General features: G+C 30.4%; 48 protein-coding genes, 1 tRNA gene and 1 riboswitch (1 of these 50 running past the window's edge). Of the genes, 15 read left to right on the plus strand and 34 right to left on the minus strand.

Annotation, left to right across the window (positions count from 1 at the left end):
• The 3 genes from NXS15_RS02475 to NXS15_RS02485 form a co-directional block, all read right to left on the minus strand.
• Positions 1–437, minus strand: a 437-nt coding sequence (locus tag NXS15_RS02475; protein ID WP_259290285.1) for a restriction endonuclease subunit S, incomplete at its 3' end; no start/stop codon positions are given.
• 273 nt (positions 438–710) lie between these two features.
• Positions 711–1,235 carry a hypothetical protein gene (locus tag NXS15_RS02480; protein ID WP_259290286.1) on the minus strand — a complete coding sequence of 175 codons (525 nt, stop codon included), beginning with the start codon at positions 1,233–1,235 and terminating at the stop codon, positions 711–713.
• 12 nt (positions 1,236–1,247) lie between these two features.
• On the minus strand, positions 1,248–1,724 hold the full coding sequence (locus tag NXS15_RS02485; protein ID WP_259290287.1) for a hypothetical protein: 477 nt from the start codon (positions 1,722–1,724) through the stop codon (positions 1,248–1,250).
• 224 nt (positions 1,725–1,948) lie between these two features.
• Between NXS15_RS02485 and pyk the strand changes: the two genes are divergently transcribed.
• From pyk to NXS15_RS02535, 10 genes are all read left to right on the plus strand, one after another.
• Entirely contained in the window at positions 1,949–3,385 is a 1,437-nt protein-coding gene (gene pyk / locus NXS15_RS02490) for a pyruvate kinase (RefSeq protein ID WP_259290288.1), read from the plus strand.
• Positions 3,385–4,125: a thermonuclease family protein gene (locus NXS15_RS02495; protein ID WP_259290289.1), complete on the plus strand. Its 741-nt coding sequence runs from the start codon at positions 3,385–3,387 to the stop codon at positions 4,123–4,125. The genes pyk and NXS15_RS02495 overlap by 1 nt, the downstream gene beginning before the upstream one ends.
• A complete protein-coding gene (whiA, locus tag NXS15_RS02500) occupies positions 4,118–4,951 on the plus strand; it encodes a DNA-binding protein WhiA (RefSeq protein WP_259290290.1) in 834 nt (277 codons plus the stop codon). The genes NXS15_RS02495 and whiA overlap by 8 nt, the downstream gene beginning before the upstream one ends.
• A gap of 94 nt (positions 4,952–5,045) precedes the next feature.
• Positions 5,046–5,960, plus strand: coding sequence for an ABC transporter permease subunit (locus NXS15_RS02505; RefSeq protein ID WP_259290291.1), 915 nt, complete (start codon positions 5,046–5,048; stop codon positions 5,958–5,960).
• Positions 5,948–7,039, plus strand: coding sequence for an ABC transporter permease subunit (locus NXS15_RS02510; protein ID WP_259290292.1), 1,092 nt, complete (start codon positions 5,948–5,950; stop codon positions 7,037–7,039). Before NXS15_RS02505 ends, NXS15_RS02510 begins: the two co-directional genes overlap by 13 nt.
• The gene (locus tag NXS15_RS02515; RefSeq protein WP_259290293.1) at positions 7,032–9,167 is read left to right on the plus strand and encodes an OppA family ABC transporter substrate-binding lipoprotein; all 2,136 of its coding nucleotides are present in this window, start codon (positions 7,032–7,034) and stop codon (positions 9,165–9,167) included. The genes NXS15_RS02510 and NXS15_RS02515 overlap by 8 nt, the downstream gene beginning before the upstream one ends.
• Positions 9,167–11,056: an MAG3240 family lipoprotein gene (locus NXS15_RS02520; RefSeq protein WP_259290294.1), complete on the plus strand. Its 1,890-nt coding sequence runs from the start codon at positions 9,167–9,169 to the stop codon at positions 11,054–11,056. Before NXS15_RS02515 ends, NXS15_RS02520 begins: the two co-directional genes overlap by 1 nt.
• A 1-nt stretch (position 11,057) precedes the next feature.
• On the plus strand, positions 11,058–11,624 hold the full coding sequence (locus NXS15_RS02525; protein ID WP_259290295.1) for a hypothetical protein: 567 nt from the start codon (positions 11,058–11,060) through the stop codon (positions 11,622–11,624).
• Positions 11,624–12,643 carry a ZIP family metal transporter gene (locus NXS15_RS02530; protein ID WP_259290296.1) on the plus strand — a complete coding sequence of 340 codons (1,020 nt, stop codon included), beginning with the start codon at positions 11,624–11,626 and terminating at the stop codon, positions 12,641–12,643. Before NXS15_RS02525 ends, NXS15_RS02530 begins: the two co-directional genes overlap by 1 nt.
• Before the next feature lie 109 nt (positions 12,644–12,752).
• Positions 12,753–16,046 carry a UvrB domain 3-containing protein gene (locus NXS15_RS02535; RefSeq protein WP_259290297.1) on the plus strand — a complete coding sequence of 1,098 codons (3,294 nt, stop codon included), beginning with the start codon at positions 12,753–12,755 and terminating at the stop codon, positions 16,044–16,046.
• Positions 16,047–16,072: 26 nt separating this feature from the next.
• Here the strand turns inward: NXS15_RS02535 and NXS15_RS02540 are convergent, their stop codons facing one another.
• The 10 genes from NXS15_RS02540 to NXS15_RS02585 form a co-directional block, all read right to left on the minus strand.
• Entirely contained in the window at positions 16,073–16,996 is a 924-nt protein-coding gene (locus NXS15_RS02540) for a site-specific integrase (protein WP_259290298.1), read from the minus strand.
• Positions 16,997–17,136: 140 nt separating this feature from the next.
• Positions 17,137–18,096: an ABC transporter permease gene (locus NXS15_RS02545; RefSeq protein ID WP_259290299.1), complete on the minus strand. Its 960-nt coding sequence runs from the start codon at positions 18,094–18,096 to the stop codon at positions 17,137–17,139.
• Positions 18,096–20,027, minus strand: a complete 1,932-nt coding sequence (locus tag NXS15_RS02550) for an ABC transporter permease (RefSeq protein ID WP_259290300.1) — start codon at positions 20,025–20,027, stop codon at positions 18,096–18,098. Before NXS15_RS02550 ends, NXS15_RS02545 begins: the two co-directional genes overlap by 1 nt.
• Complete coding sequence (locus tag NXS15_RS02555) at positions 19,969–21,879, minus strand: ABC transporter ATP-binding protein (RefSeq protein WP_259290301.1); 1,911 nt, start codon at positions 21,877–21,879, stop codon at positions 19,969–19,971. Before NXS15_RS02555 ends, NXS15_RS02550 begins: the two co-directional genes overlap by 59 nt.
• Positions 21,880–21,881: 2 nt before the next feature.
• On the minus strand, positions 21,882–23,177 hold the full coding sequence (locus NXS15_RS02560) for a BMP family ABC transporter substrate-binding protein (RefSeq protein ID WP_259290302.1): 1,296 nt from the start codon (positions 23,175–23,177) through the stop codon (positions 21,882–21,884).
• 272 nt (positions 23,178–23,449) lie between these two features.
• Entirely contained in the window at positions 23,450–23,800 is a 351-nt protein-coding gene (gene rplT, locus NXS15_RS02565) for a 50S ribosomal protein L20 (RefSeq protein WP_259290303.1), read from the minus strand.
• Positions 23,801–23,832: 32 nt separating this feature from the next.
• Complete coding sequence (gene rpmI / locus NXS15_RS02570; RefSeq protein ID WP_038561632.1) at positions 23,833–24,021, minus strand: 50S ribosomal protein L35; 189 nt, start codon at positions 24,019–24,021, stop codon at positions 23,833–23,835.
• Positions 24,022–24,036: 15 nt separating this feature from the next.
• Positions 24,037–24,627 (minus strand): translation initiation factor IF-3, encoded by a 591-nt coding sequence (gene infC / locus NXS15_RS02575; RefSeq protein WP_259290304.1) that lies wholly within the window; start codon positions 24,625–24,627, stop codon positions 24,037–24,039.
• Positions 24,628–24,895: 268 nt separating this feature from the next.
• Positions 24,896–25,132 carry a hypothetical protein gene (locus tag NXS15_RS02580; protein ID WP_259290305.1) on the minus strand — a complete coding sequence of 79 codons (237 nt, stop codon included), beginning with the start codon at positions 25,130–25,132 and terminating at the stop codon, positions 24,896–24,898.
• Between the two features lie 11 nt (positions 25,133–25,143).
• On the minus strand, positions 25,144–26,037 hold the full coding sequence (locus NXS15_RS02585; RefSeq protein ID WP_396888604.1) for a nucleotidyltransferase: 894 nt from the start codon (positions 26,035–26,037) through the stop codon (positions 25,144–25,146).
• Positions 26,038–26,103: 66 nt separating this feature from the next.
• On the opposite strand from NXS15_RS02585, the gene NXS15_RS02590 reads away from it, so the two are divergent.
• A tRNA-Leu gene (locus tag NXS15_RS02590) sits at positions 26,104–26,187 on the plus strand.
• A gap of 140 nt (positions 26,188–26,327) precedes the next feature.
• On the opposite strand, the gene NXS15_RS02595 is transcribed toward NXS15_RS02590, so the two are convergent.
• The 11 genes from NXS15_RS02595 to hisS form a co-directional block, all read right to left on the minus strand.
• Positions 26,328–26,549 carry a hypothetical protein gene (locus NXS15_RS02595; protein WP_259290306.1) on the minus strand — a complete coding sequence of 74 codons (222 nt, stop codon included), beginning with the start codon at positions 26,547–26,549 and terminating at the stop codon, positions 26,328–26,330.
• A gap of 142 nt (positions 26,550–26,691) precedes the next feature.
• Complete coding sequence (gene uvrA, locus NXS15_RS02600; protein ID WP_259290307.1) at positions 26,692–29,514, minus strand: excinuclease ABC subunit UvrA; 2,823 nt, start codon at positions 29,512–29,514, stop codon at positions 26,692–26,694.
• 14 nt (positions 29,515–29,528) lie between these two features.
• A complete protein-coding gene (gene uvrB, locus NXS15_RS02605; RefSeq protein WP_259290308.1) occupies positions 29,529–31,505 on the minus strand; it encodes an excinuclease ABC subunit UvrB in 1,977 nt (658 codons plus the stop codon).
• Between the two features lie 53 nt (positions 31,506–31,558).
• Positions 31,559–31,792 carry a DUF2188 domain-containing protein gene (locus NXS15_RS02610; protein ID WP_259290309.1) on the minus strand — a complete coding sequence of 78 codons (234 nt, stop codon included), beginning with the start codon at positions 31,790–31,792 and terminating at the stop codon, positions 31,559–31,561.
• Between the two features lie 152 nt (positions 31,793–31,944).
• A complete protein-coding gene (locus tag NXS15_RS02615; protein ID WP_259290310.1) occupies positions 31,945–32,433 on the minus strand; it encodes a hypothetical protein in 489 nt (162 codons plus the stop codon).
• On the minus strand, positions 32,426–34,915 hold the full coding sequence (locus NXS15_RS02620; RefSeq protein WP_259290311.1) for an ATP-binding cassette domain-containing protein: 2,490 nt from the start codon (positions 34,913–34,915) through the stop codon (positions 32,426–32,428). Before NXS15_RS02620 ends, NXS15_RS02615 begins: the two co-directional genes overlap by 8 nt.
• Positions 34,899–36,002, minus strand: a complete 1,104-nt coding sequence (locus NXS15_RS02625; protein ID WP_259290312.1) for an ABC transporter ATP-binding protein — start codon at positions 36,000–36,002, stop codon at positions 34,899–34,901. The genes NXS15_RS02620 and NXS15_RS02625 overlap by 17 nt, the downstream gene beginning before the upstream one ends.
• Positions 36,003–36,009: 7 nt before the next feature.
• Positions 36,010–37,272, minus strand: a complete 1,263-nt coding sequence (locus NXS15_RS02630) for an ABC transporter permease (RefSeq protein ID WP_259290313.1) — start codon at positions 37,270–37,272, stop codon at positions 36,010–36,012.
• Positions 37,265–38,317, minus strand: coding sequence for an ABC transporter permease (locus tag NXS15_RS02635; RefSeq protein ID WP_259290314.1), 1,053 nt, complete (start codon positions 38,315–38,317; stop codon positions 37,265–37,267). The genes NXS15_RS02630 and NXS15_RS02635 overlap by 8 nt, the downstream gene beginning before the upstream one ends.
• Positions 38,317–41,142 (minus strand): OppA family ABC transporter substrate-binding lipoprotein, encoded by a 2,826-nt coding sequence (locus NXS15_RS02640; protein ID WP_259290315.1) that lies wholly within the window; start codon positions 41,140–41,142, stop codon positions 38,317–38,319. Before NXS15_RS02640 ends, NXS15_RS02635 begins: the two co-directional genes overlap by 1 nt.
• A 134-nt stretch (positions 41,143–41,276) precedes the next feature.
• Positions 41,277–41,444, minus strand: a riboswitch (Lysine riboswitch).
• Positions 41,445–41,746: 302 nt separating this feature from the next.
• Complete coding sequence (gene hisS / locus NXS15_RS02645; RefSeq protein WP_259290316.1) at positions 41,747–43,057, minus strand: histidine--tRNA ligase; 1,311 nt, start codon at positions 43,055–43,057, stop codon at positions 41,747–41,749.
• A 186-nt stretch (positions 43,058–43,243) separates the two neighbouring features.
• Here hisS and NXS15_RS02650 point away from each other — a divergent pair, with 186 nt between their 5' ends.
• The 3 genes from NXS15_RS02650 (at position 43,244) to NXS15_RS02660 (ending at position 45,366) form a co-directional block, all read left to right on the plus strand.
• A complete protein-coding gene (locus NXS15_RS02650) occupies positions 43,244–44,632 on the plus strand; it encodes an APC family permease (RefSeq protein WP_259290317.1) in 1,389 nt (462 codons plus the stop codon).
• 23 nt (positions 44,633–44,655) lie between these two features.
• The gene (locus NXS15_RS02655) at positions 44,656–44,934 is read left to right on the plus strand and encodes a hypothetical protein (RefSeq protein ID WP_259290318.1); all 279 of its coding nucleotides are present in this window, start codon (positions 44,656–44,658) and stop codon (positions 44,932–44,934) included.
• A gap of 105 nt (positions 44,935–45,039) precedes the next feature.
• Positions 45,040–45,366, plus strand: a complete 327-nt coding sequence (locus NXS15_RS02660; RefSeq protein WP_259290319.1) for an HNH endonuclease domain-containing protein — start codon at positions 45,040–45,042, stop codon at positions 45,364–45,366.
• A 28-nt stretch (positions 45,367–45,394) separates the two neighbouring features.
• Here NXS15_RS02660 and msrB read toward each other — a convergent pair whose 3' ends face one another.
• The 4 genes from msrB to NXS15_RS02680 form a co-directional block, all read right to left on the minus strand.
• Complete coding sequence (gene msrB / locus NXS15_RS02665) at positions 45,395–46,324, minus strand: peptide-methionine (R)-S-oxide reductase MsrB (protein WP_259290320.1); 930 nt, start codon at positions 46,322–46,324, stop codon at positions 45,395–45,397.
• Between the two features lie 99 nt (positions 46,325–46,423).
• A complete protein-coding gene (locus NXS15_RS02670; protein WP_259290321.1) occupies positions 46,424–47,614 on the minus strand; it encodes a phosphopentomutase in 1,191 nt (396 codons plus the stop codon).
• 2 nt (positions 47,615–47,616) lie between these two features.
• Positions 47,617–48,603, minus strand: a complete 987-nt coding sequence (locus NXS15_RS02675; protein ID WP_259290322.1) for a bifunctional oligoribonuclease/PAP phosphatase NrnA — start codon at positions 48,601–48,603, stop codon at positions 47,617–47,619.
• The gene (locus NXS15_RS02680; protein WP_259290323.1) at positions 48,603–49,577 is read right to left on the minus strand and encodes a bifunctional oligoribonuclease/PAP phosphatase NrnA; all 975 of its coding nucleotides are present in this window, start codon (positions 49,575–49,577) and stop codon (positions 48,603–48,605) included. The genes NXS15_RS02675 and NXS15_RS02680 overlap by 1 nt, the downstream gene beginning before the upstream one ends.
• Positions 49,578–50,018: 441 nt before the next feature.
• Between NXS15_RS02680 and NXS15_RS02685 the strand changes: the two genes are divergently transcribed.
• A complete protein-coding gene (locus NXS15_RS02685; protein ID WP_259290324.1) occupies positions 50,019–50,834 on the plus strand; it encodes a TIGR00282 family metallophosphoesterase in 816 nt (271 codons plus the stop codon).
• Between the two features lie 50 nt (positions 50,835–50,884).
• On the opposite strand, the gene NXS15_RS02690 is transcribed toward NXS15_RS02685, so the two are convergent.
• The 6 genes in view from NXS15_RS02690 to NXS15_RS02715 are tightly spaced (at most 56 nt apart) and all read right to left on the minus strand, a layout consistent with a single transcriptional unit that may run on beyond the window.
• On the minus strand, positions 50,885–51,376 hold the full coding sequence (locus tag NXS15_RS02690; RefSeq protein ID WP_259290325.1) for a dUTP diphosphatase: 492 nt from the start codon (positions 51,374–51,376) through the stop codon (positions 50,885–50,887).
• An 8-nt stretch (positions 51,377–51,384) separates the two neighbouring features.
• On the minus strand, positions 51,385–52,155 hold the full coding sequence (locus tag NXS15_RS02695; RefSeq protein WP_259290326.1) for a Nif3-like dinuclear metal center hexameric protein: 771 nt from the start codon (positions 52,153–52,155) through the stop codon (positions 51,385–51,387).
• A complete protein-coding gene (locus NXS15_RS02700; RefSeq protein ID WP_259290327.1) occupies positions 52,155–53,648 on the minus strand; it encodes an RNA polymerase sigma factor in 1,494 nt (497 codons plus the stop codon). Before NXS15_RS02700 ends, NXS15_RS02695 begins: the two co-directional genes overlap by 1 nt.
• A 56-nt stretch (positions 53,649–53,704) precedes the next feature.
• Positions 53,705–55,666: a DNA primase gene (gene dnaG / locus NXS15_RS02705; RefSeq protein ID WP_259290328.1), complete on the minus strand. Its 1,962-nt coding sequence runs from the start codon at positions 55,664–55,666 to the stop codon at positions 53,705–53,707.
• Between the two features lie 2 nt (positions 55,667–55,668).
• Positions 55,669–57,027: a glycine--tRNA ligase gene (locus tag NXS15_RS02710; protein ID WP_259290329.1), complete on the minus strand. Its 1,359-nt coding sequence runs from the start codon at positions 57,025–57,027 to the stop codon at positions 55,669–55,671.
• 20 nt (positions 57,028–57,047) lie between these two features.
• Positions 57,048–57,671: the end of a hypothetical protein gene (locus tag NXS15_RS02715; RefSeq protein WP_259290330.1), read on the minus strand. 963 nt of this gene lie beyond the right edge of the window; only the last 624 of its 1,587 coding nucleotides appear in the window; its start codon lies off the right edge, out of view — the gene reads right to left on this strand; the stop codon is at positions 57,048–57,050.

A 57,671-nucleotide genomic window follows, 5' to 3' on the forward strand; every position in this document is an offset into this window, starting at 1 on the left:
TCTCAAGCGTTTGTAAATCCTTTGAATCTAATAGCCGGATAAGACGATTTTGCTGATGCAAACATCTTCTCAAGAAGTGTATTTTTTATATTTTCTAGCTTTTCTAACTTACGCTGAAGAAGTGATATGATTGTTTTTACATTATCAAATAGATTGTATATATAATTTTGTTCTTGTTTGTTTTTTGTTATTTTTAATGATAAATTCACAGTTTGTGATCAATTTATATATAGTTGTGAAGTCCCTTGCTTTATAGAAAGTATTTTATTTCTTGTATGTGGTGAATACATTAAATAATAGATGAATTTTGATAAATACTCAATTTCATTTATTATTAACCTTTGAGTTCTTTGATTATAAATATATTTATCGTATTTATCTATGTGTAAGACCTTTCCGATAATATTGCCATCCATTGTTTTATCGTTCATCACCATAACTAAATTGTTTTTGTCAAGCAAGTATTTCTTTGATATATTGTTTTTATCAATTCTTAGTAGTTGATCATTATATTCACCATCAAGACTATAACTTCCTATGTTTATTACAAAGTACTTGCCGTTAATATCGAAATATTTTTCAAGTGAAACTCCTGCTACACCTTTACATAATTCACCCAGCCTTTTTTGTTCTCAAGCGTTTGTTGTTTCTCGTACAATCTCAAAGTTTTTGGCAGTTTTTTGAACAAATTTACTAACAAAATCAATGAATTAACCGGTTTTTGGCTTACACTGAAGAAGTGATATATATTGATTTTTAGTTTTTATTAGTTTGAAAACTTTACTCTGCTCATCATTATTAGGCAATAATATTTTGATAAATTGTATTTCTTGTATATAGTGTCTTTTATGTGAAATAGGTTCCGTCATTTTTTTATTTAATATTTCTCTGATGAGATACAAATTATTATCTTTGTTTCTGTTTACTAAAATTTTTATAGCGCTTGATTTGAGAACAAAAGGGAAATTTATAAATTTATTAAGCAATGTAAAATCATCAAACAATATACACTCTCCTGCGTAGAAATTCAAAGAATTTGATCATCCTAAAACAGGTGTCTTATTCGCTGTTAAAATAGGTATTTTCCCATTTTCCGAAATATCAACATCTTTTACTATATATTTGTCCGGTCGTAAATAATCTATGATGTCAGCAACCCTTTTTTGTTCTCAAGCGTTTGTTGTTTTTTGCGTAATTTCAAAATTTTTGGCAGTTTTTTGAACAAATTTACTCACAAAATCAACAAATTAACAGGTTTTTGGCTTACACTGAAGAAGTGATATGACATAATCTGCATTGTTTATCAATTTACATATTTTTGTCTGTTCATCAACTTTTGGCTTGACAATAATTATTTTGACTAAGTCTTCAACTTTTATGCTTTTGCCCATCCTCAACCCAAATGTTATAGGTTTAAGCTTTTGAATAAAATCTTTTGACTTAAATATAATTTTAAGAAAATATGGATTATATTCATTCATATCTTTTAACCGTAAAACACTATATGCAGGGCTAGTTAGTCCATTTAGTTCAGAAAATGCAAGACCTGCAAAATACGATGAAAGATGTAACACAAAGTCAAATCTATTAACTAAATTGAATTTTTTTATGCTTTCATTTTTTAAATAATTAACTCCAGATAATCGTTTTTGCATTCCATTATCATTCGTTGCAGTTAATATTTGTAATTTATCAAATCCTTTTTTATTCTCAAGAAACAACACATCATCTACCTTTTTTAGTTCTCAAGCGTTCGTTGTTTTTTAAAAAGATGAGCAATAAATTTGATTAAAAAATAAGTTACCGAGAATCAAAAACAATAATATTCCAGTTTACAAACTAACTATAATAAGGAATATATTCCATTAATTTTAAAAACTATAAAAATATTAAATAGAGAAAAAAAATAAATATTTTAGAATTTGTATATTAAATATAAGGAGAAAATATGAAATTAGATAATCATAAAGAAAAATTAACAATAACATCTGGACCAGCAGTTTTTTCATTAGAAATGATGAAAAATGTAATCAATGCTGGTGCAACCATAATTAGAGCAAACTTTAGCCACGGTAACATCGAAGAACAAAAGGCAAAATTTGATTTAGCAAGACAAGCCGCTAAGGAATTAGGTGTTAATGTATCATTACTATTAGACACCAAAGGTCCTGAGGTTAGAGTTGGTAAAATGAAAAATGGTGCAGTTGCTATTGCACAAGGTAAAGAATTAAAAATTCTTACAACTCCAGAGGCATACCAAAATTTAGAAGGCGATGACAATCAAGTTAGCGTTCCATACGACATGAGTGCTGACTTAAAAGTCGGAGATAAAGTTCTATTTGATGACGGAAAACTTACTTCAACCGTAACTAAAGTAGTTCCGGGTGAAGTAACAGTTGTGACTGCAAATGCGCATGTGTTAAAAACAAACAAAAGAATTAACTTACCTAATGTAGATTTCTCTCTACCATTTTTGAGCGAAAAAGACATTAATGATGTTAAGTTTGGTGCACAATATGGAGTTGATTATATTGCAGCTTCATTTGTTAATAGTGCTAAAAATGTTAATGACTTAAGACAATTATTAAACGATAATGGTGGTGAAAAAATCCAAATTATCTCTAAGATTGAGAGCCAAATCGGAATCAATAACATCGACGAAATAATCGAAGCGAGTGATGGGATAATGATTGCACGTGGAGATTTAGGTTTAGAAATTCCTTATTACGAAGTTCCTTATTGACAACAACAAATTATTGATAAATGTCGTTCAGTAGGTAAAGTGGTCATTGTCGCAACTCAAATGCTAGACTCTTTAGAAAATAATCCACAACCAACAAGAGCAGAGGTTAGTGACGTTTATTGAGCTACATCATATGGTGCCGACTCAACAATGCTTTCAAATGAAACCGCTGCTGGAAAATACCCAGTGCGTGCCGTTGAAGTTATGCGTACAATTAACCAAAGAGCAGAAAATGATTATTATGCTAGTTCCGCATACTCAAAATGAATCGACGAATTATTAAATAAACTTGATAAAGATAACGAACAAAATATTTTAATCTCAAAAATAGTTAAAGCAGTGCAAAATGGAGATTACAAATACACAGTTATAGTAACCAAAGATGAATCAATATTGAGTAAACTTTCTCAATTTAGATTAAACACTGTTTTTATCGGTGTAATTGCAGACGAAAAAGCACAAACAACATTCGGAGCCACTTCAGGTGTAAAAATTCCGTACGATGCTGCCGATTTATATAAACAAATTTCAAACGACGAATCTAAAATTACCGAAGTTGAGAAATTATTAGAATTTGATAAAGACGATAAATATGTTTTAGTTCTAGAAAATGAACTAAAGTACAAAAAATTAGCTAAATAATGAAATTCAGATATTTTTCTTCTTTATCATTAATTCCTATAATTACAACGCCTACTTTGGTCTCATGTAAAAAAATAGAAACGAATAAAAAAGAATCTGATAACAAAAATTCATCAGTTGTGGTAATGAATCATAAAATTAAATTGCAAGACAATTTACCTTATGAAATTACCGAAAATCAACTTGAAATCGATAAAGCAATAAAAATAGAAAATATCAACAAAATCAATGATGGCGATACTTTTCGCTTCCAAGTAAAACTTGCACACGGAATTACTTATTCATATACCAGTCGCTTTGCCGGTATAGATACTCCCGAAACACACAAATATCAAAACGGGACATTTGTTGATACCGACGGTATTCAATATGAATACGGTAAAAGAGCAGAGCAATTTACGACAAGTATTTTGCAAATGCCAAACATTGAAATATATATTGTGCCGCAAAAGACAAAAACAGGTGACGATCAGATCAGAGATATTTACGGACGAATTATCAGTATTAACTACATCAAAATCAATAATAAATGAATAAATTTGAATACTGAATTAGTGCGTTTAGGCTTTGCCCGAAAAGCATATATTTCTTTAAAACCAAGTAGTACATTTTTTACGACCAACCAAGCTTATTATTACGAATTAAGTTCTGCACAAGAATACGCAATGAATAATAAATTAGGCATATTTGCACAAGATGCAGACTTCGCAAAAATTTACCCGAAAGCAAAACATGAATAACGATAGCTTCACTCAATTAATTAAAAATGAAATTTTCAGTAAAAAGAAAAACAAAAATGAAATTATAGAGTTTTTGCGTGGTTTTATTTTTGCAAATGCAGTTATTGATAATAAGATAAAACTTAAAATAAGTAATCAGGACACACGTCAAAATATTATTAAAATGTTGCGTGTAGTTAAGATTAAAGCCGAATTAAACCAAACTGTTATTTATTTAGATGTCAATGATTTTGACTTAAGCTTTAACTTCCCTATTCCTAATTACTTTTTTGCTGGCGTTTTTGTTGGCGGTGGGACAATAAGTGGTTTAAAACGTTCATCTTATCACTTACAATTGAGTTCAAATTATGAAAAAATAATTGAAGGACTTCAAAAAAAATTGAACGAATATGATTTTGGTTTTCAAAAAATTAAACATAAAAGTAAATACCTAATTTATGTTAAAAAATACGAAAAAATTTCAGATTTTCTTAAAGCTATTGATGCTATTAAATCAATGTTTGCGTTTGAAGATTCACGCATTAAACGAGATTTTGATAACTCTATGAATCGGATAAATAATGTTGATGTTGCCAATATTAAAAAAATAGTGACTTCAAACCAAAAACACATTCAAAATATAAATTACTTAAAACAACACAATTTGGCACAATATTTCAATGAAAACCAGTTAAATTTATTCGAATTGCTCTTACAAAACCCCCAAGAGAGTTTAACTAATTTAGTGATTTTATTCACATCTAATTTTGATGTTAAAATTTCAAAAAGTGGAATTAATCATTGATTAAAAAAACTGGATAAAATTGTCAACGAACACCATCATTAAAATGGTGTTTTTTGTTTGCAATGATAAAAATTACAATAAGTGGTACAATAAATATATAAAACTTAAGATTTATATTAAATCGTAGAATGGGTTTATGAAAATTTTCAATTATTTTAAATATTTAACCAAAAACATATTAATCAATTTTGCAATAATAATAATTGTTGTCTTTTTACTTCATTTCACATTTGCTTCAATGCTAATAAACGACTATAATATTACACAAAGTTTCCAGTATATTGCAAATATTTTAATATTTAAATATGGCACAGTAAAAAGCCAATCCAATGTGGATGTTACTAAGCTTTATTCAACATATTTCGGCAACACAATTTATTTAGTTTCAACTAGTTTTATCATCAGCTTTGTGATTGGTTTTTATTTAGCTTACTTATTAGCCCGTAAAAATAAAGCAATATCGTTAAAATCAATTAATATTGCCATTTTCATTTTTAGTTCAGTACCAATTTTTATTCTTGGCCCGATCGCAATAATTTTCAATAAAACATTGAACTTACCGACTGTTTTTATTGATTTATATATAGGCAATTATTGAGAAACTTTTCTCTCAATAATTACACCTGTTGTTATTTTGTCTTTAGTTGTAATTCCGCTCGTGGTTGGATTTAACTATTCAAGTTTAAAAGAAATAATACAGAGCGAATATTATTCATGAGCAAAGGCTAACGGAGTATCAAATCACAAAATATTTTGGAATGTTGTCTTTAGAAATTGAATCTCTAGCGGCTTACAAAAAATTGTTTTTATATATATTTATCTAGTCACTTACTCAATGATTATTGAAAGATTTTTCTACATACCAGGTCAATCATTTATTTTTCAATATTTAAACAACCCAGACTATTTAAATTTGTTAATGTATTCAATTTTAATGAATATAACTTTAATTTTTTTGATTAAATCAATTACTGATTTAATTGTGTATATTTTAGACATCAAAAAAGTTTATACAATTGTAAGGATAGGAGGTTATAAATGAAAAAAATAAACAGTTTTAGTTTTAAAAATATTAAACCTCCACGCAATGAAGTTTTAAATATTCAAAGTTCATTTAAGCGATTTTGAAACAAATTTTTCAGCTCAAAAACCGCAATAATTTCTTTGATTACTTTATGCTTAATTGTCTTATCAGTGATTATTTCGTTAATTTTTTATCAACAAAGTTATAATCAAGCGATTAATAATTCATACGCTTTAAACACTGAGTTGCCATCGAGCTTAACTGGTTTTAAACTATTAATTCTGCCCGAAAGTGAAGAATTAAATGTTTATCGTGAATTTGCTAAACAATACCCTAAATCAGTATTTATTGAACGCATCTTCGATGATTCTGACGGATTGATAACATACCTTGTTAAATTTAATGCATATAATTTATTTAACGATAATTCCTTGCACCTATTAGGAACTAATTCGCAAGGTATTGACAACTATGCAAGACTGATATACTCGTTTGCAAATTTAATGTTAATTTCAACAATTTCAGTGTTGATATCAATATTTTTATCAATATTTATTGGCGGTTTTGTTGCTATTTACTTTAAAAAAGAAATTGCAAAAATCTATGACAAAATTTTTACCACATTCGCTCTAATTCCATATCTTTTGTTTGCTTTAATATTATTTTTAGTACTTAAAAACAATTTAATAAATTCGATAATAATTTTTAGTACTATTTCGACAATCGCACTTTCGCTTAACGCATACCAAAAAAGTGTTGAAATTTTACGCAATGAATTTATAAATGCCGAAAAAGCAATTGGCTTTACTCGTTGAAATTTATTTAGCAAAACTCTTATAAAACCTTTAATTTTCAATCAACCAATTCAGGCAATTGAACAAATTGTTTTAATTTTCATATCATACTCGGCCATATCAATTTTTGACATCAACAAAACAGTTTTAACGCTTGGAACAATTATTCTAGAAGCCCTAAATTTATCAGATATAAATCCCGCATACATTATAGTAACTTCACTGATGACAACTTTTTATGTATTCTCTTTAAAATTCATTGCTTTTGAGTTAAATAGTGCGTACATCAATCAAAGGAGTTATTATGAATAAAAAACTAATGTTATCACTAATAACTTGTTCAACCTTACCTGTTGTTGCGGTAGCGTGCTCAAAGACTCATATTGCTAAAAATATATATATTATCGAAAAAAACGAATCGAACCCTAATTACAATGGCTTTGAAAAAGTTAGCGGTGTTTACGGCAAAAGAAAAACTTTGCACGATTCATTAATTGGCAATTATTTACTGCGTTATAAATATATTGGTCAAGTAAATTTCGATTACTTAAATAACTACTTTTTTGCTAATGGTATTAGTGCTAGATTTTTAAAATTTGGTTTGATTAATAAAATTGAAATTACTGACAAAGACAACAATGTTTCAGTATTTGATAGCGACGATGATGACATTTTTAAAAATCCCAAAGATCATCTAAAACGTGATATAAACAGAGGTTATAAAAATTATATTTATACATTGCAATCACAAAATCCACGATCAATCAATTCAGCTAATTTTAAACAAAAACTTGGTAAGGCTAAAAATATTAAATTTTTCTTTAAAAGTGAACAATATTGGTTTGATAATCAAGGCAAAAAAACAATTCAAAGCATTACCCCAAACGATTTACGCCAATCAATTATTAGTGCAAATTTAAATCAAGAACAGATTCATAATTTAAATTTGTTAGGTTTTGATAATGACTTAGACAATGAAAACAATTTTAATTCGAAATTTGCTCAATTCAATTTAACAAACATCACTAACAGCGATTTATTTTTAAGCGAAATTATCGAAAATAAAATGTTTTCAGCCTATAAAGCAAATCATTATGCGGGTGCTTACTTTCTTCAATCAAACGATTTAAAACACACCAAGTATAAAAGCCTAAATAACGACCCTATTGAGTACGTAATTATCAAATACAATCCCGTTGGAAAAATAGATAATCAAACACACAGAATCCATATTTTAAACGAATATGAACAAGGTTTAGTATCGGCACAGGACATTTCGATTTTTAACGATATTCAGCAAAACGAATTGATTAGAAAATTTAAAGCCAACGATCCAAATGTGAAATTAAATATCATTAGAACTAAAAATAATAGTGCTAATCAATATTTAACATTCAATTTAAATCCCAATCTAGAGGCAATGGATGATTTGTATAAGCTATTAATGTATGGCACAAAAGATAATAATAAAATCGACTGGAGAAATTTTTATAGCGGTTTAGGTTTTGAGTTTCGAAATAACATTACTCAAATTATTGATAAATTTTCACTTAACTACACAGTCAATAAAACTCAGTACTACGATAATTTCATTTCAGCAGAATCTCTAATATCAAATGCCAAAAATACAAATTATGTACGCATCATAGACGCAATTGATCATTTGAATAAAAACATCTTGTTTTTGGGCGATAAAGTATATGAATATTACTCTGAAGAAAACAAAAATCACTATTATACAAAAGATAGTTATCTAGATATATACGAACAACTTAAAGCTCCTAAATTTGAGCAGATTAAAACTAATATTAAACAAATGCTCGATAAGTTTTACGCAACTTTAAACACAGCACAAAAAAGCCAAAAAATTCAATTTATTATTCCCTTAGATTTAGAAAAAATAGAAACAAAATTATTGAGTGTATTGAAAAACCTATTCAATAGTATTGATGAGCGTTTAGAGATTAAAATTGTTGATTTAGATAATAATTTAGCCAAAGTATATTACACAAATTTCAATGCAAATCAGGACAATACTATTGATTATTTAATTGATGTTGTTAAAACTCAAAACATTCTAAAAGCTCTTGACTATATCGACTTCAATCGTTTTGTTTACCTAAATAAATTTAAACAATTTATGTTACAAAGTTTAAACATAAATAATTTTGGTGATGATTTAGATGATTTAGCACAAAATTCAGCCGATTTTGAAGCAAAAATTAAAAAAGCTATTTTCGATTTGCATTCACAATATAACTATTTTGATATTATTAAAATTATTAATGAGATTAAAATAGTTTACTCTGTGCCATACAATGTTGCATTAAATGTTGATTTAGCAAATTTCAGATACGAATTAATTCAACCTTGATTTATTAAACCGACACGTGATGATGAATTAATTTATTTCGAAGATATTAAAATAGGAGAGGATTAATGAAAAAACGCTTACTTTTACTTACCCCAATAATTTCAATACCATTTGTTGCTGCTAGTTGTAGTAATAATTTTAGTATTGAGGTTAACAGTAAAATTGAGTATGGCGTATTTGACAATAATTTATTGAGTTCATATACAAAACAACAGCTTGAAATCATTAATCAATATACACCGATTTTGACCTCAAAACAATTTAAAGTTAAATCAAACGACATAAAATTCGAACAGGATGATATTGTTGTCAAAAACAACAATAAAAGCGAGAAAATAAGCAAATTTATTCCAAACTTTAAATATTTAAAACCGCTTAAACTACATTTTGTAACTAATGGTAATTTTAAATATATTCAAGGAGATCAAAGTGTCGACGACTTAACAAGTTATGATGTTTTATTCCAAAAATATGACTATGTCTTTGGCAACACACAAGCCAATTGACCTGATATATTCAGTATTGTTAAACAAATTGCATCATCAGAGTTGAATGATTCATTGAATATTCTAAATCCCAATTTTATTTCAACAAGATGAATGAGAGCTAAAGCTTGAATCAAAAACGATGAACAAATTAAATACTGAGAGGATTTAATTCTTTTGGAATTGAAGCGCTTTAGTTTTTCTAATTTAGCACAGATAGCAAGAGTCAAAATTACACCTGTGAGTTTTATTGAGGGCATAAGAGATGATCGATTTGTCAATGCTCCTATAATTAAAATTGATTTTTTAGATCAAAATAATCAATCTTTATTGAGTAAACAAATACGAGATCAAGAATGAATAATTGGTCTAAAAAACAATCAATATTTATTGAAAAACACTGAACAAAACCGTAATACATACACATCATTGTTCAGAGATTATAATTCAAAAAGCAATTTCAATCATACACTCGATATTGATGATGACGAAATACTATTCAATGAGTATGTTAATGGTTATTTTGGTTCCGAAACATTATTAAAATATACAAACCCACTGGCTTTAACTGATAATCAATACGAGTATTATGTAAACCCTAGCTACAATTTCAATAAGGTTACAGCACGTTCATTTTTATGATTTCTAAATAACGATGAAAAATATTTTAAACTTGAAGTTCCATCTTGAAGACAACATATAGACGCCAAATACGAAATAGTTGATAAAAAAATAGATCATAAATATTTAAACGACACTAACTCATTAATTGAGTTAAAAATTAAAGTCACAACTCAAAAAGGCGAAGTTAAATATTTTAAATGATATTCAATCGACATCAACGCTCACTACCACACATTTGCTAAATACAAAATCACTCCTGATTTAAACTTTAGAAATCCTTTAACTTATGGTTGAAAAGAAGGCTTACCAAAAGAACAAAAAAATTCAGTCAATGAAATAATTGACCCAAATGTATTTTTTGAACAAATATTATTGAAATTAATGAGTATTCAAGTGTATCGCATTAGAAATAATTTAACAATTTTTGATAACGTTCCAATGTCCAAATTCGAAGCTCATCGTGTACAAGATCGCAAAGTGATTATTGAAACTTTAAAAAGTTTGTTAGGTTTAGATGTTTTTAAATATTTAATTGGTCAAAATAGCAGCGAAGAAACCTGAGTTGATGATATTAGCGTAGAGTTTGTTGGCTTAGACGATGAAGCGGGCTGTGTTTTGCTTAAAGTAGATTTATTAGATAAAAATAAAAAAACATTACTTAGTTCGCAAAATCAAGAAAAAATTATAAAATGATATGGGTTTAATGGTGTTGATAACACCAAGATTAACAATCAAATAAGTACTTATAATATTGAAGATTTATCTCTTGAATATTTATTAAAAAATAATAATGAAAAATTAGCAGACGTGAATAATATTATCAATTATTTTACGTGAAAGGAATAGTATGAAAAAATGATTAAAATCACTCATACCTGTTCTCTCTTTTACTCCGGTAATTTTAAGCGCCTCGTGTTTATTGGACGGTAGTTATGACAAGATTCAAGGCCAAATAGATTTTGAACAACTTAACGAACAAAATTTTAAAAACATTAAAGAAGACAGTATACGTATTGAGTGGAAAAACAATAATAGTGAACAATTCATTAACAATATTGTTTTGCCTGAACTAAACGCAATCAAAACGCAAGAACAAGCAGTTAAATTTATAGAAAAATACTTCTTAATTAAGCTAATTGCCAAAAGACCACATCAAGGATGAGACGGCAACGGAAGTTATTCACATATACACGAAGAAGTGATTGGCAATGTGTTTAAAGATCACGAGAAAGTGTTGAAATTTGAAATGTTTGTTGTAAGCAATAATTCTCACTTTTTAACTTACAATAGCGAGAAAAAAATTATTGAGTTCAAAGCTAAATTAGCATCGCAAAATGCCGAAAAAAACGACAATAAACGTCCATTGTATTATTTTGAATACAATTTTCAAATCAGCACAAAAGGAGCTAGATAATGGATAACTATTTATATAAAGTTTATAACTATTTATCAAATACTGCTCTTTCTGAAACTGGGACTAAGTTTATTTTTGGTTTAATTGTTTCAATATTGCTGCTTTCAATTCCGATTTTGGTAGCTCTATTTGTACCTTTATTTATAAAGAAACCAAAAAAAGAATTTTCTATTTATTTGTACTCATTTATTACTGGAATGTTTATTATTTTGGGTTCTTTTGGCTATCTACGTGAAGCGATCGAAATAACTAGCCGCGGAAGTGGTTTAAAAGGCAATAATATACCCACAAGCAATATTTATCTATACAACATTTTAATTATTGTCGGTGGATCGCTGCTGGGAATTATTAGTGCTTTTACAATTAAATACATTGTTTATGCCACAATCAAAAGAAAATATAACTTAAAAAATTCAATATTTGTACACACACACGAAGCAGGACATCATCACGGGGAACAAGAACACCAACATACACACGGTGATCACATCTGAAACAACAATGATTTAGCCGAAGTAGAAACTAAGCAATATAAGAAAAAAAACAAATGGACTGCGCTAATTTTATTGTTAGGACACAGAATTCCTGAAGGTTTATTGATTGGAATTAGTTTATTTAACCTAATTCACAATCAAAATGTGAGTGCTGTTTCAATTGCTTTCTTTATTTCATTCGTGATGCACACAATACCTGAAGAAATTGTTTTTTACTACCGTCAAAGGGAAATGGGTATTAAGCCAATTTATGCCGTGTTAAATTCAATTGCAGGTTTGTCCCTAATTATTCCGTTTATATTCATTGGTGTTTTCGGGGCTGAATTTTTAGAAAAAATTCCAGCACTTAAGGCATTCATTATGGCCACAGTTGGTTCAGTAATGGTCTTTACAGCAATGGTTGAATTCTTGCCTGAGTTTTATCACAATAACTTAGAAAAGAAAAAATGATTTATCACACTATTGATGTTCTTTTTAGGAATAATTTTTACAATATTTGTTTTATCATTCCACACACACGGTTAATTCAAACAAGACACTTAAGTGTCTTTTTTTATATCTCGTTCAATATTAGCACTAATTTAATATAAATCAGTATAATTATTTATACATAAAGCAATAATAGGGGGAGAATATGGCAAAATCAAAGACTTTTTTTCAAAGTGAAAAAGAATTTCAAGAAGAATTAGTTAATAAACTTATAAACGAAGGAAAATGAAAAAATTTAAATGACTATGGTCTCGCAGATAAATTTAACAACATTGACGAAGAAGTCATCTGACAAAATTGACGTAAAATTTTAAATATTTTTAATGTTAAATGACTTGGCGATTACCCTTTAACAGACGAAGAGTTCAAAGAAGTTAAAAAACAAGTTTTTTTAGCAACAACAAAAGTTTCAAAAGCCAACGAGGCTTTAAAAACCGGCTTAATTGCAATAAAACGTCTTGAAAAAAGAAGTAAATATTACGATGAAGTAATATATTTACGCTTCTTCCCAACAGGAGAAGTAAATCCGGCCGAAAATATATATCAAGTTGCAACCGAAGTTACAATACAGCGTGGTTCAGGTTTTAAATCAAAAAAACGCCTTGACCTAGTACTTTTAATTAACGGAATCCCGCTTTATCATATTGAATTAAAACAATATGCCGATAAATTCCAAGATGCTGTTATTCAGATAAAAAATTATCATACCGATAAAATATATGAAGGACTTTTCGGGTTTGTACAAGTGTTAGTCGCTATGGTACCTAATAAAATGTGATATTGACCAAACGCAACTAACTCAACCGAATTTGAGACAAATATCAAAAACGCCATGCATTGAGCAGATTTTGATAACAAAATAGTTAACGACTGAGAGACAATTGCTAGTCAATTTTTAAGCATACCAGCTTCACATAAACTGGTTCAAAATTACTCAATCGGAAATAATGAGGATGATGAGTTAATTTTGCTTCGTAGCTATCAATTTCATGCAGTTGAAAGAATATTATCAAAATTTAGCCGTTCAGGTGAAGGAATCTGAGACGATGTTAAAACTACTGACAGGTCAATAAAAGCAGGGTATGTATGACATACAACCGGTTCAGGTAAGACATTAACAAGTTTTATGACATCTAGATTATTATTAGACCATAAGCATGCCGATCGAGTAATTTTTGTTGTTGATAGAATTTCATTGAATAATCAAACCAAAAATGAATTTAATCGTTTCGAAAATAGAGGAAGTAACGAAGGGAGTTTAGTAAGCGTTCCCAAAAATTCCGCAGACTTATATAAACTACTCAAAAATGACGATAATAAAATTGTTATTACTACAATCAACAAATTAGACAAAATGATTTCCGAAAATAAAGTAAAAACCAATTTTGCAAAATTAAAAGATAAAAGATATGTCTTCATTTTTGATGAGGCACACCGTTCAACATCTGGTTCACAATTAGCGTCAATTACTGAATTTTTTTCTTCATCAGCAATTATAGGTTTTACAGGTACCCCGATATTCGAAAAAAACTCAAAAAACAATTTAACCACGGAAGATATTTTTGGCAAGGATAGAATACACCAATACACTATTTTAGATGGTATTAGGGACAGAAAAGTGCTTAAATTCAATATCGATTATGTAACAATGCCTGAAGTCATTACATTTTACACTTGAATAAAGCAAAATAATAGACTGCTTAATTTGCAAAATGAAGATGAGCTGAATCAAAATATTAAGGAATTTGTAAAGAATTACGAAGAAATACGTGAAGGATTTAACAATTCCACTGATAGTTTGTTTTCTAAAGAATGGCATGATATTGAAGGTATCATGAATATACAATCTAATGATCCTAATTTAATGCTTATCGAAGATAAAATCTTAGATGCAAAATATTATGATAATGTATTTTATAAAAATAGTGTTGCCAAATTTATTCTAAATGATTGATTTAACCGCAGTTCATCGTGCAACTTTAGTGCGTTATTTGCTACATCAAGTATTGCGGATGCTATTCAATATTACAATATATTCCAAGAGTTAAATCACACCAGTGATAAAAAATACAAAATCACCACTATTTTTGATGATAGTTTGGATGTTGTTGATGATTTTGAGAAAAATAGTTTCAAAATTGATGCTATTCAAAAAATTGTTAAAAATTATAACGAAGATTTTAAAACAAATTTTAGTGCTGAAACATATAAAGACGGGTTCAAAAATGATGTCTTACAAAGATTAGCACGCAAAGGGATATACAATAATTTAAGATTAAAACGTGGTGTAAATAAAGAGTTAGATGAAAAAAAACTAGATATTGTTATTGTTGTATCTCAATTGTTGACTGGTTATGACTCAAAATACATAAACACGGTTTATTTTGACAAGATTGTAAAAATGGAAGGTTTGGTACAAGCCTTCTCGAGAACAAATCGTGTTTTAGACGATGTAAGTTATAAAATTAAAGACTTTGGAAATATTGTTTGTTTTAGAGCTCCGCACAGAATGAAACATAACGTCAAGGAAGCATTCGCCGAGTACGCACACGCAAACGACTGAAGACAATTCCAAACCATTACTGACTCAGAGTTAGTTTTAAGTCAAATAAACACATACAAAAAAATTAAAGCAACTCTACAAAAAATTTCACGAACAGATGAAAATAACAATATCGAAATATTAATCAGTGATGAAGATGCTGAAAATTTTGAACTATTAAGCGAATTTAGTAATCTAGTTACAAATGTGACGCAGTTAATTTCAAACAAAAATAGCATTAGTATAAGAAATTCTTTATCGAAATTGAAGGACAAAGAAGAATACGAAGAATATCAAAGTTATATGGAGGAGATAAATGATTTAATCCCTAGATTAAAGAGTGCAATCCGAAGTGTTAACATAAATGATATCATTGATAATAACAACAATAAGAAAAATAAACCATTAATGGTAGTTATCGACCTTGACAAAGTTGATTTTATAACTAAAAGTGAAACCATTAACGAGATGTGATTGAAACAGTTAGAGCAACAAATTGCAGATGACGTTGATTTATCATTAATTATCCAGCATTTGAGCGAACATTTCACAAAAGAACAAATTGACGTGTTTATTGCTAATTGAGAAGACATTAGACGTGGTAAGAATTTTATTGATGTACTTAAAAATCACGAAATCGAACGAGTGAAAGAATACACAAAAAACTTTGGCTTAGATTTTGAAAAAGTATGGAATCTATACACTAGAACTCAAGGTATTGATGAAAATAATGGTTGAGAAGACTTGACAAAAGATTATGTAGCTAGCGCAGAAACTAGAGCTTATTGTAATACTATCGTTAGAAATTATCGCGGGGCAATAAATACACTTAAAGTCAAATTATTAGCACGTGAAGAGTTAGAAAAATTACGTAATTCTAAAAATAACGACTTTTAGTCGCTATTTGTGGGTATTATAAATAATTAAAATAGATTAGATATCGACCGCATAACCAAGTCGATATCTTTATTTTCTAATTCGTTAATAATATGTAAATATATTCTTTCTGTAGTGTTCATGCTTGCGTGGCCTAGGCGTTTAGCGACTGAAGCTATTGACACGCCGGCATAGAGCAATATTGAAGCATGTGTGTGTCTGAGACCGTGAATCGAAATTACAGGTACATTAGCTTTTTGACAACGCCTTTGTAAAATGTCGTTGATAGTTGAATTAAATATTTTTTTATCGTTAACAAAAATTGGCTTATCTTCTGGCAAATTTCTAATTAGCATTGCAAATTGTGAAGTCGTTAATCAGTCTAATTGTACCTTACGAATTGATGATTTATTTTTTGTGGGAGCAAAGCCGTCATTATCTTTGTAATTTCACGTTTTGGTGATATTTAATAATTGTTTGTTGAAATCAAAATCGTTGGGAGTTAGGGCTAAAGCTTCTGAAAATCTTAAACCTGTTTTTGCAATTAGTAAAATCAATCAATCAAAATTGATTTTTTCTTTAAGATTTAAAGATTTAATCAATAATTGCAATTCAAATTGACTTAAAAATTTTGGTTTTTTATTTTTTGACGGCATTCTCCCTTTTATCACTACTTTACGGGTAGGATCAACCCGCAATAGACCATCATCAAAGGCGTCTAAAAGACAACTTTTAAGATGATGGTGAAAATCCATTGTCGTTTGGCGCTCGTGATGTTCGGCGTACTCATTTAGTATTTTTTGGTATGAAATTCTATCTAATTCACTTAATTTTAATTGGGGACATATTTTAATTAGTCAGTCAAGTGTTGTTAAATATTTGTTAAAACTTATCTTTCTAATTGAACCTTTTTTATATATATCAATTCAATTTTGAAAGTATCTGTAAAATGTTATATCATTTTTTTTCATAATTTCCTTCCTCTACCCACGTAAAATATCATACATTATGCATTTAAATGGTTTAAGTTTACATTGCAAAGTGGCAATATAAAAATGAGCCCGTGTGAGCTCATTTAGATTTTTAAATAATTATTAAATGCGTATTAGTTCTAACGAACTGATTTGTCATATGCGATACCTGATGCGGCAGGCGCATGTGATTTTTTTCCAGTGATCATAACAATCAATAACGATAGCATGTATGGAATAACTTGTAATAATGATTGATATGGTTTTAATTCTGGCACGAACGCACCTGAAGAAGATGAAATCGCATACAAGAATGAGAATAAGAATGAAGCACCACAAACGATGAAAATGTTTCATTGACCCATAATCATAATTGCTAGGGCTAAATATCCATATCCTCTAACGTCACCGTTAAATGAAGCACCTAAAGTTTGTGAGAATATTGAACCCGCAACTCCGGCGATAGCTCCTGAAATGGCAATTCCTTGTCATTTGTATTTATTAACGTTGATACCTGCAACGTCAGCGGCTTGAGGGTTTTCCCCAATACTTCTAAATCTCAATCCTCATTTAGTTTTATATAGAGCGAATGCTGAAACAGCAATAATCGCAATAGTGATAACCATTTTTCATGAAATTATCTCAACTCTTTGAGAATCAAGAACTTCGATAACATATCTTAGTTCTTGAATATTGTTAGCTGGTTTTTTATTACCATTACCAAAAATGTCTAACAAAATAATTGCAATACCGAATGCTAGTAGGTTAATAGCAAAACCTGAAATAGTGTGTTCACTTTTTAGTTTGATAGTTGCAAAACCATGCAACATCGCAAAGGCAGCGGCCACACCCATTGCCATTATTGTAGCCGGTATTTGTCAAAGACCATTACGGCCAATAACACTAGTTTCACCAAATATTTTGTTAATGATATCACTAAATACTAAGTAAGAAACTGCACCGATAACCATCATCCCGTTAATACCGATATTTACGATACCAACTTTTTCACTAAATAATCCACTAATTCCACCAAGTGTGAATATACAGAAGAAAAGAATTAGTCAACCATAAGTATCAACTACTAATTTTAATGACATTATTTTCCTCCTTTATTAGTTCTATAATCTTTTAACATTGCGAATCTTTGTTCGATAATGTTATTGTAAATTGCTTGGAATTTAGCTTTAATAGATTTTTCTGATGCAATTTTTTCTTGTTTTAGATTGAATTTTCTTGTTGAACCTAGTCTACTCATTTCAAGATTCATTTTTTGTTTTTGGTTGTTAATGTATTCGAAGTTTTCGATAGTTTCTTTCTCTGAATTTTTGTAGTTCATTGCAGAAGAAAGATATTTATCAGTCATTTTTTCAATTTCAACTTTAATTTGTTTAACACGTTTTTTGTTTGAAATTTCACCTTTAGCAAGTTCAACTGCAGGAACAGATAATGAATTAATTGATTCTTTAACCGAACCAAAGCTTGCTGCTTCTTGTTTTTGGAAAGCAACTAAATCCTTGATTTCTTTTTTGTATTGTGAAATCAATTCGTGATTTTTAGCAAGTTTTGCGTTGTGCAATAAAACTTGTAAATCGTAAACTTTGTTTGCATTGATAATACCAATTTTTGCGCGTTCAGTCAAGATATTGTTTAATAACAGATTTTTCTGATATTTTTCTTCTAATTTTTGCAACTTAGCTAACATTTTTTCATAATTTTGATCGTCAACATTATATTCAATTCTGTGCAATGCTAAATTGTATCTATTAGTTAGAGATATACGTTTTCTTTCTAGCATATTCAATTTGTAATTTGCTAGGTAACGTGGATCTTTTATCAAAGCAATTCCGCGCGAAATTGAACGTAAAGGTTTGAAATTACTAAACATCACAGAAGTTGCTGCAAGATATAGAATCATTGATGTAATAACTTGAAGGTCTTCCGGTTTTAAATATAATGGGTCAAGTTGAATGGTGTATTGCGATGAATACAATGCTGTATAGAATAATGATGAAAATACAATACCAATTGGTGAGTTAAGTGCTAATAAACTAATTGCAATCGATTCAAAACCAATAACTAGTGGTTCAGTGATACGGTTGAAAGCAACACTTGGAGCAATAACATATTGATAAAATCCTGCAATACTTGCAATCATTGCTGAAAAAGCAAGAATTAGCATTGTTAGCATTTTATCGTTAACACCCATGTATTTACCGTTAGTTTTAGCAACCCCTTGCATTCTAATTTTGTATCCTAAACTTGTGAAGTTGAAGATAAAGGCAATTGCGATTACTAATGCAATCAAACTTATAATCCCGCCAATCACAAAAGCATTTTTAACAGCTGATGAAATAACGGCAAAACCTGGTTTAACCCCTGTGTTAGTGTCATCGAAATAAGCATTAATTTGTTCAGGTTTTAATTCAGGTCAAATAATTGAAGCTGATTTTTGTTGGAATAAAATCATTGAAATTCCAACTATTATTCAGTTAACCATAATTGTTGAAATAACTTCATGCACATTTAGATGTGCTTTAAGTGCTCCTGAAATTAAACCAACAATAAAAGCAAATAACATTGAGAAAATTAGTGCTACAAATAAAACTCATAATGGTATTTCTTTGCTTGAGTTGTAAGCCATTTTGATGAAAATACCAAACGAAGTAGCTCCCGAGATCATCATTTGTCCAGGAATACCAATGTTGAATAATCCTGCTTTAAAACTTAAAGCACAGGCCAACGATGAAAACCCAAAGACTAAAAAGAAGTTAACAATGTATTCTTTATTATTTGAGTTTAAACTATCAATTACAGCATTTACAATTTGAAATGGGTTAATTACATAACCATCAAAAATTGCTTTTTTAAGAAATATATAAACGAACGAAAGAACTATCCCGAAGAAAAGCGCTCAAAGAGATGATGCAACTTTACGACCGGTTGACTTAGTCTTATCCATTTTTATAAAATTACTCATCTTTTGACTGAATGTTCGCAAAGAATCACTCAAATTGTGTTTTGTCTTCATTTGTTTCCTCCTTTCTGTTTAATTTGAAATTATCATAAATTTCTTTAAATGATTTTTTAGCATGTGAAATTTCTGCTTTTTTATTCAATGCTACTTGTAAACGTTCACGACGAGCTTTTTTATAGTTCTCGCTTAATTCAGCAATAGCTTCTTTACCTGCGTCTTTTGAACGTTTAGCAATAAATAAACTTGATTTAATTGATGTCTCTTTCAACAATGCTTCTTCTAGCAATTTACTATATTTTTTCTCAATTATATTGATATAACTTTCTTTTGAATCTTCTATATCTATTGGGTTATATCATGTTTGGTTATCTTCAGAAGATGAGGATGACATGAATTTACCTATTTGTTCACGAGTTGTTGTTCTTGCGTCTTTAATTGACAAAATTCTACCTTCGTTAATTACTGCGATAGTATCAGCTAACGCTAAAACTTCATCAAGCTCGTAAGAAATTAGTAAAATCGCTTTTCCTTTTTTCTTTTCTTCTAAAATTTGACTATGAATGTTTGTAATAGCACCAATATCCATACCACGTGTAGGTTGGACAATTATGATGAAATCGTGTTCAAACATCATTTCACGACCAACAATAAATTTTTGTTGGTTTCCACCAGATAGTGAACGTGCAATACTTTTAGCACCTTGTGAACTACGAACGTCAAATTTTTCAATAATTTCCTCAGTGAAATTACGAATTTGTTTGTTCTTGAACACACCACCGGTTTGGAAATGTGGGTCTCATAATCTTCTAATTACTGAGTTTTCTTCAATAGTGAAGTCAAGGATTACACCATGATGGTGTCTATCCGCTGGAATGTACGCCACGTGGTTTTTACTACGATTTCATGCGCTCATTTTGGTTATATCTTTAACTTGATATTCATTAGTTTTCTTATCAAGTACTTTTAGATGTACAGAACCTTTAGTTGGTTGCTCTAATCCACCAACTACATATTCTAATTCCTCTTGACCATTTCCTGAAACCCCTGCAATTGCAAAAATTTCACCAGCATGAATATCAAAAGAAATATTTTTTAAATTTTTGTGTAACTTGTGTGTAGTTACATTTTTCATTGAAAATACAACATCTTTTTTCTCTGCTACAGAATCGTTTTTGATTTCAACAACTTCATTACCAACCATAGCTTTGATTATTTGGTCTAATGTTGTATCTTTCATCACAAAATTACCCGCTACTTTTCCAAGTCTCAATACCGTTGCGGTATCAGCGACTTGTTCAATCTCTTTAAGTTTGTGTGAAATGAATATTATTGTCTTGCCTGCTTTTTTGAATATTTGGAATGATTCTAATAACCCTTGAATTTCTTCATCGGTTAATACGGCAGTTGGTTCGTCAAAAACCAAAATGTCGTTTCCCCGGTAAAGCATTTTCATAATCTCAACTTTTTGTTGAGTTGAGACTGTGGCATCACCTGATTTTTGGAATAAATCGAAGTGTAGGTTATAAGTATTTTGAAGAGCTTTTATTTTTTTGATAGCAACGTTTCTATTCAAAACGCCTGCTGCGGATGTTCACTCTTCTCCAAGGATTATGTTATCAAGATTAGTATATACGTCTACTAATTTAAAGTGTTGGTGCACCATACCGATACCTAATGCATTGGCATCGTTTGGTCCAGAAAAAAGCACCTTGTTGCCGTTGATTAGGATCTCTCCACTTGTTTGTTCATATAAACCAAACAAAATTGACATCAAGGTACTTTTACCAGCCCCGTTTTCACCGATTAATGCGTGAATTGTTCCTTTGCGTACTGCAAATGAAACATCGTCATTAGCGATTATTCCGGGAAATTTTTTAGTAACGTTTCTAAATTCAACTGCGTTCACTATTATGCTTTATATAGTGCTTTGGCAAGAGCATTCATACGTTCTTGAAGATTTGTGATTTCTGGGCCTTCTTTTGTAACTTTTGATGAGTATAGTCAAGTTTTATCTTCGTCATTTAGAGATTTAGCAACTTTTTTACCTTCATCTAGAGCTTCTTGTGCTTGTTTACCTCTTTCACCTTGGATGTATGTTTTTGAAACATCTACTCAGTTTTCATTAAATCCACCGTAGATTATACCGTCGGTTACATTAATTTCAAATCCACCTAATTGATCTTTAGTTTTTTTGTTCAACGCAATAGAACCAACTAAGTCGTATGTCGATTGTCCTAAATTTTTAAGAATTGAAGTAAAGAATGCTGATTTACCAGATGGAGCAGCTAAAGCTTGGTCGGTGTCAACTCCAATAATGTATTTTCCTTTAAATGAATCTCTTTTCATCACTAAATATGTCGCTTGTCCAGCAACAGGTAAAATTAATTTAGGGTTTGTAGCTAGGACATTGTTAATAGCGGTATCCATTATTGGCGAGTTTGTATCAAAACCTGTATTTAAGTCAACAGTGTTTTGTGTTGAGTGAACTTTTTTGTTTTCGTCTGTTTGTTTATTGTTTCAGTAAAGTACACCTTTCATGAAACCTTCGTTAAAGTCAGTAACACCTTCGAAGACACCGCCTCCAAATTGTGCAAATGTTCTATCGGCTGCATTAGCTTCTTCTGATAGGAATTTAGCAGCAGCATATCCAGCAGCAAAAGCAGATTCTCTAGTTTTGAATTCTTGGAATACACCGTGTCCACCTAAAGCAGTTACATAGTCAGCACCAAGAATAGTTACACCTAAATTTGCCATTCTTTCAGCATTATTACCTTCTTTGATAAATGAATCAATTTGGTCTGAGTGTAAGAAACCTGGCATAATTCAAATTTTGTATCCACTGTTTAGTGCTTGTGTATAAGCGTTCTTATAGTTTCCACCAGTAACTTCTAGAACATTGTAGTTTTTTCTACTAATTTTGTTCTGTGTAGTAAAGTTTAATAACCCTTCTCATGCTGATTGGTTAAATGATTTGTCATTGATATCTCCATCGTCATTGATCATAACGATTTTTGGAAGATTTGCTTTTTCACTTTCAGTTGCAACTAAATTATCGCTTTTAATTACGTTAACAACTGAGACTTTTGGTGATTTAGGGTGATCATATACACCTTTATTGCTTTGGCAAGCCGCAGCGATCATAGGTACTGAAGCTAGAGCAGAAAATACTCCCGCACCCATTAAAAATAATTTATTCTTTTTCATGTTTATTTAAAAACCTCCTAATAATACGCAATACACAAATATTACGAGATATAGCACGAGAACTATACCTAATTTAATTATAATAAATTTATAGTTTTTATGACTTTGATAACTCAATATGTTATGGAATAGTTTCCGTATAAAAAAAATACAAAAAAAGCGTGTTTTTACTGAAAAAACACTTTAAATAATTGATAAACCAGTTTTTTTAAAAAAATTGAATTTTAACAAAAAACAAATTTACAAAATTTTTTGCTTTTTTGTGTTATTAATTATTTACCGTCTTTTGAAATTTTGATTAAGTCAGAAAATACTTTAGGTTCATTGATTGCTAATTCAGATAGCATTTTTCTATTAATTGAAACGTTAGCTTTTTTAAGACCATTAATGAATAATGAGTATGATAATCCTTCTGCTCTAGTAGCAGCGTTGATACGTGCTATTCATAGTTTTCTGAAATTACGTTTAACTTGTTTACGGTCTCTGAATGCGTATGTTCATGATTTAACAACTGCTTGTTTAGCAACTTTGTAACCTATTGATTTGTGTCCAAAATATCCTTTAGCTAGTTTTAGTCATTTTTTTCTTCTAGCTCTTGTAACTGTTCCGCCTTTAACTCTCATAGTTTTCCTCTTTTCTTAATTAAATATAGTTATTAAAATAAGCCTTTGAATCTTTTGATGTCAGATGCGTGCATTTGAACAGATTTACGTGCTTGACGTTTTTGTTTTGTTGATTTATTTTGGGCTAAGTGTGAACGGTAAGCTTGTTCTCTTAAAACTTTTCCTGTACCTGTAATTTTGATACGTTTTTTAAGAGCGCTTTTTGTCTTCATTTTAGGCATATTTACTCCTTGTGACTATTCTTCGTCATCTGATGATGATTCAGAATCGTCTTCTTGTTGTGTAGCAATTTTATCTACTATATTATTTTCTTTTTTGTATTTAGCAACTTTTGTTTTATTTGGTTGCAAATACATGTCAAGAAATCTATTATTCACAAGTGCAGCTTCTTTAGCGATATCAGCAATATCTTCTAATAAAGCAAAGAAACGATTAATTGTGTCGTAACCAAGTTCTGGACGCGCCATTTCACGGCCACGATATTTAAGACTAACTTTTAGCCTGTCACCATCAAGTAAAAATTCTCTTGCTTTACGTGCTTTAACTTGTAAATCATGATCACCGATCATTACAGTCAATCTAATTTGACGATTTTGAATAATAGTTTGTTTCTCTTTAGCAGCTTTTTGTTTTTTCTTACGGTCGTATTTAAATTTGCCATAATCTAAGATTCGAGCAATTGGTTTTGGTTCAACACTAATTAGCACTAAGTCCATACTGTACTCACGTGCTATTTGAATTGCTTCTTTGGTTGCTTTAACACCAATTTTTTCGCCTTCTGGTCCAATTAAAAAGACTTTTGCAAATGGAATATTTGAATTAATCATATGTTCCGCTGCCGGTTTTTTATTTCTAGTATTTGTTGGTTGTATAATAACTCCTTTATAATAGATAAATTTAAATTAATAAGTGTTTCCACTTCTCAACTACATATAAAATAAATTTTAATTGTAGCTAGAACCCAAGACTATATGGTCATCAGGTGAGATTAAATCTACTTTCTGCAATTAAATATTGCCTATTAATTTTATCATATAGTCTAGAAAACAAAATTATTTTATAACCTAAAAACTTTGATTTACTTTTGGCGTATTTTTAGATAACAAATGTAACTAAAATTCTATTATTTTGTGAAACTATTTCATAAGAAAATTCGTCTTTATGCTCATCTAAATATTTAATGATTAAATTTCATAAATTTTGATTTTCCTCGTCAATAAAAACTAACTCGGCATTATTTAAACCTAATTCTCATATTTCATCAAGTTCTCTTTCCATAGCGTTAATTGTTTTTTTATAATCATTTTGACTTGTTAGAATTATTTGTTTCATTTTTCACTCCTTTATTTTCATTTTTTACATAATATTCAGGCGTAGATTCTTTTAATTCTTGAGGCTGTGTAACGTTTGGAAACACATGCTTGAATAAAATCATCATAATTTGTGTGATGAATATTTTTTAAAAAAAGATTTTCGATACCTTCGCTGACTAATTTAATTCGTTTTATTTTTTCTAATGGTGTTGATAGTAAAATTTTTTTAAATTTAAAATAGGTTTTTTCAATAAAGCGACCTTTTTTAATTCACATTGGCGTGTATTTTGAAATGTCTTCATTATTTTTAATTTTTTTTCGCAATAAAGAAGCAGATGCGTAATTTTCATAAGTTTGCTCCGAATGAAATTCAATATTGCGTTTGATTGAATAAATTTGAATATCGAGATTGTTATTGACTATTGTTTTGACATATTCAAAACCTAAAATATCATTAGGTAAATCATAGCTAGAGCCACTCAATTCACTTAGTGCTAAAGAAAAAGCTTTAGGATATGCCATTTTCTCTTTTTTGATATATTTACGAATAGTTATATTGAAATCATCACTGTTTTTATTTAAAAACTGAGCCAAATATAACATTTGCTTGACATCGTCACTTTCAGAACCAAAAACAATTTTATTCACACCTGCTTGATGCAATTTCATTACTGCGTGATAAGCAAATATGTGGGCTGCTTGAACAGTTTCGTCAAAACTTAATTTAATCACTTTATTGACTCCATATTTTTTAGCGATTCGTTTTCGGCTAAAAAAACTAGCAATAGTAAATTCACCACGCTGCGAAAATTTATCGCTCATCACGACAATAATTTTTTCACCAGGAAAATTTTGCTTAACTCAATTAATTTGACGTATATGGCCATTATGAAATGGGTTATATTCAGCTACTATTCCTACCATCAATCTCCTAAAAATAATTATTTGTTTATTATATTCTAAAAATCAATTATAATTATTAAGAAATTTGCCCAAGTGGTGGAATGGTAGACACCGTAGACTCAAAATCTACTGGAGAAATCCGTGCAGGTTCAAGTCCTGTCTTGGGTACCATATGTATTTGCTCCACAACGCCTTATGGCGTTTTTTATTTTCTTTAATGAAAACCGACACAACAAAAGTTGTGTTAGGATTTTTTGATTACTTGCTATATATACAATATTTTATAAATTGAGCAATGATAAAAGCTGTTTTTAACTATTCAAACTCAGTTTTTTATTCTTTTTTTGATGAATATCTACACTATTAACAACACCAATTTCACTCACTAACCAGCCATTTAGTGTACAACTTCTGACAAATTCAACAATTCCATTAACTACATTCATTTCTTTTAATGACACAACAGTACCAATTCTAATTCCTGCACAGTATTTGGGAATTAATTGATTATTTACCTTTATTTTCAACCTCATTTTTTGAAAAGAGTTTTTTGTTCTCAAGTTTAAGCGTTTGTTGTTTTATGGATAATTACATATTTTACAGTGTTTTTTCAACATATTTATTCATAAAAAAGCATTAGCACATTAGTACTAACACTTCTCACTGCAATAAGTATTATGATAAATATTTTTTTAAGTATTGTCCTGTGTAACTGCCAGGTACAGATGCAACTTGCTCGGGAGTTCCACTGGCAACAACTTTGCCGCCGTTGACACCGCCCTCTGGTCCTAAATCGATGATGTAATCGGCACATTTTATAACGTCAAGGTTATGTTCAATAACCACCACTGTGTCACCATTATCAACAATTTTATTTAAAACTGATAAAAGTTTATTGACATCGTGTGGGTGTAATCCGGTTGTTGGCTCGTCTAATACATACACGGTTTTACCGGTTGCTTTTTTATGCAAGTATGTGGCCAATTTAACTCTTTGTGCTTCACCGCCGCTCAGTGTGGTGGATGATTGACCTAGTTTAATGTAACCTAAACCTATTGATTTAATAACTGCTAATTTTTCCTTAATTTTTGGTCTAGCCGCAAAGAAATCATACGCTTCATCAACGCTCATATTTAAAACGTCAGAAATGTTTTTGTTTTTGTATTTTACTTCCAATGTTTCTTTTGTGTAACGTTTGCCATCGCATTGATCACAGACAATATAAACATCGGGTAAAAAGTGCATTTCAATTTTAATTACTCCATCGCCGGTACATTTTTCACATCTACCGCCAGGAACATTGAAACTAAAATTAGATTTCGTAAGTGCTCTTGCTTGTGCTTCGGTTGTCGAAGCGAATAAATCACGGATATCATCAAAAACCGAAATGTGTGTTGCAGGGGTAGAACGTGGCGTTCTGCCGATAGGACTTTGCGAAATTGGTATCACTTTATCAATCGCATTGATATTTTGAATAGAAGAAAATTTCCCTATTTTTTCAGTATTTTTATTGACAACTCTTTGTATTCCTTTAACAAAAATTTCATTAACCAATGTACTTTTACCACTGCCGCTTATGCCTGTAACGGCAATAAATTTGCCAAGCGGAAACTTAACATCAATATTTTTTAAATTATTTTCTTTAGCGCCTTTGACAGTAACAACTTGACCATTGCCTGAACGTCTAAACTTAGGCAATTCAATCTTTAATTCACCGCTTAAGTATTTTCCAGTCAATGAATCTTTAGTTTGCATAATATCCTGCATTGTACCTTGAGCAACAATATTACCACCCTCGGCACCTGCTAATGGTCCAATATCGACTATATGTTCTGCAGCTCTAATTGTGTCTTCATCGTGTTCAACAACAATCAGTGTATTGCCAATTTCCACCATATTTTTTAGTGTGGCGATCAAACGATCATTATCTCTTTGATGCAAGCCAATTGAAGGTTCGTCCAAAACATATAAAACACCAGTTAAATTTGACCCAATTTGCGTTGCAAGTTTAATTCTTTGGCTTTCACCACCCGAAAGTGTTTCAGCATTCCTGTTTAGACTCAGATAGTTCAATCCTACATTTTGTAAAAAGCTCAATCTATTAATTAATTCAGTAAGAATTAATGAAGAAATATGTGAATCATTCTCGTTTAAATTAATATTTTCGATAGTGTTTAATGCTTCTTCAATTGATAATCGTGCATAATCATCAATATTTTTGCCATCAATTTGGACTGCTAAAGCATATTTATTCAATCTTGAGTTATTACATTTTGAACACGGATATGAACCCATATATTTTTTTGTATAGTCACGGATAGTTTGTGAGCTAGTTTCCATATATTTACGCTCAACAATATCTAATATACCTTCTATACGTTTACTACGACGAATCCGGTTGCCAGATGCAGAAATTAAAACATATTCAATTTCTTCATCTGAACCATATTTAATTCTCTTTATATCAGATGGTGAAAGATCTTCGATAGGAATGCTTTTATCAATACCATAGTGGTTTAATAAAACTTCAAATTCTTGTCATTCTAAGTTTTGTGTGTTTACTGTGTTTTCGAATATTTTTATTCCACCATTGTTTATACTTCTTCAAGGTTCTGGCACTAGTGCCTCAAAACTTGCTCGCAAATCTACACCAAGACCTTTACATTGCTCACAAGCACCAGCGGGTGAGTTGAATGAAAATAAACGTGGCTCGATTTTAGGCATTTCAAAATCTTTATACATACACGAGTGTAGTTTTGAAAAAGTTTTAATTTCACCTTCGTCACTTTCCACTTTAATTAAACCTTTACTGTATTCGGCAGCTACTGAAATAGCCTCCGCTAAACGAGCAGACTCATCCACAACATTTACACGATCGACAACTATGTCTATTGTGTGTTTACTATTTTTATCCAAAATGATTTCATCATCCAAATTTCTTAATTGTCCATCAACTTTTACTCGGATAAAACCATCTTTACGTAACTTATCAATTAAGTTTAAATGTGTCCCTTTTTCATTGTCTACAATTGGTGACAAAATCAATATTTTGCCACTGGTTTTCATTGAGTTTAAAGAGTCAATAATATCTTTGTTAGTTTGTGATTTGATTGGAATTTTGTGTTGCGGACAATAAGGAACGCCAATACGAGCAAACAATAAACGTAAATAATCATAAATTTCCGTGACAGTGCCCACTGTCGAACGTGGATTATTATGTGTTGTTTTTTGCTCAATTGCAATCGATGGACTCAAACCATCAATGGCATCTACATCGGGTTTATTGCTTCCCCCTAAAAATTGGCGAGCATAATTACTCAAACTATCTACATATCTACGACGGCCTTCTTCGTAAATCGTATTAAACGCCAATGATGACTTACCCGAACCCGATAAACCGGTAAAAACTATTAATTTATTTTTAGGCAAAACTAGATTAACATTTTTTAAATTATTTTCTCTAGCACCTTTTATTGTAATTTGTTCTTTTGTTGACATTTTTCCCCTTTTTGTTATTGTTTTGTTTCTAATTCAATAATTAAATCACGAATCTCTATTGCCTTTTCGTAATCTAAATTTTTCGCTGCTTCATTCATTTTAGCATTCAATTCTTCCAGCAATTGTGCTTTCTCTTTTTTGCCGACTTTATTCTTACTTAAATAAAAGCTGATTTGTTCGTCTTTAGCATCATCAAGCAGGGCGTCTGGTATTGCTTTAATAATTGTTTGCGGAGTGATATTATGTTTTAAATTATAAGCAATTTGCAACTCTCTTTTTTCTTTATTATCAGCAATTGTTGCCTTCATACTGCGTGAAATAGTGTCGCCATAAAACAACACCCTACCGTTAGCATTACGGGCTGCACGACCTGAAATTTGGATCAATGATTTTGTATCACGTAAAAAACCTTCTTTATCAGCGTCTAAAACTACAATTAGACTAACTTCAGGTAAGTCAATACCCTCACGTAACAAGTTAATTCCAATAACAGTATCATAAATACCTTTACGTAATTTCAAGAGAATTCTATTGCGTTCAAATGCAGTGTGGTCTGAATGAATAAAGGCAATTTTTTCGTTTTTTTCTAAATAAAAACGTGTCAATTCTTCTGCTAAACGTTTAGTTGTGGTCAATATCAAAGTTCGTTCGTTTTTTTGTTTTTGTTTTTGCAATTCATCATAGATATCTTCAACTTGATTTTTCGAACTCCTTACTTCAATAACTGGGTCTAATAAACCTGTTGGCCGCACGAATAAGCGAGTTAAGTTGCCCTTTGTTTTTTCTAATTCATAAGATTCAGGCGTAGCGGAGATAAAAATTGTTTGGAAATCAAAACCATTTTCGTATTCGTCAAAACGTAATGGTCGATTATCAAGTGCCGATGGCAATCTAAAACCATAATTAACTAAATTTTCTTTACGTGAGCGATCCCCGTGATACATAGCGCGTAATTGAGGAATCATCATATGACTTTCATCAATAATTAATAGTGGGTTTTTACCCGCAAAATAATCTAATAGTGTATAAGGTCTTTCACCTGGCTTTCTGCGGTCAAAAAATCGTGAGTAGTTTTCAATGCCCGAACAAACACCAAATTCACGTAATGAGTCCATATCTTTAGTTGTACGTTCGTCAATTCTCTGTGCTTCCAGTAGTTTATTATTTTTTGAAAAATATTCAATTCGCTTTTCTAATTCTTCGCCTATTTCTTCAACAACTTTTTTTACTAATTCATTGCCGACTGTATATGCGTCGCCAGGGAAAATTCGGAATTGTTTATGAGTTTGAATTACTGTTTTGGTCAATGGATTTACTGTTGAAATTTTTTCGATTTCATCATCTCAAAAATCGACTCTAATCATAAATTCATCACTGTGTGCGGGTCTAATAAAGACTGTATCGCCTTTTGAACTAAAAGTCCCCAGATCTTGATCAACTTCGTTTCGTTTATAGTTTTTTTGAATAAGTTTTTTAAAAAAATCGCTTCTTTTATAGATATCACCAACCGCAATGTAGAAAATTTGTTCATTATAATCATTGGGATTTAAGGCACCATAAATGGCCGAGACAGATGCAACAACGATTGTGTTATTTTCAGTCAATAAAGAGTTAAATGTTGACATTCGCATTGCTTCAATTTCACGGTTAGTTTGGGAGTTTTTTTCAATGTATGAGTCACTAGAAGGTATATAGGCTTCAGGACGATAATAGTCGAAATAAGACACAAAATATTCAACATTATTATTCGGAAAAAATGACTTTAATTCGCTATAAAGTTGCGAGGCTAATGTTTTATTATGAGAGAGAACCAAAACAGGACGATCAAAATTAGCAATCACATTAGCGATAGTGAATGTTTTTCCACTACCAGTAACTCCTTTTAAAACTTGAAATTTTTTGCCAGAGTTGATGTTGTCAACCAATTCCGCAATAGCTTTAGGTTGGTCGCCTGCTGGGCTATAATTTGAAACCAATTTGTAATTAGACATATTGCTCTCCTTTACTTACGAAAATAAATAAAAATATAGTAGACACTATATTTCTATTTCTTTTTCTTATTACTAATACTATCTCTTACTTGTCCAGTTTTACGATGAATAATTACTGAACCATTACGTTTTTTAGTTAGTTCATTTGAGTAAGCAATAGCTTCTTTTTGAGTGTCAAATAATTTAGTTGGTCTAGTGTTGCCAACACCTTTAACTTGTCATTTTCCGTTGTATGGAGTAACATGATAAACAGTCGCTAGTTTGTCTTTTTTTATTTCTTCAGCCATAATTTCCTTTCCTTTGTATATATATAATTTTATAAAAAATGCAATAAAACCATTGAAAATAGTTCAAAAAATCAATAAATGCTTATGTTTTTCGTCAACAAATCTATTTATTAATTTTTTGCGTAAAAAATAGGTCAATAAAGACCTAAATTTTACGCAAAGATAAGAATAATTGCAATCACAAGACTTATGATTCCTAATGCAACTAGTATTCAGTAAATAAGATTATTTTTTTTGGTTAAATTCGCTGTTTCTTGCCGTTGTTGCAACTCTTTTAATTCTTCATTCAGTACTTTTAATTCAATTCTTTCTTCGCTTGATATTGAGTTATTCGTATTGATTTTAGAAATGCGTCTTAATAATTTTGATTTAGTTTTATTTTGGTGAATTTTAGTTATCCCTGAACCTAAACCAGAACGAACTGAAATTAAAATTACACCGTAAGCCAAGTATCACACACCCATACCCATCAGAGAATCACTGGCAATGTATTGAGCTTGGTTTTGAGTATTGGCATATCTTTTATTAAGTACTAAATAAGTAATGGCACCAGCCAAAATAGCCACACCAATCAGTAAAATAACAAAGAAATGTATTAATCGTTTAAGAGTAAATGAGTCTTTAAAATATTGTTTAATCATTGTTTAAATATGCTCACTTAAATGCGTGCTTATTCGCTTCCAATTTGTTGGCTTGAGAATTAGCATTAATTTTATTTGCTTTTAAGTTTAATGGTTTAGCTCATTGTGATGTTTGTTCGTATGTTCCATAAACAAAATGCTCGTCTTCAACTTGATATAGTTCAGGAACATTTGGATATTCTTGTCCTTTGAAATAATCAAGTTCAAAACTAATATTTTCAAATTTCTCATTAGCGTTAGAAATTTTCGGAATTGCTTTAAATAGGTTAATTGTGTATGGATGCACTGGTTTTTCATACACTTTTTGTGTTGAACCAGATTCCACAATTTTTCCGTAGTGCATAATTTCAACACGATCGGCAATGTATTCAATCATTGAAAGGTCGTGAGCAATAAAGATCATTCCGATATTCTTTTTCTCACATAAGTCTTTTAATAAGTTGACAACTTGTGCTTGAATTGAAATATCCAGTGAAGCAATCGGTTCATCGGCAACGATAACTTTAGGTTGGGTAATTAAAGCACGAGCAATAACAATTCTTTGACGTTGTCCACCACTAAATTCGTGTGGATAACGATATGCAAATTGTTTCAATAAACCAACATCTTCTAGTGATTTGTAAATAGTTGTTTTTATCAATAAGTTTTTGATCAATATTTTAGCAATTATATTACCCGAAATAAATTTGATGAATTTAACAGAATTGAAATCTACTGCCCGAGAATTGTTGATTCCTAATAGGATCTTAATTGCATTAACATCTTTATTTAAGTATTTAGCTTCAATTTGGAACGATTTTAATGTTAAAAGTTTATTTTTTACTTTTGAAATGTATAAATTGATCATTTTGTTGTGTTCAAACAACTTCATTTTCAATGAATTTGTTTCTGGAGATTTGGCTTTTTTTGCTTCTTTATAAGCTTGCTTCATTTCTAAACCTTTTTGTTTTAGATATTGAATAAATTGTTTATGAGCATTATCAATACCAGTATTAGTTAAGTCTTGCAAACCTTTTAAGAATTTGTATTCTTCATTAGCTTGTTCGATTTTTAAGTCTAATTCAGCTATACGTTCTTTGTGTTTGATTATATATTCATCAATCATCTCTTGATTGAATTTTTTTGCTTTTTCGTACGCTAATCTCGCTTGTTCAATATCTTCTTTAGAAGCATATTTTTTATTTGGCGAGCTAATTGTTGAGTTTTGTTTAATTTTTGTTTCTAATTCGTTGATTTTTGTGTGATAATCATTGATATTTTTTGCATTCAATGCAATAAAATCATCAAAATTAAAGTTGAACTTTTCTTCAATAACATTAGTAATTTCTTTTTTAATTTTAGGAGAATATTCAATATTTGAAAGATGGTCAGAGAAGAAATTTTTGGTATATTCTTGCAACTTAGCAATCGCTGCACGAGCTTGTGAATAATGAAGATATCTTAATTGATGCTTCATTGATTTTGTTACTTTATTCATTTTTTTACTTAGAAGCTCGTTTTTAATATTATGAGTATATGTATTCAGTTTTGTTGAAATTATTTTTGAATTACGGTATATTTTTGCATCTTTTTTAAATTCAACAATAAAGTTATTGAATGTGTTAACATTTGTTGCTTTTTCATCTTTTTTATTTTTGATGATATCTTTAATTTCACGCTGTCAAACTTTGATTTTTTGTGCTGAATTATATTGTCTTAAAGTCATTTTTGACAGTTTAATTGTTTTAAAATAATGATCTCTAGCTGCTTTTAATTCGCTTTCATCAATATCCAAATTCATATTTCTAAAATCACTTTGTTTTTCGAAATAAAAATTCATCAATTCATCAGTGTTTTGATACAAATTATTAACTATTAAACTTTCCATATTTTGTTTTTCTTCTAAATATGAAAAGTACGAGTTGAAGTTATCTTCAGCAGAAAGATTATCATCTATTTTTCATTCTTTAACTTTTTCTGCTCATGAGTGGAAAAAGTCATGGGCTAAGGTATTAATTGATAATAAATTTTGTAGTCGTAATTGTTTGTATTTTTCTTGGAACGAATAAAAGTAATTTTCTTTGATTTCAACTCAATCCTTAAAAATATCTTTAATTTGATTTTTAATAATTCCGTTAACAATTAAAGGTTCTTTTAAAGTTGAATAAATATTTTTTTGTCCATTTAACGAAGCATGTGGGTCTTGAAAAATCATTTGAATGTTTTTACGTAAGAATTTAGTTTGCGCTCGTGAAATTCTTTTGCCACTGATAACTTTGCCATCCAACATGACAAAGCCATTAAAATCATCGTAAAGACGCAATAATGAACGCCCTACTGTCGTTTTACCTGAACCAGATTCACCAATTAAACCAACAATTTCACCTTCATGTAAATTAAAGCTGACATTATTTACCGCTTTATTGATTACATTACCGTTGGTAAAATATTTTTTTAAACCTTGTATTTCTAAAATTTGTTTAGAATTACTTTTCTTCATCATTTTCAAATACCTTTCTAAAACTGTCAATTCTTAATTGTAAATCTTGAGGTAATTCAACCTTAGGCGCATCAGGGTGCAATAATCATGTTGCTGCTGCGTGGCGTTTTGAAACAGGCAACATTGGTGGTTCTTTGTAAAAATCAATTTCAAGTGCATAATCATTACGAGGAGCAAACGGATCGCCTAACGGTAAATTCGCCATGTCTGGCGGAGTTCCTTTAATCGAATATAGGCGATGTTGTTTGTTTTCTGGAATCGCAGAAATCAGTGCTCACGTGTAAGGATGGCGTGGATCAGTAAAAATATCTTTTCTACTGCCCCGCTCAACTATTCTTCCTGCATACATAACGTAAATGTAATCACAGAACTTGGCAACAACACTAATGTTGTGGCTAATTAAAATAATTGAAATATTCATTGTTTGCCGTATTCTTTCAAATAATGCCAACACTGATGCTTGCACCGTTGGGTCTAGGGCAGTAGTTGGTTCATCGGCAATAATTAATTTTGGTTTTAGAGCAACAACCATTGTTATAACAACTCTTTGTTTCATACCACCCGACAATGTGTGAGGGTAAGAATCAAAAACTGCTTCGGCGTTTCTAATGCCAAATTCATCCAGCAAGGAAACTAAATAGTTTCTTTTTTGTAAGTATGTTTTTCCTTCTCATTCTTTGTTTAGATTTAAAGCATCTAACAGTTGTTTTCCAATTTTACGAGTAGGATTAAGCGAGGTCAGTGGATCTTGTGGAATATAGCCAATATATGAACCCCTGATTGCTTGTCATTGTGAATTTTTTTTGATTTTTGTTAAATCTAGGTCATCAATTTGCATTTTATCGGCTGCGAATTGAGCCCCTTCATTAACATTAATTAGAGATTTTGAAGTTACAGATTTACCTGACCCAGACTCGCCAACTAGTCCAATAATTTCACCACGTTTAATTTTAAGATCTAAGCCACGAACAATTCGAATAAAATTTTTGCGACCGTTTTTAAAATCAACTCTTAAATTTTCTACTTCCAATAGTGTATCGTCTGCTAAGGGAGTAGTTTTAATTGAGTTTAAAATATTTTCTTTGTTCATGAATCTCCTATCTTTTGACTTTTATGACTTTAGGATCAAGGGCATCGTGTAACCCAATTGCGGTGAATTGTAAACTAATTGAAATTCCTAATAGAATTAAGGCAGGTAATATTAATAATCAAACATTTCCTTTTGAAGCTTCTAGGTTGTCAAGCATAAATTTACCTAAATTAGCTGAATCATTGTCTTTGAAAAATCCTAAGAATGCTAATGAAGCAATTGATAAAATTACCGAAGGAATTCTTCTTACATAACTCATTGCAATTTTTCCCAAAATTGCTGGTAAAGCATGTAAAAATATTTGTCTTGTTTCACTAGCACCAATACTTTTGGCAGCCATGATATATTCTTCATCTTTAACAGTGATGATAAATAATCTAGTAACGCCGATTGGTCCAGTTCAACCAACGAATAATAAACCACCAATCAATACTCATGGGTTTGTTCCCCAAATTGTAACAAATAGTAATAATCAAATAATTGAAGGCGGCGATGTGAAAATCTCAATTAAACGCATCATAAATGTGTCTAGTCATTTACCGGCGTTGAAACCTAAATAAGCTCCAACAAAGACACCGATAATGATTTCGACAGTTGCCACAAAGAATGCGACTCAAAGTGATTCTAAAGTTCCTTTTCAAACACTGGTTCAAATATCAGCACCTAAAGCATTAGTTCCTAAAAATGTTTTTAATTTAGGAATTGAAGCAATAATGCCAGCAATATCTGCCGTTGCTAGCGAAGCACGACCATGTTCTTTGGTATATTCGATTAATTTTGCTTGTAACTGTGCTCCGTCAAAATATAAATAAGCATTATATTTAACAACTTTACCTGGGATTATAAAATGTGAATTAGCTGCATAAGGACTTAAATATTTATAGTATTCAAAATTAGGGTTTTGTCATTTTTGTAAGTTACGTATAACCCCAATATCAGTTGTTTCTTTAAACGGGTCAAATATTGGAGGCAATGACTGAAAGTTTGCAACTTTTTGGTCATTTGGTAAATTTGCGTCAATTGGTTTCACTGCTGGATATTGTGAAAATGTTGTAACAAATACTGAAGTAAGAATAATTGCAATAAAGACAATGAAAGCAATTACAACTACAGGATTGGTAAAAAATCTTTTAATTATTTCTAGCAATAATACCTTGGGTTTACCACCAATATTGTTGCTAATTTTTTCATCTTTAGACAACTTTAATTTAGAGATTAAATCAGCACTAATTCTATATTTTTGATTGAATTCTGTTGAATTTTTACTCATTTTTCTCTCCTTTCAGTTGTGCTTGATATTCTAATTTACGTAATTTGTAAGCTCGGAAAATCATTGATAAAGTAATTCCGCTACTTGCTTGGTATTTAATTCTTGGGTCGATTAACGGATAGGAAATATCCACAATAATTTGAGTAAATAAACCTAGTGCTGTGAAGAAAAAGACGTTAAACATGACAACATTTATTTCTCCGGCAGGGAATGAGTTAGCAATAATAGTTGCCGATCCAGGGATAAATCAGAATTTTTCAACAATAATCGAACCTGATAAAAGAATTAAATAAGAAGGAATAATGATAGTTGCTAACGGAATTGAAATATTTCTGAAAACATATTTTCTAAATATTTCACCATCACCTAAACCTTTGGTTTTGGCGATTAAAACATAATTTGAAGTTAGCACAGTTACAACTTGATTACGTGCGTATAATGTGTAACCTGCTAAAGAACCCAGACTAACTACAGTGATTGCTGGAATAATAGATTTAATAGTTGCTAGTCATCCTCCACCGATTTCGTTAGGAGAGATGAATCTAATATCAAAACCTGCTTTTTGGAATATATTTAGGGCAATAGGTGCAAGAATAAAACTTGGAACAGCAATAAAAACAAATACAAAACCATTAATTACGTTGTCAACTCACGTTCCTCGTTTATATCCGCCAATAATGCCAATAATTACTCCCAATGAAGAAGAAATAATAAACGAAGGCAATGAAACTAGCATACTTCAACCTAATGGTTCGAAGAATAATTGTGGAATGGTTTTGAAACCACCACTTTGAATATAAATTGGTCCAAAATTACCTTGGAAGAAATTTTTAAAATATGTACCAATTTTTACAATAATCGGAATCGAATTATATTCTTCCGATTTTGCGAGTAGTATTTCTCTTTTGTGTTGATCGTTTTCGCTAATTAAAGCTATTTCAAAAGGGTTTTTTATAAATAAAACGATTAAGGTATACGAAAATATTAGAACTATAAATAATGTAAGAATGGCCAGAGCCATTCTTTTTGATAGATATTTAAACATTATTTATCAGTGTTTTGAAGTACTTTCGTATCACTATATCATTCTTCTTCTGCACCAACAAATGGAAATACATAGTTAGGGTTAATTAACACTGGACTAAAACCTTCTAATGAAATTAATTTTGATCTACCAACTGAATTTCCGATAAACAATACCAACTCTTTTGCTAGATCTATATTTTGTTGATTTGTCAATGTTTTTGTGTATGTTGTAAAGAATCTCGATGTCAATGTTGTAAGATCAACATCAGTGTCTTTGATATCTGTATTTTCAACTAATTTTTGAGTAGCTTCATCATATTTATAATGTGATAATGAGTTTGATATTTTATCTAATTCAGATAAAGTTAGATTTCTAAATTTGTCTAAGCCAATTGATAATGTAAAGACATTATTGTTTAGTTGTTCTTGGACTCATTTGTTAAATTCTTGACTTAATTTGAATATAGCAGGGAAAGCAGCTTTAAATTTATTTTGGTTATCTTTTGCGCTTTGGCTAGCGTCTTGCGGTAATTCTTGACCTAGCATTATTGATGGGATTGCAAAGTTGTATAAGTTCGCTAATCCATCAACACCTGAACCCATTGAGTTAACATCATAACCTCAACCACCGATTTTATATGGCGATCTACCGTACACGTGTTGATTGTAGAATAGTGCGGCTTGTTCGGCAGTGTAAATTGTTGTAGTTAATTCTAAACGAGGGTCTAATTCTTTGAATAAATCAGGTAATTGATTGTAAATTAGTTGCATTTTTTGTGGGGATCAGTTAACGTATCTGAATGTAAGTTGTCATTTAACTTTTTCGTCAGCACCTACATTGTTTGCGTCTAGGAATTTTTTCATTTCAGCTTTAATTTTTTCAAATTCTGGTGATTTTAGTTTATCTAAATCACTACCAGCTATCAATCAATTATCAGCAAATTCTTGTGGTGTTGTGTAATTAGCTTTAGTGTAGTTACTGTTTAAATATGATATAGAGTTAACATCTTGGTAAACATCACGTAATGTTTTAGTTTGTGAATTAATTTGGTCACTTCCACCAATGTTTGCATCGGGCGCAAGACCGGCAATATACATTTTTGATTTTCCGTCAGTAACAAATGATGCGACATGGTCATAGTTAACAGCGGCACTAATTAGAGATCTGAATATTACACCGTTACCTGAGAACAAGTTGTAAATATCGTCACCTTTGAATTGTGATTTAACCATTTCTTCAACAGTTTTGCCATATACTAATCTCGAAAAAGTATCATTATATGAAATTGAATCGACAATTGCTTTTAGAGTTGCAGGGTTGTTCAAAGAATCACTTTCAATATCAGTTACTGCTGGAAGTAAATTTCATCCTTGAGTTGATAAAATTGATGATTTATTTAAAGATTGCGAATAATTAACACCAAAATTTTGTGGCGCTTTAATAACTTCTGTTTGTTGGGCTGTTGGAATGGTTGAGTATGATAATCTTGAAATTCTACCTCTTTTAAAGTCGTCTCAAAGAACAGCTGAGAATTGTTGATCATCACCTTGACCTTTGTATCTTAAAACAAATTGTTTTACGGCAGTTGGTGAATTAACTCATTTTTGATCAACATAGTGTTTATTTTGTAGTCATTTTTCTTCTTGGGTCGATTTATCATATCCACCATAGTAGAATGCACCTGCGTATAGATTATATTTGTCATTTATACCGTATCAGTACACACCAGCTCTTGAAAGAATATTGTCACGTGGAATTGCACTAATTTTTTCCATTGAAAATGTTGCTGCATTTTCTGTTGAAAATGGTTCTAGAGTAGGCAAACCATCTTTGGCTTTATCGGCAATATATTGACTTGGAGCAGCAGCAAAATCTTGGCTAGTAGCAAGGTTTTCAATTAAAGCGCTAAAATCGGCTGAATCTTTCCCCGATAGTTTGTGGAAAGTAAGTTTTCCATCTTGAACAGTTTCATTTTCATCATCTAATTTATTGGCGTCAACTTCGAATAGTCCGTATAGATACAAGTTAGGATATCTCATTTGCTCGCTGAAATAATTAGAACCAGAACTTAAAATTCCAGTTATTAATTGGTCCAATTCTGTAACATTTACATCAGTTCCATTAGCAACTTTTTTACGTTCGGCAACTCCTAAAAGTCTAGTTCTCATTCATGAGATGTAGAAGTCACTTGCCACAACATTATATTTGGTTTCATTACCGTTATTGTCAACTCATTTAACATTATCTTTGATTTCAAATTGTAATTTTGTTGATTTAGCTAAAGTATCAAAGAATTTTTTAGAGTTAATACTACGGTCATCATTTGAAAAACCTTGATATACAGCAAAACTATAATTACCATTTGTTGGTTGTTCAGTCAATACCGCATCATCTTTGTCAAATTCAACTACTTCTCCGTCAACAGTTGTAACAATAATTTTTGAAGCTAATTCAAGTTTATATCTTCAAACTGATGGTTTTTTAATTTGATAAGATACCGCACCGGTGTTAGGGTCAGCTGTCTCTAAAATTTCTGCTTTATCAGTTGTAGATTTTCTAATTAATAAGGCTGCATTTTGGTCTTCCGGTTGTTGTTGTCATGAACCATATGCATTAGATGAATCTTGAGAAAATTCTCTTGGGATATATGTCGAGTTCACTCCGCTACGAATTACACCTTGTTTTACATATTCGCTATCTGTGGCTACACCTTGAGTGTTTTGAACTCCATTTGTACCATTATTTTGGTTACCAGTATTACCACAAGCAACAACTGCTAACGGCGTCGCAAGAGTCGTAGTTAATGGTAATAATCATAATTTTGATTTTAATTTAAATTTCACGTTTCCTCTCATTCTCAATAAGAATATTGAATTTATTATTATTTCATTGTACGTTATGTTTTATTGCTTTTTAAAAATAAAAATGTAAGACCTTAGCCCCAGTCTCACAAAATAATAAAACTATTTATTACAATGTAGACTATAGCGCCAATGGAAAATTCCAAAGAACAACAAACTGTTATGAATTGTTGCCATCATAATATTGTGCCCAATATTACAATTCGGCCTTCTTATCCTTTCACCAGTTTCTTCGCATACCTGCTCGACTAATTACTTTTATATAAGGCTCCTCTATAGTATCTTATCTAAAAAAGCAGGTTTTTTCCTATATACCTGCTTGGATTTAAATTTTTAAATTTCACTCAGGTATTAACTAAAAAATAGAAATAGTTCAAATTGCTATTTCATTCATAAAGTAAATACGTTTTACTGAGTAATTTCTTAACATAACACGTTTATTATAAACATATTTCCTTAAAAACAAAAACTTTTTAAACTTTTAGCTTTTTAATGTGAAAAAATATGAAAGTCATTGCAACGGCATTTAAAATAAATAAAAACATCATAGTCAAACTACGATGTCAATATTAATAAAAGTAAATAATTAATCAATCAAAAGTTCTAAATCTTCAATCGCTTTAAGACCGTTTTCGGCTAGAAAATCTAATAAATCAACAAAACCTTCTTCGCTTAAATTAAAGTAAATTTTATCTTCGTTTTGAATATTTTTAACTAAGATTAACTCATTATTATCAAATTTATCATTGAAAATAACAAATTTGGAATTTAATCTTTTGGCTTTATCGAATATTTTTTTGCTCTTAGATATCTCTTTTAAAAATTCAATTTTCACACCGTAATTTCTCAATTCGTTCGCTAGTGTGAATAATTCTGTTTGCATTTTTTCATCAGTTGAAGCAACTACGATATCAACAACTTCAACATCATCTTGGGTAATTTCTAATTCTTCATCCATAATGATTTGTGCCACACGATCAACTCCAAAACCTCAACCACTAGCTCCTAATTTTGGTCCGTCTAATTCTTTAATTAAATTAGAATATCTACCGCCACCAATTAGTGTTGATTGTGCTCCGGCACTTTGTGCAGTAGAAACAAACTCATAAACTGTCTCATCGTAGTAGTCTAAACCTCTAACAAGTGAATAATCAACTTGGTAATTAACGCCACTTTGGTCTAAAATTTTCAATAATTGATTGAATTGTTGATTGCTTTTGTCAGAAAGGTAATTTTTGATTTTTGGTGCTTTTTTAACGAAATCTTTTTGTGAGTCAACTTTATCATCTAGTATACGCAATACATTGTTTTCAATTCTTTCTTGTGAGTCAATACTCAATTGATCTTTGTATTGTAAAAAATACTCTTTTAGATCTGCTTGATATTTTTGTCTCGATTCAAAGTCACCAATTGAATTAATTTTTAAAATAAAACTTAAACCTAATGTTTGCAAAATTGAGTGGGCTAACACAATCAACTCTGCATCAACATACGGATTTGTCTCTCCTATTACTTCGACTCCGGCTTGGTAAAATTGTCTTTGGCGACCTTTTTGCGGTTGTTCATAGCGAAACATTTGGCCAAAATAACCAAATTTAGGAGTTTTTAAAGTTGCATATCATTTATTTTCAATTAGTGCTCTAACAAAACCAGCAGTCCCTTCGGGACGTAAAGCTATTTCACGATCACCTTTATCTTTAAACTCATACATTTCTTTTTTAACAATATCACTACCCGCAACTGAACGTTTATATAGCTGCGAATATTCAATTATAGGTGTATCGATTAAGCTAAAATTAAAACTTCTAATCGTTTTGGTAAAAATATTACGAATAAATTCTTGTAAATTCATTTCGGCTGGCGATAGATCTCTGGTGCCTTTAATCTTATTTATCATAATTACCTCATTTCATATGTAATAAATTCTATTATACTCTATAAATTTAGATTTTTTTGCGTATTTTACAACGTTCTTTTTGACATATTGCTTTAAAAAATAGTTGTATTAGTAAAATCTATGTAATTAATAAATACAATGTTGCTTAATTGAATGTGTTATAATTTCTTTTCATTAGGAGGATACATGAAACACGACAAGCAATCAGAGAGTTTTAAAAACTTACCGAGGAAAAAGAAAATCGGTTTCTTCTCCTCAATGTTGATTGTAATGGGAAGTTCCATTGGTGCCGGTATCTTTTTTAAATCAGATGAAGTTTTAAGAAACTCCCGAGGAAATTTAATTTTATCAATCGTTTGTTGAATTTTAGCTGCTTTTGCAGTTATTTCGATGGCCATTGCTTTAGCAGAAGTTGCTAGCGTAAAAAAAGATAATATGTCTTTAGTGGGGTGAAATCAAATTTTTAATTCCAGATGAGTTTACAACGCTTCAAAGAATTTTATGATTTATTTAACTTTGCCACTTACTTTTTTCTACATGCCCGTTTATACAATTCAGGTTTTACAAGACGGAATTGGTGCAATAACAGACAAGCCGGCTCTCACTTTTGGGACCAGTCATGATTGACTAATTTGATTACTAATCACAACTTTGATGGGACTTTATTTATTGCTTGTGCCTGGATTGGTATCTAAAATTGGTAACATTCATAACACTATAGTTTTAGCAATAAAATTTATTCCGCTAGTGTTTATCATTGTTGTTGGTTTCATATTAGCTTTTAACGGCAAAGGTGGTGTTGACACGGTCAAAATAACAACTTTCAATACGAACTACTCAATAAAACTGGGTGATAGTTTCATTCAGTATTCAGCATCCGCTGGTTTTATTGGTGTATTTTTATCAATTGGAGCTATCTTTTTTGCCTATGATGGTTTCTATATTGCAGCGGGAATGCAGTCAGAAATGAAAAAACCGGAAAAAACCACTTTAGCTCTTTCGTTAGGATTGATTATTATCACAATTCTTTATATTGCTATTGCAGTGGCAATGTCAATCAATGGTGGTTCATTTTCAAACATGCGAAACTATATCCAGAACTTGTTCGGTTTAAAACCTGGAAAAATAATTTTTGGAGCAATCAATATTGCTATTGCAATTGGTGTATTTGGCGTAATCAATGCCTTTTCTATGTGAATGCCTCGTTTTATTGAAACACTAATTAAAAAAGGCGAAATGCCATTATGAAACAAATTTATTCATAAATTAAATCCGCATCGTCCTACTATTGGTGTTATTTATTCAATAATTATTGGGGTAGGAGCAAATATAATTTTTACTTTAATTGGTTCTTTATTGTATATTCCTACAAATTCTAATTACCTAAAATATAGTAATGATTCATTATGGAGCATGGCTAGACTCTATTCATTTACCGATTTAATTGCTAATTGAATTACTGTTTTTAGTTTTGTTTTTATTGCTTTAGCAATCATTGGTGCTATAAAAAATAGAAAGACAGGCAAAATAGCAATCAAAAATCCGAAAAGAATTTCTTGTTTTTTGGTTATATAACTGTAATATTTGTTTCACTTGCAATGTTGGCTCAAATTCTAGTACCAATTGTTGATCTTATTACTACATTTAAATTTGATATTCAATATTACGTATCAGTAAAAAATGTGTCATTAGAAATTGCTAAACAAGAGTTTACTAGTTTAATTGTTGGACGAGCAATGTTAGTTGTTGTTTTAGTAATCTTTCATGTCTTGGTTTTTGCAGTTTCGCCAATTGAAGATATGATTCATAAAAAGCAATATGGTTCAGTCGAAAAATACAATCAATACCGCAGTAAAATGTTGTCAAAATATGAATAATGTCGATAAATTTACTCACACATATTGATTATTTTCGGAAAGGAAAGCTATTTTCTTTTATTTTTTTTTTTTTTTTTACAATAGATATTGGAAAGGAGGTAATCAATGTTAAAAAGAGAACAAGTTTGATTGAACTATTTTGGAAATGCTTCATCAGGATATGATTATGCTGGTCGCCAAATTTTTCGCAATCGAAATGACTGAAATATTGAACACGTAAACCCATTGAGAAGCGATGCATACTCAAATTTAATACCAGCTCATAAGGAATCTAATTCTGCAAAAGCAAATAACAGCTCTTGAAATGACAATGGTTATAATTTTCAATTTTTTGGTCAAGATGGTGATTATAAATATGGAATTAAAAGAAAAAAAGTTGGTCAAGGCAATGATTCTTGAAAAATTGTTACACCAAAATATTTTAAAAAATAGACACAAGAAAATTTAGTGTCTATTTTTATTATTTAACGAATTTTTTAAATTCGCTGTAACCTCTTTCGTCCATTTGTTCGAGCGGAATAAATTCTAAAGCAGCTCCGTTAATACAATATCTCATGCCGCCCATATCTTTAGGTCCATCGTTGAACACATGTCCTAAATGGTTGTTGCCTTCGCCCGAACGAACCTCAATTCGCAGCATTCTGTGCGAAGTGTCATCCAAATAATGAACGCTTTCTTTTTCAATCGGTTTTGAGAATGAAGGTCATCCACAGCCAGAATCAAATTTATCATCAGAAGAAAATAAAGCCTCGCCTGTGATTTTTTCTACATAGATACCTTTTCTATATTCATTATTTAAAGAAGATGTGTGTGGATACTCTGTTGCTGATTTTTTCAAAACATCATAACTTAACTGATCTAGTTTTAGTTCATTTCTGACTTGTTTAATAATTTTATTTTCATGTTCATTCAATTTGTAGTCAACATTTAAATTAACATGACAATATCCGTTAGGATTTTTTTCTAAATAGTCTTGGTGGTAATCTTCAGCATTTATAAAATGTCTTAGTTTTTCTAACTCAACATAGAATTTTGAGTATTTATCCTTTAAATACTCAAATAATTTAGCGATAATTTTATGATCATTTTCATTTTCAAAATAAACACCAGTACGATATTGAGTACCAATATCGTTACCTTGTTTATTCAGTGATTGTGGGTCAATTAATCTAAATAAATGCATCACTAATTCCTCAACTGATACTTTTTCGTCATCATAATCAACCTTAACTGTTTCTGCGTGCATTGAAGATTTTAATTCACGGTAGTTAGCTTTGTCATTTAAGCCGTTTGCATAACCTGATACAGAATCTAAAACTCCATTCACTCTTGCAAAATAGGCTTCAACGCCTCAAAAACATCCACCGGCCAAATAAATAGTCTTTTTCATTTTCCTCCTTATTTTTTTAACAAGATTATTGTATATGAAAAAATTATCAAAAAAGCTAAAAAATAAATAAAAAAGTCGAACAAATCGACTTTTTAGAATTTAAACAAGTTGTTCGAAGATGTCATCACCTGTTTCGGCTACAATCTCAACATTTCAGTTACGTGCAACAATATTACCACTTGTTCCTAAACCTTCAACATCTTTTAGAACTTTTGGTGATTTAAATGATTTTGAAAAAATTGTTAAAGGTAACATTTCTCTTGTGTGGTTAAATCCTGGATATAATGGGTCATTACCGTGATCTGAAGTCATGATTAATAAGTCATCTTCTTTCATTGTGTTCATTAAAACACCAATTTTTGTGTCTAATAAAGCAATATTTGACGCATAACCATCAACATCTCTTCTGTGTCCGTAATGTGAGTCAAATTGAACTAAGTTAGTGAATACGAATGTATCTTTTGTGTCTTTTTTAGCTTCATCAATAGTAATATCCATTGCGTGTGCGTCACCATCTGAGTGAATAGCTCTTGAAATACCTTGACCAACAAAAATATCATTAATTTTACCAACAGCAACTACATCAACACCAACTTTTTGCAATTGATTTAGAATCAATTCACGTGGTTTGTTAGCATAGTCGTGTCTGTTGAATGTTCTTTTGTATTTGCCATTTTCATCGGTAATGAAAGGACGAACAATAATTCTTCCTACGTTTCATTCAGGTTTTGATGAACAAATTTCTCTTGCGGCTTTTCCGTAACGGTATAAATTGTCTAAGCCAATTCATTCTTCATGTGCTGCAATTTGCAATACTGAGTCCATTGAAGTATAAACAATAATTGCACCTGTTTCTTTTTGTTCTTGTGCAAATTCATCAATAATTTCAGTACCAGATCCACTACGGTTGCAAATAATTTTACGTCCGTCAAATGCTTTAGATAATTCATCAATTAAATCTTGAGGGAAACCATTTTCAGTAAATGTTGGGAATGGAACTAATGTTTTAATTCCCATCATTTCTCAGTGACCAGCTAAAGTATCTTTAGCGTTTGAAACTTCTTGCACTCTAGTCATGTATGCTTTTGGTTTTTGAACATGGTAGTTACCTTCTAATGTTGTGATATTTCCAATTCCCAATTTTTTTCAATTGTCAATATAGAACATAGCACTTTTAGAGGCAGAAAGAATTGTATTTGCTCCATTGTCTCCAAATGCTTTTTGATCACGGTCTGGTCCAATACCTAAACCGTCTGTTACGATCATAAAAATACGATTAAATTTTGCCATAATTACTCCTTATTTTCTCTTTGTCAACGTTCAACTTCGGCATTACATTCAGCAATAACTTTGTCAACATCAGCAAATGTTTTAATAATTGCTCCCGAAGCACGGTCGTGGCCACCGCCACCAAATTTTAGGGCCACATTTCTTACAATAGGGCCGTTTGAACGAAATTCAACTCTGATGTTGCCGTTTGCTTCTTCGTTAAATGAAACTCAAATCGGAAAACCTTTAATATTGCCGACCATGTTAGGACGAGCCATATCATTTGGTGTTTTACCTAATTCAATAGTTGTTTTGTAATCAACTTGAATATAAGCAACTTGCCCAACGGTTTTTAACGAAGACATTAATGTGTTTTGTGCTTTTAAATCTTCAAGTGAAGTTTGAGCTAGTCCTAGAAAAACTTTTTCAGCTCTTAAGTTGTTTTTGTATAAAAACGCTGCTAATTCGTGTGTTCGAGAACTAGTATCCGAAAATTGGAATCTTCCCGAGTCAGTTACAATACCTAGGAAAATAAAATTGGCAGCTCTTTCTGTTATTTTCCATTTTTTTTGATAAGCAAGTTCAGCTATCATTTCTGCCGCTGCAATACGGTTTTCTTCTAATCAAACTGTAACTTTATCTAAATCATCCTCGTTTGGATGATGGTCAATTCTTAAAGTTTCAGCAAATAAATTTTTGTCTAAAACTTCACGGTTATATATTCTTTCTTTTTGGTTAGCATCTACAACAACGCCTAAAGACTTAGCTAAAATTTCATCTGATGGAATTTCGTCAAAATCTAAATTCAAAAAGTTAGAAAATAAACCATTTGATTCACCGATTGCATAAACTTTTTTATTTGGGTAATTTACTCGCAATAATTCTCTTAAACCAAATTGACTACCTAAACAGTCTCCATCAGGTCTGATGTGATGAAAAATCACTATTGAGTCATATTGTTCTAATTTCTCGGCAGCAATTTGTCATGTTCCAGTATCGGACATTTTCATTATTTTGCCTCCCATTTGGCTATTGCGTCATTTAAGTGTTTTAGGACATCTTTTACTTCATCAAATGATGAAATATTGCATCCGGCAGCATTCGCATGACCACCACCGTTGTATAAATTAGCAACTTCGTTAACTAGTGGACCATTTGAACGTAAACGACAACGTACGCTTCCGTCAGATTGTTCGACAAAAAATGCTCAACATGAATTATCATCAATATTAGCTAACTCATTAACGAAAATTGCCGCTTTTAACTCGTCAAATCCGAATTCTTCTTGTACTTGTTTGTTAGCAATGAAATATAACACTCTACCGTCTTTTTGGAAGTGTGAAAGAATGTGCCCAATATATTTAATATCTTTTAAACTTCTTTTACCTAATTCTTTGTGTAATTTTCATGATTCAACATTACCTTGTTCTTCAAGAAAGGCAGCTAACTTGAATGTTCTAGCAGATGTATCTTGGTATAAAAATCTCCCTGAATCAGTTACTATTCCTAAAAATGTGTGTTTAGCAGCTTTTTGACTTAATTTTCAGTTTGCATCATAAGCAATATGTGCAACTTGTTCAGCAGAAGCTACATAATGTTCATCGACAAATAAGTAGTCATATTCAACATCACTGCCGTTAGGGTGATGGTCGATTCTTAATTTAGCACTGAATTTATCGCCTAACAATAAATCACCATGCACAATACGATCTGAACTAGAAGCATCAACAACAATAGCTAATGAATCGCTAAAATCAATTGTTTCTAGTGGATCGAACTTGTAGTCCATAAAATCATATGTACCGACATTATCGCCGGGTGTATAAACTTTTTTATCTGGAAAATTATCTCTAATCATTTGGGCTAGTCCGTGTTGTGACCCTAGACAGTCACCGTCTGGACGAGTATGATGAAAAATAACAATATTTTTGTATTTTGGATTCTTGATTGCGTCGATAGCAACCTGTGTGTTTCCTATTTTCATATATCTCCTTTAAAAATAAAATTAGTATTTAAATTATACATTAAACGCATTTTTGGTTTCGTCTATGACATGAATAATTTCAAAAAATAAGAAAACAATATTATTCAATAATTATTGAATTACTAAGTGTAAGAAGTATAGATAAATCACATTTTTGATCAATATTTTTATTGAAAATTTAACAAAAAAGCAAGCAAATAAGACATCGTATTGTCATATTTGCTTACTCAAAGAATTATCTTAAAAATTATTTTTTTAAGAGCCACTAATATAATTAACTCGTAATTAAAACTAACTAAAATTAAGGTAATTATCGCCTGGTTTTATGTTTCACTGTATTTTAGATGCTCATTTTGGTTGATTAAAATGACTTTATTTTGATATTGATATTTAGGAACGCAAAACTTTGTGGTACACTAATATTGTAGATTTGAGGTTTAAATGCCAAATAAAAAAATAAATATTTTATTTATTGGAGATATTTTCGGTCAACCTGGTATTGATACTGTAAAAAAATATATCAATGATTTAAAGAAAGAACATAATATTGATGTTGTGATCGCTCAGTGCGAAAACGTATCTGATCGAAAAGGTTTTACTGAATATGATTATATTCAACTCAAGAAAATAGGGGTTGATGTTTGCACTTTAGGAAATCATGTTTGAGCTAGAGATAGTATTTTCGATATTATTAATAACAACGATGTTGTTAGACCACTAAACATTTCTAATTCTTATCCTGGTCATGGTAGTACAATTATTCAAGTCAATGAAACAACATTGCGTGTAAGTTCTCTTATGGGTATAACTTTTAATAGATTATTGTCTCCGTGAAAAGATGAATTTGCTGATAATTTCTTTGATGCTATTGACGATGTTATTAAATATTCAGTAAAAACAGATTTTCATTTTATAGATTTTCACGCCGAAACAACAAGTGAAAAAGCAATATTAGGTCTATATTTAGATGGTGTTGTTGACGCAGTTTGTGGAACACATACTCATGTGCAAACTAACGATGCGAGAGTTTTACCTAAAGGAACATGTTTTATTACAGATGCAGGCATGGTGGGTCCACATAATTCGGCAATTGGTGCTAACTTCCAAGAAGTTTATGAACATATGCGCTATGCTGCACATGCTAAATTTAGGGTGTCAGAAAATAACACACAATTCAACGGAGTTGTTCTCGAACTTAACACAATAGATAAACAAAATAATAAAATTAAACCAATTTGTATTTATCCTGAAAATTAATAGAGCAATTGCTCTATTTTTTTTAAAAAAGCCCCTTGAAAGGGCTTAAATTAATAATGATTTTTAATTCGGTCAAAGTTTTTTTTATTTTTAATTTCGTATCATTTAAAAATGTCTTCTTCTGTGTAGTTAAGTAATTTTGCACAACCTAATGAAAGAGACAATAATTCACTAATTATCTCTTTAGAGATATTGCCTTTATTAATTGAGGCAATTCTAAATATTTCCAAAATTTGATCAGTAGGGAATTTAGAAACAATTTTAGGTTCAATTATTGGATTAACACCTACTTTATAAGCGTATGAACCCAAGAAATGTAAAACATCAGCAAATTCTTCAAGAGCAGCATCATGATTGATATTTTTATGTTTTTTTCAGTATTTAAAAGATTGAATTTCGTTAGCAAATTCTGAAAACTCTACCAAGACAGCCAATAATCATTTTGCTTGTCACTCTTCATCAGTGATCGCATCTAAATCATCACGCGAAATTATTGCTTGGTCTAGCTCTTTTTGCATTTTGAATATATTTGTAAAATCCATCATTGCTCCTAAATGTTTTTGTATGGTTCTTTAAAAATGTATGTGTGTACATTTAAGTCTGGAAAATTTTGTTCCAGTTTTGTGGCAATATCAAATACAAAAACTTGTTCGTCTAAATGCGAGACTTCTAAAATTTTAATTTTGTGTTGTTGATATAACACTCATTCATTTCACTTGACATCACTCAATATTACTAACTGAGTCTTGTTTTGACTCAATTCATACGCTAGGGTTGCGGGTCCTGAACCAGATAAAATGGCAACATTTTTTAGTTTAGTATTTAAATCGTCAGTATTAGTGCGCGTCGAATGTAAATTCATTTTCTCAATGAATAATGACTTTAATTCATTGATTGAAATTGGTTCTTTAACTATACACGGATACGGATTATTATGGTTATAAATCGAAGGAGTTAAATTTAATCTTAATGCAATTTGGTGTGAAGTTCCGTTCACATTATTGTCATAATTTGTGTGTAATGCGAGTACATTTATACGTTTTTTCTTCAATATTGCCAATATTTCACGTTTATAAGGGGCGGCAATAAATTCATCTTGTCAGGTCTGAGCGAATTTAAATGGATGATGTAAAACAATTAAATTTGCATCTTTGTCAATTGCTAATTGTAATACTTCTCATGTTAAATCAATTGCAGTAACAACACCTTTTATTTTTTCGCTCAAGTTAAATTTAACACTAAATCCAGCGGGGTCTCAAACCTCAGCAGCATCTAAAGGATAATGTTGCAGTAGAAAATTACTTACTTTACGAATTTGCATTATTTAAAAAAGTCCTTTAGATATTTACCTTTACGTGTGCAGTTTTTCAATTTTCTTAAAATTTTGTTTTCAATTTGGCGAATACGTTCTTTAGAAACGCCTCTATCTTTAGCCAATTCTTCTAGCGGTGTAACTTTATATTTTTCACCATTTTCGTCAATTCCGACACCATAACGTTTACAGATAAGAACATATTCGTCTCTGTCTAATGCTTCTGATAATGTTTCATTTAGCATATCTACCAATTCTTCTTGCGAAGCAAAGTCAATTGGGTTTACAACACTATCGTCTTTAACAAAATCAGAGAATGCTGAATCATTTTCTTTCCCGATTTGTTTATCAAGCGAAATAGGGTCAATATTTATTTTACGAATATATCTAACTTTTTCAGCTGTATAACCTTGACCAAATTTTGCTGCAATTTCCTCGTCAGTTGGTTCTGTTCCGTTTTCTTGGTGTAATTCACGCTCGATTTTGGTAATTTTATTGATGGTTTCAACCATATGAACTGGAACACGAATAGTACGTGCTTGATCAGCAACTGCTCTAGTTATCGCTTGACGAATTCATCAAGTAGCATATGTTGAGAATTTGAAACCTTTACCAACATTATATTTTGTAACTGCCTTAACAATTCCTGAGTTACCTTCTGAAATTAAATCAATAAAACTTAAACCACGATTTTTGTATTTTTTTGCATTGTTTATAACTAAACGTAGATTTCTTTTGATTAATTTATCCTTAGCTCTTTTACCTCTAAAACCACCTTTTTCCATTTCTAAAGCCAATTTTTCTTCTTCAGCTTTAGTTAGAAGTTTTCCATATTTACCAATTCAACGCATATATCATTTAACTATATCGTTAGTTTCAGTCAATTTATTACGAAGTTGGCTTGTTGATGTCAAGGTATCGTCAGATAAATCAATATCCATATCATCATATGATTGAATTTTAAAATCATCATCTGTTAAATTTTTGGATGACTTATTGTCTTTTTTGACATTTTTTGTTTCTTTTCTAATAATTATTTCATCTTCGTCTTCTTCGGCATAGCTAGAGTCATCTGAATATTCATAATCATCATTGAAACTAAATTCTTCAGTGTAGTCATCGTCAAATTCCTTGATGTCAATTGAACTCTTGATATCTTCGTCTTCGTCATCAAATTCTTCAACAATAACATCAGCTTTTTTAAAGTTTTCACCTTTGTCATCTTCTGATGATTTATCACTATCTTCATTGCCGTTTTCATCGATTTCATCGATAATATCGTCTTTTGTAATATCGTCTTCGTCACCTTCGTCAACTTCGTCTGAAATTAACCCTGCTTCATGAAGATTTTCAAGCATTTCATCCATTAATTCGTCAGGAATTTCAACTTTAATTTCGTCTAGATATTCAAAAATATCAGATTGTGATAATTGTTTAGTTGCGGTTGTTTTCGCGTGTTTTTCAATTAATTTAATAACTGTTTTTAAATCGTGGTTTTCCATTTTTTCTCCTTTATGTGAAAAATTAATTTTTAAAATCGCTTCGGATTAAAACAATTTTAATTAGGTTTTTCGCCTTTTTTTACAGTGCTTTTATTGATTTTTTCGATAAAATCACTGTCATTGATTTTATTTATTTCTTTAATGTTGTCGGCAAACACATTTAAAAATTGAGTGCCGCTATTATTATTGAAAAATAAATCAGCATTTTCAGCAATATACTCTTTGTAATCGTTGTTATTTTCCCGTATAGCTTTGACTAATAAATCAGTAAAATCTTCTTTGAATTCCTGTGTATATGTAGGATATTTTTCTAAGTCCATTTTAAACGAGTGATAATCGTGTTCAAACAGGCCATCATGTGTGCTTTTTTGCTTTATGTAATCTTTTTTCTCTTCGCTCAGGTTTGAATTTAACGAAGTAGAGAGCATGTCGTAAATTTCTCCCTGAATCTCGCCCTTTGGTGTGCCTGTGGTTTTAAAGCCACCATTTTTTTCAACATGCATAACATAGAGTTTAATTAAATCTGGATGGTCGATAATAACGTAAAACAATCGATCTATAAAACTAGGTAAAGGTTTATCTTGATTGATAATGTATTGATTATTAGCTATATTAGGGACTAAATTCAAATCTTCAGTCGGTGTTAAATTTTGATAATAATCATCAATATCACTGATATCACTTATTGAAGCAAAATCATTTATATTATCAAAATTATTGTTTATATTTTCTTCGTAAACATTAGAATTTTTAGAATTTTTAAATACCGGTTTAAATTTAAATTCTTCATTAAATTTATCTGCATAATAATTTATTATCGATAAGTCACTATACTGAACATATTCGCTAAAATCATTGACAAATGCCTTGATATTATTTAATGAATTATCGCCGTAAGAAATCAAGGTATATTTTGTTTTATAGTAATCATAAATAAAATCTAAAGCCGCTGGTGCAGATTTGATCATTGTATTTAAATGATCTTTACCAAATTTATTGTAAATTTCATCAGGGTCTAAGCTTGAATGATTTTGAACAATATTAACTTCGATGCCGTGCGATAAGAGAAATTTTGCCGATTTTAATGTTGCTTTTTGTCCTGCATCATCGCCATCTAAAAAGATAATTATTTTTTTATTTTGAACAAGCTTTAAATGTTTTGGGGTTAGTGCTGTTCCCATTAGAGCCACAGCATTATTTATATTGCTTTTGGCGAGGGCAATAACATCAAAAAAACCTTCAGCAATAATTAAAGTATTGTCGTCCAAATATTTTTTTGCTTGGTGATAGTTATATAAAATTTCTGACTTTTTAAAAATCGATGATTCACGACTGTTGATATATTTAGGTTTAACATCTTTAGCTAAACTACGAGCACTAAAACCAACTACATTACCGTTGTTGTCTCTAATCGCAAACATTATTCGGTCTCTAAATGTTAAATTTTGCGTATCAAGATTAAATAATCCAGCTTTAACAAAATCATCAATATTTTTTTTAATTTCTGCATCGTAAAGATATTTGAAGTGATCTTCGTTTGAATAGCCGATGTCAAATCTTTTCAATAAATCATCATTAAGATCACGACTTACAAAAAAGTTTTTTAAAGTTGAATTTTTAAGTTTTGTAAATTCAACTCTGTAAAATGCGTTTGTTCTTTCTAACAATTCAATAATTCTTAGTTCATTTTCGTCAAAATTCGAAACAGGTTGATTAAATAAATTATTATCATAGCCAATACCATGCTCATCGGCAATGATTTTCATCGCTTCAAAATAATTAATTTTTTTGTATTTAGCAACAAAATTAATAACATTGCCACCCACAAGACACACAAAACATTTAAAAATTTGTTTGGCTGGAGTTATATACATTGACGGAGATGAATCATCATGAAAAGGACATAAACAAACATAACTTTGACCTTTCTTAGACAAAGTTATGTATTTACTGATTTCATCCGCAATATCAATATTGTTTACTATGAAATTATTTAAGTCTGTTTGATTTTTATTCATATTTAAATGTGTAATAAAATTTCGTCAATTTTGATTCTTTTTTGCTCCATTGTATCACGATCACGCAAGGTAACCATATTATCTTCTAAAGTATCAAAATCGATAGTTAAACAAGAAGGAGTACCGATAGCATCTTGACGACGGTATCTTTTACCAATTGATGCGGTTTCGTCAAAGACAACCGAAATTCCTTTTTCAAGCAACATCTCATACACTTCAGTTGCTTTTTCGTTCAATTTTTTCACTAAAGGTAAAACAGCAACTCGATATGGTGCAATATTTTTATCTAAACGCATAACAAGTCTTGTTTCATTTTCTAGTTTTTCTTCATCATAAGCTTCAATTAAGATTGCAAACATTAGACGATCAAGTCCCATAGATGGCTCAATTACGTAAGGTATAAATTTTTCGTTTGTAGTAGGATCTAAATATTCTAAGTTTTCACCGGTTGCGTTTTGGTGAGCATTTAAATCGAAGTTAGTTCGATTGGCAATTCCTAGTAATTCACCTCACCCGAAAGGAAATTGGTATTCAATATCGCTAGTGGCTGATGAATAGTGTGACAATTCTTTTGGATCATGAGCTCTTAAACGTACGTTTTGTTCGCTTAAACCAAGTTTTTTAACAAATTTCATTGCCTTTTCTATGTAGTAGTTGAAAATTTCATTTGCTTGATTTGGATGAGTGAAAACTTCAAGTTCCATTTGTTCAAATTCACGTGTTCTGAAAATGAAATTACCTGGGGTTACTTCGTTTCTAAAACTTTTACCAACTTGGCCAATACCCATTGGTAATTTTGCTCGCATAGAACGTTGAACATTTTTGAAATTAACCATTATTCCTTGCGTAGTTTCTGGACGTAAATAAATTTTACTTTTGGTCTCTTCAGTAACACCTTGTTTAGTTTCAAACATTAAATTGAATTTTTTGATATCACTTCACTCGGTTTTGGCACCCTCGTATTGTGGAAGATTTTTAACTAGAAAATCTTTCATTTCTTCAAAAGATAATCTTTCAGCAACGATGCTAGGATCAATTTCTTCGATTAATTTATCAGCTCGATATCTCTTGCCATTAACTTTATTTTCAATTAAAGGGTCATTGAAATTAACAACGTGGCCTGAAGTAACTCAAACTTGAGGGTTCATTAAAATTTTCGAATCTAATAAGAAGTTATTTTTTTCGCTTTGGATAAAGAAACGTTTCCAAACTTGTTCGATATTATCTTTTAATGTAGCTCCCAGAGGACCATAATCTCATGTGTTTGCTAAACCACCATAAATTTCGCTACCTTGAAACACGAAACCTGACGATTTCAAATGATTTATTAATGTATTTATATTTTTTTCTTTATTTAACATATTCCCTCGTGTATTTTCAATTAGAAAATATCTACGTTAGCAATTAATTCGTATGCTCTTAAACCAACAAAAATTATTAATAATAAAAGAATCAATGACACGAATACTAGAGAAAATAATCATCAGAATTTTTTAGGATTTGACATGTAACGTGTTGGTTTAAGTTTTTTATCAGCATCTATCAAGTATGTTTGAACTTCGTGTAAAGTAACATTATCTTTTGTTTCATTTTTATCAGCTTGAACATCTTCATCAAATATTTCTTCTTCTGGTTGTTCTAATTCATCATTATTTTCAACAATTTCTGGTTCAGATGTTATTGATAATTGGTCAATATCGTCTAAATCTGTTTTAGCAACTGACATATCTTCAGAAACAGTTTCAATTAAAATTGGTTCTTCTTCAACAACTTGTTCAACTAAAACTGGTTCAGCATTTTCAATACCTAGAACAGAATATGGGTATGGATTAGAAATGTTAAATACAACTTGTTTATCATTATGAACAACAAATGAAGTTTGGAATTTTAAAAGATCGTTTTCATTTTGATTTAGTAGAGCCAAACCATCATTTTCTGGTTTATCTTCAGCATTGTAATCGATTACTAAATTATCTAAAATTTCATTGAAATCATGTTTGATATT

Source organism: Mycoplasma sp. CSL7475-4, assembly GCF_024834065.1.
Lineage (GTDB): Bacteria > Bacillota_I > Bacilli_A > Mycoplasmatales > Metamycoplasmataceae > Mycoplasmopsis.